Annotated in this window: 49 protein-coding genes, 1 pseudogene and 2 riboswitches (1 of these 52 only partly in view); of the genes and pseudogenes, 11 read left to right on the top strand and 39 right to left on the bottom strand. The window is 71.5% G+C overall.

Going from position 1 to position 56,412, the window contains the following annotated elements; genetic code table 11:
- The 5 genes from ilvC to AQJ64_RS27785 form a co-directional block, all read right to left on the bottom strand.
- Positions 1 to 432, bottom strand: the 5' end (the start) of a protein-coding gene (gene ilvC / locus AQJ64_RS27805) for a ketol-acid reductoisomerase (protein WP_055635624.1). 567 nt of this gene lie to the left of the window's left edge; 432 of the gene's 999 nt are visible here — the first part of the coding sequence; it begins with the start codon at positions 430 to 432; its stop codon lies off the left edge, out of view.
- A gap of 118 nt (positions 433 to 550) precedes the next feature.
- Positions 551 to 1,075 carry an acetolactate synthase small subunit gene (gene ilvN / locus AQJ64_RS27800; RefSeq protein ID WP_055635625.1) on the bottom strand — a complete coding sequence of 175 codons (525 nt, stop codon included), beginning with the start codon at positions 1,073 to 1,075 and terminating at the stop codon, positions 551 to 553.
- A gap of 32 nt (positions 1,076 to 1,107) precedes the next feature.
- Entirely contained in the window at positions 1,108 to 2,952 is a 1,845-nt protein-coding gene (locus AQJ64_RS27795; protein WP_206189767.1) for an acetolactate synthase large subunit, read from the bottom strand.
- A gap of 232 nt (positions 2,953 to 3,184) precedes the next feature.
- Positions 3,185 to 6,226, bottom strand: a complete 3,042-nt coding sequence (locus AQJ64_RS27790; RefSeq protein ID WP_059203123.1) for a putative bifunctional diguanylate cyclase/phosphodiesterase — start codon at positions 6,224 to 6,226, stop codon at positions 3,185 to 3,187.
- 368 nt (positions 6,227 to 6,594) lie between these two features.
- The gene (locus AQJ64_RS27785) at positions 6,595 to 7,569 is read right to left on the bottom strand and encodes a 2-hydroxyacid dehydrogenase (RefSeq protein WP_059203090.1); all 975 of its coding nucleotides are present in this window, start codon (positions 7,567 to 7,569) and stop codon (positions 6,595 to 6,597) included.
- Between the two features lie 75 nt (positions 7,570 to 7,644).
- Here AQJ64_RS27785 and AQJ64_RS27780 point away from each other — a divergent pair, with 75 nt between their 5' ends.
- Both AQJ64_RS27780 and AQJ64_RS27775 read left to right on the top strand, forming a co-directional pair.
- Positions 7,645 to 8,643: an aldo/keto reductase gene (locus AQJ64_RS27780; RefSeq protein WP_055635257.1), complete on the top strand. Its 999-nt coding sequence runs from the start codon at positions 7,645 to 7,647 to the stop codon at positions 8,641 to 8,643.
- A gap of 125 nt (positions 8,644 to 8,768) precedes the next feature.
- The gene (locus AQJ64_RS27775) at positions 8,769 to 9,929 is read left to right on the top strand and encodes a PQQ-dependent sugar dehydrogenase (protein ID WP_240512704.1); all 1,161 of its coding nucleotides are present in this window, start codon (positions 8,769 to 8,771) and stop codon (positions 9,927 to 9,929) included.
- 39 nt (positions 9,930 to 9,968) lie between these two features.
- Here the strand turns inward: AQJ64_RS27775 and AQJ64_RS27770 are convergent, their stop codons facing one another.
- The 16 genes and pseudogenes from AQJ64_RS27770 to AQJ64_RS27700 all read right to left on the bottom strand — a co-directional run bounded on the left by AQJ64_RS27770 (position 9,969) and on the right by AQJ64_RS27700 (position 28,868).
- Positions 9,969 to 12,956, bottom strand: coding sequence for a helix-turn-helix transcriptional regulator (locus tag AQJ64_RS27770; protein WP_055635256.1), 2,988 nt, complete (start codon positions 12,954 to 12,956; stop codon positions 9,969 to 9,971).
- 236 nt (positions 12,957 to 13,192) lie between these two features.
- Positions 13,193 to 13,417, bottom strand: a complete 225-nt coding sequence (locus AQJ64_RS27765) for a hypothetical protein (protein ID WP_055635255.1) — start codon at positions 13,415 to 13,417, stop codon at positions 13,193 to 13,195.
- 199 nt (positions 13,418 to 13,616) lie between these two features.
- Positions 13,617 to 14,198 (bottom strand): hypothetical protein, encoded by a 582-nt coding sequence (locus AQJ64_RS27760; RefSeq protein WP_055635152.1) that lies wholly within the window; start codon positions 14,196 to 14,198, stop codon positions 13,617 to 13,619.
- A 36-nt stretch (positions 14,199 to 14,234) separates the two neighbouring features.
- Complete coding sequence (locus AQJ64_RS27755; RefSeq protein WP_055635151.1) at positions 14,235 to 14,810, bottom strand: GNAT family N-acetyltransferase; 576 nt, start codon at positions 14,808 to 14,810, stop codon at positions 14,235 to 14,237.
- Positions 14,788 to 17,016 carry an MMPL family transporter gene (locus AQJ64_RS27750; protein WP_055635150.1) on the bottom strand — a complete coding sequence of 743 codons (2,229 nt, stop codon included), beginning with the start codon at positions 17,014 to 17,016 and terminating at the stop codon, positions 14,788 to 14,790. Before AQJ64_RS27750 ends, AQJ64_RS27755 begins: the two co-directional genes overlap by 23 nt.
- Positions 17,017 to 17,192: 176 nt before the next feature.
- Positions 17,193 to 17,660, bottom strand: coding sequence for a hypothetical protein (locus AQJ64_RS27745; RefSeq protein ID WP_055635149.1), 468 nt, complete (start codon positions 17,658 to 17,660; stop codon positions 17,193 to 17,195).
- Positions 17,661 to 17,746: 86 nt separating this feature from the next.
- The gene (gene gatB / locus AQJ64_RS27740) at positions 17,747 to 19,261 is read right to left on the bottom strand and encodes an Asp-tRNA(Asn)/Glu-tRNA(Gln) amidotransferase subunit GatB (RefSeq protein WP_055635148.1); all 1,515 of its coding nucleotides are present in this window, start codon (positions 19,259 to 19,261) and stop codon (positions 17,747 to 17,749) included.
- 15 nt (positions 19,262 to 19,276) lie between these two features.
- Positions 19,277 to 19,516 carry a hypothetical protein gene (locus tag AQJ64_RS27735; protein ID WP_055635147.1) on the bottom strand — a complete coding sequence of 80 codons (240 nt, stop codon included), beginning with the start codon at positions 19,514 to 19,516 and terminating at the stop codon, positions 19,277 to 19,279.
- Positions 19,513 to 21,015, bottom strand: coding sequence for an Asp-tRNA(Asn)/Glu-tRNA(Gln) amidotransferase subunit GatA (gene gatA / locus AQJ64_RS27730; protein ID WP_055635146.1), 1,503 nt, complete (start codon positions 21,013 to 21,015; stop codon positions 19,513 to 19,515). The genes AQJ64_RS27735 and gatA overlap by 4 nt, the downstream gene beginning before the upstream one ends.
- A gap of 5 nt (positions 21,016 to 21,020) precedes the next feature.
- Positions 21,021 to 21,317: an Asp-tRNA(Asn)/Glu-tRNA(Gln) amidotransferase subunit GatC gene (gatC, locus tag AQJ64_RS27725; RefSeq protein ID WP_018531282.1), complete on the bottom strand. Its 297-nt coding sequence runs from the start codon at positions 21,315 to 21,317 to the stop codon at positions 21,021 to 21,023.
- Between the two features lie 81 nt (positions 21,318 to 21,398).
- Positions 21,399 to 21,663 (bottom strand): annotated as a pseudogene (locus AQJ64_RS51145) (cupin domain-containing protein); the annotation flags it as partial.
- Between the two features lie 8 nt (positions 21,664 to 21,671).
- Positions 21,672 to 24,101 (bottom strand): putative bifunctional diguanylate cyclase/phosphodiesterase, encoded by a 2,430-nt coding sequence (locus AQJ64_RS27720; protein ID WP_059203089.1) that lies wholly within the window; start codon positions 24,099 to 24,101, stop codon positions 21,672 to 21,674.
- A gap of 270 nt (positions 24,102 to 24,371) precedes the next feature.
- Positions 24,372 to 26,576, bottom strand: coding sequence for an NAD-dependent DNA ligase LigA (gene ligA / locus AQJ64_RS27715; RefSeq protein ID WP_055636689.1), 2,205 nt, complete (start codon positions 26,574 to 26,576; stop codon positions 24,372 to 24,374).
- Positions 26,577 to 26,591: 15 nt separating this feature from the next.
- Positions 26,592 to 27,593 carry a methionine synthase gene (locus tag AQJ64_RS27710; RefSeq protein ID WP_055636688.1) on the bottom strand — a complete coding sequence of 334 codons (1,002 nt, stop codon included), beginning with the start codon at positions 27,591 to 27,593 and terminating at the stop codon, positions 26,592 to 26,594.
- Positions 27,594 to 27,612: 19 nt separating this feature from the next.
- The gene (locus AQJ64_RS27705) at positions 27,613 to 28,311 is read right to left on the bottom strand and encodes an SDR family oxidoreductase (RefSeq protein WP_079061985.1); all 699 of its coding nucleotides are present in this window, start codon (positions 28,309 to 28,311) and stop codon (positions 27,613 to 27,615) included.
- Positions 28,312 to 28,328: 17 nt separating this feature from the next.
- A complete protein-coding gene (locus AQJ64_RS27700) occupies positions 28,329 to 28,868 on the bottom strand; it encodes an LOG family protein (protein WP_055636686.1) in 540 nt (179 codons plus the stop codon).
- A 50-nt stretch (positions 28,869 to 28,918) separates the two neighbouring features.
- Here AQJ64_RS27700 and AQJ64_RS27695 point away from each other — a divergent pair, with 50 nt between their 5' ends.
- Both AQJ64_RS27695 and AQJ64_RS27690 read left to right on the top strand, forming a co-directional pair.
- Positions 28,919 to 29,242, top strand: a complete 324-nt coding sequence (locus AQJ64_RS27695) for a DUF427 domain-containing protein (RefSeq protein WP_055636685.1) — start codon at positions 28,919 to 28,921, stop codon at positions 29,240 to 29,242.
- A gap of 38 nt (positions 29,243 to 29,280) precedes the next feature.
- The gene (locus AQJ64_RS27690) at positions 29,281 to 30,060 is read left to right on the top strand and encodes an alpha/beta fold hydrolase (protein WP_055636684.1); all 780 of its coding nucleotides are present in this window, start codon (positions 29,281 to 29,283) and stop codon (positions 30,058 to 30,060) included.
- A gap of 16 nt (positions 30,061 to 30,076) precedes the next feature.
- On the opposite strand, the gene mnmA is transcribed toward AQJ64_RS27690, so the two are convergent.
- On the bottom strand, positions 30,077 to 31,207 hold the full coding sequence (mnmA, locus tag AQJ64_RS27685) for a tRNA 2-thiouridine(34) synthase MnmA (protein ID WP_055636683.1): 1,131 nt from the start codon (positions 31,205 to 31,207) through the stop codon (positions 30,077 to 30,079).
- Between the two features lie 82 nt (positions 31,208 to 31,289).
- On the opposite strand from mnmA, the gene AQJ64_RS27680 reads away from it, so the two are divergent.
- Both AQJ64_RS27680 and AQJ64_RS27675 read left to right on the top strand, forming a co-directional pair.
- Positions 31,290 to 31,949 (top strand): N-acetylmuramoyl-L-alanine amidase, encoded by a 660-nt coding sequence (locus tag AQJ64_RS27680; RefSeq protein WP_055636682.1) that lies wholly within the window; start codon positions 31,290 to 31,292, stop codon positions 31,947 to 31,949.
- Positions 31,950 to 32,175: 226 nt separating this feature from the next.
- Positions 32,176 to 33,756, top strand: a complete 1,581-nt coding sequence (locus AQJ64_RS27675) for a multicopper oxidase family protein (RefSeq protein ID WP_055636681.1) — start codon at positions 32,176 to 32,178, stop codon at positions 33,754 to 33,756.
- Positions 33,757 to 33,844: 88 nt separating this feature from the next.
- On the opposite strand, the gene AQJ64_RS27670 is transcribed toward AQJ64_RS27675, so the two are convergent.
- The 4 genes from AQJ64_RS27670 to AQJ64_RS49785 form a co-directional block, all read right to left on the bottom strand.
- Entirely contained in the window at positions 33,845 to 34,789 is a 945-nt protein-coding gene (locus AQJ64_RS27670; protein ID WP_079061984.1) for an FG-GAP repeat domain-containing protein, read from the bottom strand.
- Between the two features lie 149 nt (positions 34,790 to 34,938).
- The gene (locus AQJ64_RS27665; protein ID WP_055636690.1) at positions 34,939 to 36,108 is read right to left on the bottom strand and encodes a cysteine desulfurase family protein; all 1,170 of its coding nucleotides are present in this window, start codon (positions 36,106 to 36,108) and stop codon (positions 34,939 to 34,941) included.
- Between the two features lie 69 nt (positions 36,109 to 36,177).
- A complete protein-coding gene (locus AQJ64_RS27660) occupies positions 36,178 to 36,465 on the bottom strand; it encodes a hypothetical protein (RefSeq protein ID WP_055636679.1) in 288 nt (95 codons plus the stop codon).
- Positions 36,466 to 36,495: 30 nt separating this feature from the next.
- Positions 36,496 to 36,663: a hypothetical protein gene (locus tag AQJ64_RS49785; protein ID WP_099054059.1), complete on the bottom strand. Its 168-nt coding sequence runs from the start codon at positions 36,661 to 36,663 to the stop codon at positions 36,496 to 36,498.
- 147 nt (positions 36,664 to 36,810) lie between these two features.
- Here AQJ64_RS49785 and AQJ64_RS27655 point away from each other — a divergent pair, with 147 nt between their 5' ends.
- Positions 36,811 to 37,437 carry a TetR family transcriptional regulator gene (locus tag AQJ64_RS27655; RefSeq protein ID WP_055636678.1) on the top strand — a complete coding sequence of 209 codons (627 nt, stop codon included), beginning with the start codon at positions 36,811 to 36,813 and terminating at the stop codon, positions 37,435 to 37,437.
- 95 nt (positions 37,438 to 37,532) lie between these two features.
- Here AQJ64_RS27655 and AQJ64_RS46485 read toward each other — a convergent pair whose 3' ends face one another.
- Positions 37,533 to 37,916 carry a hypothetical protein gene (locus tag AQJ64_RS46485; RefSeq protein WP_079061983.1) on the bottom strand — a complete coding sequence of 128 codons (384 nt, stop codon included), beginning with the start codon at positions 37,914 to 37,916 and terminating at the stop codon, positions 37,533 to 37,535.
- 116 nt (positions 37,917 to 38,032) lie between these two features.
- Entirely contained in the window at positions 38,033 to 39,079 is a 1,047-nt protein-coding gene (locus tag AQJ64_RS27640; protein WP_059203086.1) for a helix-turn-helix transcriptional regulator, read from the bottom strand.
- A gap of 141 nt (positions 39,080 to 39,220) precedes the next feature.
- Here AQJ64_RS27640 and AQJ64_RS27635 point away from each other — a divergent pair, with 141 nt between their 5' ends.
- The gene (locus AQJ64_RS27635) at positions 39,221 to 39,802 is read left to right on the top strand and encodes a TIGR03086 family metal-binding protein (protein ID WP_055633587.1); all 582 of its coding nucleotides are present in this window, start codon (positions 39,221 to 39,223) and stop codon (positions 39,800 to 39,802) included.
- A 578-nt stretch (positions 39,803 to 40,380) separates the two neighbouring features.
- Here AQJ64_RS27635 and AQJ64_RS27630 read toward each other — a convergent pair.
- The gene (locus tag AQJ64_RS27630; protein ID WP_055633586.1) at positions 40,381 to 41,241 is read right to left on the bottom strand and encodes a thioesterase family protein; all 861 of its coding nucleotides are present in this window, start codon (positions 41,239 to 41,241) and stop codon (positions 40,381 to 40,383) included.
- A 126-nt stretch (positions 41,242 to 41,367) separates the two neighbouring features.
- On the opposite strand from AQJ64_RS27630, the gene AQJ64_RS27625 reads away from it, so the two are divergent.
- Complete coding sequence (locus tag AQJ64_RS27625; protein WP_055633585.1) at positions 41,368 to 42,636, top strand: alpha/beta hydrolase; 1,269 nt, start codon at positions 41,368 to 41,370, stop codon at positions 42,634 to 42,636.
- Here the strand turns inward: AQJ64_RS27625 and AQJ64_RS27620 are convergent.
- From AQJ64_RS27620 to AQJ64_RS27575, 10 genes are all read right to left on the bottom strand, one after another.
- Positions 42,545 to 43,201: a trimeric intracellular cation channel family protein gene (locus AQJ64_RS27620; RefSeq protein ID WP_055633584.1), complete on the bottom strand. Its 657-nt coding sequence runs from the start codon at positions 43,199 to 43,201 to the stop codon at positions 42,545 to 42,547. The genes AQJ64_RS27625 and AQJ64_RS27620 overlap by 92 nt on opposite strands.
- Before the next feature lie 56 nt (positions 43,202 to 43,257).
- Complete coding sequence (locus AQJ64_RS27615; protein ID WP_055633583.1) at positions 43,258 to 44,649, bottom strand: M1 family metallopeptidase; 1,392 nt, start codon at positions 44,647 to 44,649, stop codon at positions 43,258 to 43,260.
- Positions 44,650 to 44,744: 95 nt separating this feature from the next.
- Complete coding sequence (locus tag AQJ64_RS27610) at positions 44,745 to 46,307, bottom strand: ABC transporter ATP-binding protein (protein ID WP_420876527.1); 1,563 nt, start codon at positions 46,305 to 46,307, stop codon at positions 44,745 to 44,747.
- A gap of 14 nt (positions 46,308 to 46,321) precedes the next feature.
- Positions 46,322 to 47,419: an ABC transporter ATP-binding protein gene (locus AQJ64_RS27605; protein WP_055633582.1), complete on the bottom strand. Its 1,098-nt coding sequence runs from the start codon at positions 47,417 to 47,419 to the stop codon at positions 46,322 to 46,324.
- Positions 47,416 to 48,414, bottom strand: a complete 999-nt coding sequence (locus AQJ64_RS27600; protein WP_055633581.1) for an ABC transporter permease — start codon at positions 48,412 to 48,414, stop codon at positions 47,416 to 47,418. The genes AQJ64_RS27605 and AQJ64_RS27600 overlap by 4 nt, the downstream gene beginning before the upstream one ends.
- A gap of 109 nt (positions 48,415 to 48,523) precedes the next feature.
- Entirely contained in the window at positions 48,524 to 50,326 is a 1,803-nt protein-coding gene (locus AQJ64_RS27595) for an ABC transporter substrate-binding protein (RefSeq protein WP_055633580.1), read from the bottom strand.
- Positions 50,327 to 50,435: 109 nt separating this feature from the next.
- Entirely contained in the window at positions 50,436 to 51,443 is a 1,008-nt protein-coding gene (locus AQJ64_RS27590) for an ABC transporter permease (RefSeq protein WP_055633579.1), read from the bottom strand.
- Positions 51,444 to 51,773: 330 nt separating this feature from the next.
- Entirely contained in the window at positions 51,774 to 52,571 is a 798-nt protein-coding gene (locus tag AQJ64_RS27585) for an enhanced serine sensitivity protein SseB C-terminal domain-containing protein (protein WP_055633578.1), read from the bottom strand.
- A gap of 179 nt (positions 52,572 to 52,750) precedes the next feature.
- Entirely contained in the window at positions 52,751 to 53,551 is an 801-nt protein-coding gene (locus AQJ64_RS27580; RefSeq protein WP_055633577.1) for an enhanced serine sensitivity protein SseB, read from the bottom strand.
- Positions 53,552 to 53,641: 90 nt separating this feature from the next.
- On the bottom strand, positions 53,642 to 54,376 hold the full coding sequence (locus tag AQJ64_RS27575; RefSeq protein WP_079061981.1) for an AAA family ATPase: 735 nt from the start codon (positions 54,374 to 54,376) through the stop codon (positions 53,642 to 53,644).
- Between the two features lie 135 nt (positions 54,377 to 54,511).
- Positions 54,512 to 54,612: riboswitch (glycine riboswitch) on the top strand.
- Positions 54,613 to 54,723, top strand: a riboswitch (glycine riboswitch).
- 48 nt (positions 54,724 to 54,771) lie between these two features.
- On the opposite strand from AQJ64_RS27575, the gene gcvT reads away from it, so the two are divergent.
- Together gcvT and gcvH are read left to right on the top strand one after the other, a co-directional pair.
- Positions 54,772 to 55,890 carry a glycine cleavage system aminomethyltransferase GcvT gene (gene gcvT, locus AQJ64_RS27570; protein ID WP_055633575.1) on the top strand — a complete coding sequence of 373 codons (1,119 nt, stop codon included), beginning with the start codon at positions 54,772 to 54,774 and terminating at the stop codon, positions 55,888 to 55,890.
- Between the two features lie 108 nt (positions 55,891 to 55,998).
- The gene (gene gcvH / locus AQJ64_RS27565) at positions 55,999 to 56,376 is read left to right on the top strand and encodes a glycine cleavage system protein GcvH (RefSeq protein WP_055633574.1); all 378 of its coding nucleotides are present in this window, start codon (positions 55,999 to 56,001) and stop codon (positions 56,374 to 56,376) included.
- The last annotated feature ends 36 nt before the right edge of the window (positions 56,377 to 56,412 follow it).

The following is a 56,412-nucleotide window of genomic DNA, read 5'->3' as shown; positions in this document are numbered from 1 at the left end:
GCCCTCCTCGTACTGGCGGCGGACCAGGTGGCCCGGGCCCTTCGGGGCGACCAGGGCGACGTCGACGCCGGCCGGGGCCTTGATGAAGCCGAAGCGGACGTTGAAGCCGTGCGCGAAGAACAGCGCGTCGCCGTCGTTCAGGTTCGGGGCGATGGACTCCTCGTAGACCTGGGCCTGGATCGGGTCCGGGATGAGGATCATGATGACGTCGGCCTCGGCGGCGGCCTCGGCGGGGGTCACCACGCGCAGGCCCTGCTCCTCGGCCTTGGCCTTGGACTTGGAGCCCTCGTGCAGACCGACGCGGACGTCGACACCCGAGTCACGGAGCGACAGCGCGTGGGCGTGGCCCTGGCTGCCGTACCCGATGACCGCGACCTTGCGGCCCTGGATGATGGACAGGTCGGCGTCGGCGTCGTAGAACAGCTCGGCCACTTTGGGTTCTCTCCTTGAGTGCAGGTGTTGCGTCCCACCGTATGACGGCGGGCGGAAGGGAAGTCTCGGGGTCTCGGTATACGGGCGGCCGGGGTCACCCGACCGCCCGGTTCCAGCCTTACGCGGATCGGTCCAGAGCGCGCAGCGAGCGGTCCGTGATCGAACGGGCCCCGCGGCCGATCGCGATCGTGCCGGACTGGACCAGTTCCTTGATGCCGTACGGCTCCAGCATCTTGAGCATGGCGGACAGCTTGTCGCTGCTGCCGGTGGCCTCGATGGTCACGGCCTCCGGGGAGACGTCCACGGTCTTGGCGCGGAACAGCTGGACGATCTCGACGATCTGGGAGCGCGTCTCGTTGTCGGCGCGCACCTTCACCAGAACGAGTTCGCGGTGGACGGCCTGGGCCGGCTCCAGCTCGACGATCTTCAGCACCTCGACGAGCTTGTTGAGCTGCTTGGTGACCTGTTCCAGCGGCAGGGCCTCGACGCTCACCACGATGGTGATGCGGGAGATGTCGGCGTGCTCGGTGACACCGACGGCGAGCGAGTCGATGTTGAAACCTCGGCGGGAGAACAGGGCGGCGATCCGGGCCAGGATGCCCGGCTTGTTCTCCACCAGGACGGAGAGCGTGTGCTTGGACATGTTCGTTGCGTCTCTCTCTGCGTCTTCGCGTCTCAGTCGTCTTCGTTGTCGCCGAAGTCGGGGCGGACGTCCCGGGCGGCCATGATCTCGTCGTTGGAGGTGCCGGCGGCGACCATCGGCCAGACCATCGCGTCCTCGTGGACGATGAAGTCGATGACGACCGGGCGGTCGTTGACGGAGTTCGCCTCCTCGATGACCTTGTCGAGGTCGTCCGGCGACTCGCAGCGGATCGCGTGGCAGCCCATGGCCTCCGACAGCTTCACGAAGTCGGGGACCCGGGTGCCGCGGGCGTCCGGGTTGACGTCGTTCGGCCCGGAGTGCAGCACGGTGTTGGAGTACCGCTGGTTGTAGAACAGGGTCTGCCACTGGCGGACCATCCCGAGGGCGCCGTTGTTGATGATGGCGACCTTGATCGGGATGTTGTTCAGGGCGCAGGTGGTGAGTTCCTGGTTGGTCATCTGGAAGCAGCCGTCGCCGTCGATCGCCCAGACGGTCTTCGCCGGTGCTCCGGCCTTGGCGCCCATCGCGGCCGGGACCGCGTAGCCCATGGTGCCCGCGCCGCCGGAGTTCAGCCAGGTGGCGGGCTTGTCGTACTGGATGAAGTGGGCGGCCCACATCTGGTGCTGGCCGACGCCCGCCGCGAAGATCGTGCCCTCGGGGGCGAGCCGGCCGATGCGCTCGATGACCTGCTGCGGGGAGAGCGAGCCGTCGGCGGGCTGGTCGTAGCCGAGCGGGTAGGTCTCGCGCCAGCGGCTGAGGTCCTTCCACCAGGCGGTGTAGTCGCCCTGCTGTCCCTCGCTGTGCTCCTTCTGCACGGCCTGGACCAGATCGGCGATGACCTCGCGGGCGTCACCCACGATCGGCACGTCGGCGGCGCGGTTCTTGCCGATCTCGGCCGGGTCGATGTCCGCGTGGACGATCTTGGCGTACGGCGCGAAGCTGTCGAGCTTGCCGGTGACGCGGTCGTCGAAGCGGGCGCCGAGGGCGACGATCAGGTCGGCCTTCTGCAGACCGGTGACCGCGGCGACGGAGCCGTGCATCCCGGGCATGCCCAGGTGCTGCGGGTGGCTGTCGGGGAACGCGCCCAGCGCCATCAGCGTGGTGGTGACGGGCGCGCCGGTCAGCTCGGCGAGGACCTTCAGCTCGGCGGTGGCGCCGGCCTTGAGGACGCCGCCGCCGACGTAGAGGATCGGCCGCTTGGCGGCGGTGATCAGCTTGGCGGCCTCACGGATCTGCTTGGCGTGCGGCTTGGTCACCGGGCGGTAGCCGGGCAGGTCCATGGTGGGCGGCCAGGAGAAGGTGGTCTTCGCCTGGAGGGCGTCCTTGGCGATGTCGACCAGGACGGGCCCGGGGCGGCCGGTGGAGGCGATGTGGAAGGCCTGCGCGATCACCCGCGGGATGTCCTCGGCCTTGGTGACCAGGAAGTTGTGCTTGGTGATCGGCATGGTGATGCCGACGATGTCCGCCTCCTGGAAGGCGTCCGTGCCGATCGCCTTCGACGCGACCTGCCCGGTGATCGCCACGAGCGGCACCGAGTCCATGTGCGCGTCGGCGATCGGGGTGACCAGGTTGGTCGCGCCGGGGCCGGAGGTGGCCATGCAGACACCGACCTTGCCGGTGGCCTGCGCGTAGCCGGTGGCCGCGTGGCCGGCGCCCTGCTCGTGGCGGACCAGGACGTGGCGGACCCGGGTGGAGTCCATCATCGGGTCGTAGGCGGGAAGGATCGCACCACCGGGAATGCCGAATACCGTCTCGGCGCCGACCTCCTCGAGGGAGCGGATGAGGGACTGCGCGCCCGTGACGTGCTCAACGGCGGCGGAGTGTCCTCCGGATCGGGGCCGGGGCTGCGGATGAGCCCCGGGGGCCTGCTCGGTCATCGGCATTCTCTTCTCGATGCTGAGGGTTTTACTGCGGGTTCTACGGGTTCACTGCGGGTTTTGTGCAACAAAAAACCCCTCGTGCCGTAAGGCAAGCGAGGGGAGCGCGCCGGGTGTGGGTCGCTGGGAGTCCGGGTTTTCCCGGGCGTCACCAGCTTCAGCCGACGCGCTTTCCAAGTACGAGAATTCGGGTGCGCATGGCATTGACCCTCCCCCTGGCGCGCACCGACTGTCAAGTGGGTGGGACAGGAGTCTCAGTATGTGAGCGCAGGCCACTTCCGCTCCCCAGGACGGCGGTTACCCCACTGGTGTACACCCCAGGGGCGCCGCCCGCGAACGCGGGTTCCACCGGACCGTGCGGCACCGAGTAGCGGCCGGTGGCGAGGGCCCGGCGCAGCCGGTACTCGTCGAGCGCCGCGGAGAACGCCATGCCCTGGCCATGGGTGCAGCCCATCGCGCGCAGGGCCACGACCTGCTCGGGCAGGTCCACACCGTCGGCCACGGACTGGAGCCCGAGGTCGCAGGCGAGCCGCAGCAGCCCGCTGGTGATCTTGTGCAGCCGCGCGGACTCGACGACCCCCTCGACCAGTGAGCGGTCGAGCCTGAGCACGTCGACGGGGAGCCGGCGCAGCGCGGTGAGAGCGCCGTAGCCGCCGCCGAAGCCGTCGAGGGCGATCCGGACGCCGAGGCGGCGCAGCGCGCCCAGACGGCGCTCCAGTTCGTCCAGGGGCACCTTGGGGTCCAGGTCCGCCAGTTCGATCACCAGCGATCCGGAGGGCAGTCCGTGCCGGGTGAGCAGGGCCTCCACGGAGCCCAGCGGCATCGACCGGTCCAGCAGCCGGCGGGCGCTCATGCGGACCGCCACCGGGACGGTGAGTCCGCTCGCGGTCCGGTCGGCGGCCTGTTCGACGGCCTCCTCCAGGATCCAGCGGCCCAGTTCGGCGGTCCGGTCGCTGTCCTCGGCGACCCGCAGGAACTCGGCGGGGGTGAACAGCACCCCTTGGGAGGAGCGCCAGCGGGCCTGTGCGGCGACCGACGAGATCCGGCCGTCGTCCAGCCGGACCACGGGCTGGTGCAGCAGGGCGAACTCGCCGTCGTGCAGTGCGGCCCGCAGCCGCGTGGCGAGTTCCGCCTTGCGTACGACGTCCTGCTGCATCTGCGGCTTGTACAGCTCGACCCGGCCCTTGCCGCCCGCCTTGGCGCGGTACATGGCGAGGTCGGCGTTGCGCAGGATCTCGCCGGCGCCGAGGCCCGGTTCGGCGAAGGCGACCCCGATGGAGGCGGCGACCCTGACGTCGTTGCCATCGATCAGATAGGGCTGCGAGAGGGTGATCCTGAGGCGGTCGGCGAGCTCCAGGATGTGCCGCTCCCGTGCGGCCCGGTCGCGGGTGGTGTCGCCGACGATCAGCGCGGCGAACTCGTCGCCGCCCAGCCGGGACGCGGTGTCGCCCTTGCGGACGGCGTCCTGGAGCCGGCGGGCGGCCTGGACGAGGAGCGCGTCCCCGGCCTGGTGCCCGATGGTGTCGTTGACCGCCTTGAAGCCGTCGAGGTCGATGAAGAGGACGGCGGTGTTGCGCAGGGCGGTGCCGCGGTCGGAGCTGCGGCGGCCGGACAGGGCCTGCTGGACGCGCCGGGTGAACAGGGCGCGGTTGGGCAGGTCGGTGAGCGGGTCGTGCTCGGCGTTGTGCTGGAGCTGGGCCTGGAGGCGCACCCGTTCGGTGACGTCCCGGCTGTTGAAGATCAGGCCGCCGTGGTGGCGGTTGACCGTGGACTCGACGTTGAGCCAGCCTCCCCCGTCGCCGGAGCGGAAGCGGCACTCGATGCGGGTGGTGGGTTCGTCCTGGGGGCTGGCGGCGAGGAAGCGGCGCACCTCGTGCACCACGCAGCCCAGGTCCTCGGGGTGGATGAGGTCGGCCAGCTCGGTGCCCACCAGGGCTTCGGCGGGCCGTCCGTAGACCCCGGCGGCGGCCGGGGAGACGTACCGCAGGATGCCGCTGGGGGCGGCGATCATGATGACGTCGCTGGAGCCCTGCACCAGGGAGCGGAAGTGGTTCTCCTTCTGCGCCAGTTCCTGGGTGAGGGTGATGTTGTCCAGCAGCATGATCCCCTGGCGCACCACGAGGGCGAGCACGACCGCGCCGCCGGTCAGCAGCACCACGCGGTCGACGCTGCGGCCGTTGAGGACGTTGTAGAGGATCCCCAGGGTGCAGACGGCGGCGGCGAGGTACGGGGTGAGGGCGGCGAGGGAGCCGGTGATGGGCCGGGTGGCCGGGTACCGGCCGTGGTCACCGCCCTGCGGGGGTGCCTGCGGCGGTGTCTGGGCGGAGGGGTGGGGGGCCGCGTGCGGGTGGCCGCCGGGGCGGTGTCCCGGTACGTGCTCGTGGACCACGCGTGTGTGTCCCTCGTCGGCGGCGCCCTGCTGCCGGGAGGCGGCCCAGGGGGCGTACGCCAGGAGCAGGGAGCCCGCGAACCAGCCCGCGTCGAGGAGCTGGCCCGAGTGGTAGTCGTTGTGCATGAGCGGCGAGGTGAACAGGGCGTCGCACATCACGGTCAGCGCGAGCGCGCCGACGGCCGTGTTGACCGCCGTGCGGTTCACGTAGGCCCTTCTGAAGTGCAGGACCAGCACCATGCTCACCAGGGCGATGTCGAGCAGCGGGTAGGCCAGCGACAGCGCCGCGTGCGCCACGCTCGGCCCGTCGAACTTCGCGGCCTGGGCGAGGGCGAGGCTCCAGGAGAGCGTGAGCAGCGAGCCGGCGATCAGCCAGGCGTCCAGCACCAGGCAGACCCAGCCGGCCTTGGTGACGGGCCGGGCGGCCAGCACCAGCAGCCCCACGATCGCGGGGGGCGCGAAGCACAGGAAGAACAGGTCGGCGTAGCTGGGGCTGGGCACGGGACGCCCGAGGACGACCTCGTACCACCCCCAGACGAGATTGCCGAGGGCGGCCATGGCCGAGGAGAGGGCGAAGAGCAGCCAGGCGGGTCGAAAGCGGACGCGGCGGGTGCGCGCGTAGAGGAAGCAGGAGACGGCGGCGGTGCCCGCCGCGGCGGTCAGTCCGAAGTCGCCCATGATCAGGGCGAGTTCGTCGGAGCCCCAGCCGAGCGCGGAACCGACGGCGTATCCCGCGCAGACGAGGGCCAGCACCAGTTGGTGGACCAGGTTCGGGCCGGCGCCGAAGGACGGGCGGCCGGTCGGCGGCGTCTTCGCCGGGGACCGGTCGCGCGGTGCCGGGTCGACTCCGTCGAGGAGGGTCGTGGAGGTCGTCGGGGTACTCACCGGATCCCCCACGTCCGCGGCGCCGGGTCCCTCGGGTCCCGGTGCGCCTGCTTCCTGCGGCCGCCGTGCCGGTGGTGGTGATGGCCGGGGTGGGTGTCGTGACCGCGCCTGCTCGCGGCCGTGCGCCAGGGCCGCCGCCGGCGGCTCCGCCGCGTCGGATCGTTCGTCCATAGGCCGTGCATCGCCCGTCGCCCCCCTCACAAGTCTGAAATGTCCGTCCCAGGCGCCGAAAGGTCGCGGCGCAGCCCCTGTCGGGACGATACACCAGTCTCGTCACTCAGGGACATAGGTTCTCTACGCTCCGTGACGATCATCGGCATATGCGTACGGACCGCGCCCGGGGGACTGCGGAGGGTGCCGGAACCGGACTACACGGCTGCCGCACCCGTCGTCAGGATCACGTGGCGCAAAGGCTGCTGGTTCACGAACCGTCCCAACTGGTCCACCAGCAGCCGCTTGGCACGGGGCAGGAAGGCGGAGGTGGGACCGCCGACGTGGGGGCTGATCAGCACACCGGGCGCGCGCCACAACGGGTGGGCGGGGGGCAGGGGTTCGGGGTCGGTGACGTCCAGGGCGGCGGTGAGGCGGCCGGTCTCCAGTTCGGCGAGCAGCGCCTTGGTGTCGACGACCGGGCCACGGGCGACGTTGACCAGCAGCGCGCCGTCCTTCATGCGGGCCAGGAACTCGGTGTCGACCAGGCCGCGGGTGGTCTCGGTGAGCGGGGTGGAGAGGATGACCACGTCCGCGTCGGGCAGGAGGGCGGGCAGTTCGGTGAAGGGGTGCACAAGACCGCGCGCCGTCGTGCGCTGGGAGCGCGCGACGCGCGCCACCCGCGCCACCTCGAACGGAACAAGCCGGTCCTCGATGGCGGCGCCGATGGCCCCGTACCCGACGACCAGCACGTTCTTGTCGGCGAGCGCCGGATGGAAGCCGCCCTCCCAGTGTCCCCGCTCCTGGGCCCGCACGAACTGCGGGACGCCCCGCAGCGCGGCGAGCGTCAGCGTGAGCGCCAGCTCGGCGGTGCTCGCCTCGTGCACCCCGCGCGCGTTGCAGAGCCGTACACCGGACGGCAGGTCCGCCAGCCGTGCGGTGATGTCGTCCACCCCTGCGGTGAGCGTCTGCACGACCCGCACCCGCCGCATCTCGGCCAGCGGTGCCACCCGCACCCGCTGCGCCTTCATGTACGGCACGACGTACACCACGCAGTCGGCGGGGTCGCCGGGATACGGCTGATCGCCGTCCGCTCCCCCGTCCCAGAAGAGGTAGTCGAACCCTTCCGGGAGACCGTCGATCTCCTCCGGGGGGATGGGCAGCCATACGTCACGGGGTGTGTCGATGCTCATGCCAGGAGGCTAATTCAGGTACGCGCGTGTGCAGAGGTTAGGTTGGGGGGTCGTAAGAGGGAGGGTCGCGGGCAGGTGGAGCGCAGGACGATCGGTGTGGGGGCGCTCTCGGTGGGGGCCGTCGGACTCGGGTGCATGCCGATGAGCTGGGGTTACAGCGGGTCCCGGCGGCGGGGCGAGGAGTCGGTGAGGGCGGTGCACCGGGCACTGGACCTGGGCTCGACGCTGCTGGACACGGCCGACATGTACGGCCCGTTCACCAACGAGCTGCTGCTGGGGCGGGTGTTGAAGGAGCGGCGCGGGGACGCGTTCGTGTCGACGAAGGTCGGTCTGCTCGTGGGCGAGCAGCACATCGTGGCCAACGGCCGCCCCGCGTACGTGAGACGGGCCTGCGACGCGTCGCTGCGGCGGTTGCAGACGGAGGTCATCGACCTGTACCAGCTGCACCGCGCCGACCCCGAGGTCCCGGTCGAGGAGACCTGGGGTGCGATGGCGGAGCTCGTCCAGGCGGGCAAGGTGCGGGCGTTGGGGCTGTGCGCGGTGGGCGCGCGGGGCGGCCGGCGCTCCGGCGGGCGGCTGCACGACGCGACGATCGGGCAGTTGCGGCGGTTGCAGCAGGTGTTCCCGGTGAGCGCGGTGGAGGCCGAGCTGTCGGTCTGGTCGCCGGAGGCCCTGGACGCGCTGCTGCCGTGGTGCGCGGAGCGCGGGGTGGGCTTTCTGGCGGCGATGCCTCTGGGGAATGGTTTCCTCACCGGCACCCTGACCCCGGGCGAGGGCTTCGAACCGGACGACATGCGGGCCCGGCACCCCCGTTTCACCGCCGAGATGATGGCCGCGAACCAGTCCGTGGTCGCCGGTCTGCGCCGGGTGGCCGCGCGGCACGGGGAGGCGGTGACGGCGGCGCAGGTGGCGCTGGCGTGGGTGCTGGCGCAGGGGCGGCACGTGGTGCCGGTGCCGGGGGCCAAGCAGGAGCGGTGGGTGGCGGAGAACGCCGGTGCGGCCGGACTGCGGCTGACGCCCCGGGACCTGGCCGAGGTGGCGGAGCTGCCCGCCGCCCAGGGATCGTGGGAGTGAGCTCCGCGCGGTTTCCGGTGCCGCTTTCGGGTGGGACCGGCGGGGATCGGGAACCTGCGGGGCGGGTTCCGCGTAGGGACAGGTGGAAGCTGCCGCGGGACCGCCGTGTCGAAGGGAGCGGGATCGTGCGACGTGGAGTGGTGACGGCCGGGCTGGCCGCGGGTGCGCTGCTGTTGACGGCCGGCTGCTCCTCGGGCGACGGAGGGTCGTCCGGGGCCGGCCCGAGCGCGTCCGCGAGCCGTACGGCGGTCCAGGGCTCGTCCTCCCCGAGCGCCGAGGAGACCCCGCCCGCGAAGGGCACGGTCGAGGTGGTGCGCACGGTCGCCGAGGGCCTGAACTCGCCGTGGGGCCTGGCCCCGCTCCCCGAGGGCGGACTCCTGGTCGCCTCGCGCGACGAGGGCACGATCACCCACGTGGACGAGTCGACCGGCAGGAAGACCGAGGTCGGCGAGGTCCCGGGGGTCTCCGCGGCCGGCGAGGGCGGACTGCTCGGCCTCGCCCTCTCCCCCGACTACGCCTCGGACCACATGGTCTACGCGTACCTCACCTCCGTCTCGGACAACCGGATCGTCCGGATGATCTACGACCCGAAGCGGCCCGCCGGTGACCGGCTCGGCGCGCCGGACACGGTCTTCAAGGGCATCCCCAAGGGCATGATCCACAACGGCGGCCGGATCGCCTTCGGCCCCGACGGGATGCTGTACGTCGGCACGGGCGAGAGCGGCGACCGGGGGCTGGCCCAGGACAAGGAGTCCCTGGGCGGCAAGATCCTGCGGCTGACCCCCGAGGGCGAACCGGCTCCCGGCAACCCCTTCCCCGACTCCGCGGTGTACTCGTACGGCCACCGGAACGTGCAGGGGCTGGCCTGGGACTCCGAACAGCGGCTGTTCGCCTCGGAGTTCGGCCAGAACACCTGGGACGAGCTGAACGCGATCAAGCCGGGCGGCAACTACGGCTGGCCGGCGGCCGAGGGCGAGTCGGACGACAGCGCGTACGTGAACCCGATAGCCGAGTGGCACACCGACGACGCCTCCCCCAGCGGCATCGCCTACGCCGAGGGCTCGATCTGGATGGCCGGTCTGAAGGGACAGCGTCTGTGGCGCATCCCCCTCAAGGGCACCGAGGCCTCGGCCGACCCCCAGTCCTTCCTCCAGGGCGACCACGGCCGTCTGCGCACGGTGGTCGCGGCGGGCGGCGACAGACTCTGGGTCACCACCAGCAACACGGACGGCCGCGGCGACCCGGAGAAGGGTGACGACCGGATCCTGGAGCTGAAGGTGAGCTGACGGGAGCCGGGCGGGGCCCGCCGGGCCTGGTCCTCGGCCTCAGGCGAGCGCGCGCTCTCCCGGCTCCGGTGGGAACACCCCCAGCCGGTGGGCCAGGGCGGCCGCCTCTCCCCGGCCCGAGACGCCCAGCTTGGCGAGGATGTTGGAGACGTGCACGCTGGCCGTCTTCGGGGAGATGAAGAGTGCGGCGGCGATCTGGCGGTTGGTGCGGCCGGCGCAGACCAGGCGCAGGACGTCGCGTTCCCGGCTGGTGAGGCCGAGGGTGTCGGCGGGGTCCGTGGAGGTGTCCGGGGTGAGGGGGATGCGGGCCCGCTGGGCCAGGGAGGCCACGGTGTCGGTCAGGGGGCGGGCGCCGAGGTGGGTGGCGACGGCGTGGGCGAGGCGCAGCAGTTCGGTCGCCCGCTCGCGGTCCTCGTCGCCCGCCGCGAGCAGGGCCTCGGCGAGGCGGTGCCGGGTGCGGGCGAGGTCGTAGGGGCGTTCCAGCCGCTCGAAGGCGGTGACCACCTCGGACCAGTCGTCGGGGTCGGTGCGGCCCTCGGCGCGCAGCAGTTCGGCGCGGAGCCAGTCCGCGTGCGCCTGCCAGACCGGGGCGGGGGTCGCGACCGACCTGGCGGCCTTGCGGAGCGCGTCCAGGAGGTCGGGGCCGGCCTCGGCGGCGGTGATCAGCAGGGGCCAGGCGTAGCGCTGGGCGCCGGGCGGGAAGCCGGGTTCCAGGGCGCGTTCGAGGTGGGCGCGGGCCTCGGCGGGGCGGCCCTCGGCGACGGCCAGGGCGACCGCGATCCGGGTGAGCGGCAGGTGGTGCTGGGCGGCACGTTCATGGGCGCCGAAGAATCCCTGAGCGGCGGTGAGTTGACGTTGGGCTTCCGCGAAGTCGCCTCGGGCCAGGGCGAGTTCCGCGCGGCGGGTGGCGTGGATGCCCTGTGCGGCCACACCCTGCCCGACCCGGTCGGCGACCGCTGCGGAGGCGGCCGCCGACTCGTCCCAACGGCCCAGGGAGAACAGGGACTCGGCGAGGTTTCCGCACACCCAGGCCTTGGTGTCGTTGAGCCCGTGCCGTCCGGCGAAGGCGACGCCCTCCTCGAGGAGGGTCACGGCGTCCCGGGAGCGGCCGACCGCCTCCAGTTCGGAGGGGAGGTTGATGTAGACGCTGAGCGCGACGGACGTGATGTCCTCGGCCAGGGCCCGCTCCTTCACCTCGTACATCTCGGCCAGCCCGGTCTCGATGTCGCCGGAGCCGACCATGAGGGTGCCGAGGACCTGGCGGGCGTCGAGCTCGGTCTCGCGGGCGCCGACCATCCTGGCGTACTCCACCGCGCGCTCGGCGTCGCCGTACGCCTCGGGCCCGGGCGAGTGGATCATGGACCAGTTGGCGGCGCGGGTGAGCACCTGGGCGTGCACCTCGCTGGGCGGCAGGCCGCGGACCAGGTCCTGGGCCCGGGCCAGTTCCTCGCGGCCGCTGCCCCGGCCCAGGGAGCGCACCAGCCGGGAGCGCTGGACCCAGAACCAGGCGGCGCGCTGGGGGTCGTTCTCGTCGGCGAGGAGCCGCAGCGCCCGCTTGGTGATCTTGAAGGCGCGTTCGCGTTCCCCGCAGAAGCGGCCGGCGACGGCGGCCTCGGCCATGAGGTCGAGGTAGCGGAGCGGGGTGGTGGCGGGGTCGCAGCCGCACGGAGGGTAGGCCTCGGTGTAGTCCACGGGGCGCAGCCGGGACCGTACCTCCTCGGGAGCCGTGTCCCACAGCTCCATCGCCCTTTCCAGGAGCCGCAGTTGCTCGCTGTAGGCGCTCCGGGAGCGGGCCGCGACGGAGGCGTCCAGGACGGCGGGCAGGGCCTTGGCCGGCTCATGGGCGTGGTACCAGTAGCTGGCCAGCCGCATCACTCGCTCCTCGGCGGGGACGAGGGTCGGGCGGGCTTCGAGGGCCTCGGCGTAGCGGCGGTTGAGGCGGGAGCGTTCACCGGGGAGCAGATCGTCGCCGACGGCCTCGCGGACGAGGGAGTGACGGAAGCGGTAGCCGTCGCCGTCGGGGGTGGCGAGCAGGAGGTTGGCGTCCACCGCGGCCCGCAGCGCCGTGATCAGCTCGTCCTCGGAGAGCCGGGCGACGGCCTCCAGCAGCCGGTACTCGACGGTGGAGCCGCCCTCGGCGACGATCCGGGTGACGAGCTGGGCGGTCTCGGGCAGCGCCTCGACTCGGACCAGGAGCAGATCACGCAGGGAGTCGGTGAGGCCGGTGCAGCAGCCCTCGTGGGCGGCGACGGCGAGTTCCTCGACGAAGAAGGCGTTGCCGTCGGAGCGTTCGAAGATGTCGTCGACCTGGGCCGGGTCGGGCTCCTGGGCGAGGATGCCGGCGATCTGACGACCCGTCTCCTCACGTGTGAGACGGCCGAGTTCGAGGCGCCGGAGGGTGCGCAGCCGGTCGAGTTCGGCGAGCAGGGGCCGCAGCGGGTGGCGGCGGTGGATGTCGTCGGCGCGGTAGGTGGCGAGGACGACGAGGCGGCCGGTGCGCAGGGTGCGCAGCAGGTAGGAGAGCAGGTGGCGGGTGGAGGCGTCGGCCCAGTGCAGGTCCTCCAGGGCGAGGACGACCGTGCGGTCGGCGGTGACGCGCTCCAGGAGACGGGCGGTGAGCTCGAACAGGCGGGCCATGCCCTCCTCGTCGTGCCGCCCCGGCCGGGTCTCCCCCATCTCGGGCAGCAGCCGGGCGAGTTCCGTCTCCTGCCCGGCCGCGGCGGCGGCCAGTTCGTCCGGCAGGGCGCGGCGCAGCGCGCGCAGGGCGGTGGAGAAGGGGGCGAAGGGCAGCCCGTCGGCGCCGATCTCCACACAGCCGCCGAGCGCGACGACGGCACCCCGGCGGGCGGCGTCGGCCGTGTACTCCTCGACGAGGCGGGTCTTGCCGACCCCGGCCTCGCCGCCGATCAGGAACGCCTGCGGCTCTCCGGCGGCGGCGCGGGTGAGCGCGTCGTTCAGGAGGTCGAGCTCGTCGCGGCGGCCGACGAAGACGGGACTGACGGACCTGGTCTCCACGGGGGCGAGCATCGCACGCGGGTGCGACACCGGCCCACTTGATATCGGTCCGGGCCCACTTGTTAGCGGTACGGGCCCGCTCGTTGTCGGCACGGGCCCGCTCGTTGTCGGCACGGGCCCGCTCGTTGTCGGCACGGGCCCGCTCGTTGTCGGCACGGGCCCGCTCGTTGTCGGCACGGGCCTTGTGCCCGTCGGTGCCGGAGGGCGGCCGACCCCTGTGCGGCCGCCCTCCGGCCCGGTCCCGGCGGTCATGCCGGACGGGCGGACCGGGGGGTGCGGGGCCGGGCGCCGGGGGATGCGCCGTCGCCGTCGGCCTCGGTCTCCCGAGCGGCACGGGCGGCCCGCTCGGTGCGCCGGGCGGCCTCGCGGCGGGCGGCGCGGCGGCCGCGGACGGCCTCGCGGGCCAGCCGCTCGTGCGCGGCCCGGCGCAGCAGCTCGGCGGCACGGGCCTGCTGGATCTCGTACTCGTACATGGCGGTTCCCCCTCGGGACGGCGGCCGGCGTGGCGCCTGCCGCGTTGCCCCAAGCCTCGTTTCCGAGGGGGGTCCGCCGCATCGGGAGAGTGCCGCATCTTCGGCCGTGGGCGGGGGCCTTAGACACGCGTGAGGGGTCTCAGGGCCGCCGTAAGGTGCTTACGGCGGCCCTGAGACCCCTCGGTGAGGTGCGCGGGACTCAGCTCGCGGACGGCAGGCCGAGCAGGGCGTCGGTGTACTTGAGGACGGCCAGCAGCAGGCCGACCACCCCGAGCACCACGCCGGCCCAGGAGACCGACTTGATCCAGGGGGCCTGCGGACCGGCGTTGCCGAACGCGGGACGCGCCAGCACGACGACACCGACGACCAGGGCGGTCAGCGCGAACAGGCCGGCCCACAGGGCGGTGGCCTGCCAGGCGTCGCCGTAGACGGCCTGGATCTGGTGGGCGACGCTCGCGCTGGACGAGGTCTGGAGCTGGCCGACCAGGGTCTGGCGGGCTCCCGCGATCGTGCCGATCCAGCTGCCGCTGAGCGACACGAAGCCGAGCACGGCGGCGACGACGGCGCCCGCGCCCTGGCCGACGCCGGTGGCGCCCTCCTTGGCGACGGCGTCGTCCGGGCCGGCGTCCGGGCCGGCGTCGAGGCCGTCCTCGAGGATCGCGTCGTCGTCCGTGTCGGTCTCGGTCTCGGTCTCGGTCTCGGTCACGTCGTCGGACGCGTCGGTCTTGGTGAGGTCCGCCGCCTGCTCGTCGGCGGCCTCGTCAACAGTCTTGGTTCCCATAGCCTCGCACCGTACGGACGCTCTCTGAGAGGTCCCTTAATGATCGTTGTGAGCGGCACGCGCGTGTGCGGCACGCCACTCCCGGGCCAGCACGGACCACACTTCGAGGTCGTGCCGCACCCCACGATAGGGGTAGGCCTCACGGCGGACGCCGTCGCGGGTGAACCCGAGCCGCCGGGCCACGTTCAGGCTGTTGGCGTTGCCCGCCGAGGCGACCCACTCGACGCGCTCGATCCCGCGCCGCTCGACGGCGAAGTCGATCAGTATCCGCATGGCCCGGGTGACCAGGCCGCGCCCGGTGGCGGCGGGCTCCAGCCAGCAGCCGACCTCGCAGTTCCCGCTCTCCGCGTCGAAGTTCAGGAACAGCACCCCGCCGACGAGCTTCCCCTCCAGCCAGAGTCCGTGCAGGGAGCCGGTGTCGGCGGCACGCAGGTCGGCGTACCGCTGGAGCACCTCGCGCGCGCCGGCGGTGTCGGTGGCCTGGGAGCCGAAGGGGATGTACTCGTTGATGAACTCGCGGCCGCGCTCCAGGTGCGCCAGGAACTCCTCGGCGTGCCAGGGGTCCAGCGGACGCAGTTCGGCTCCGTCGTCACCCAGCGATATCGCGTACATCCGGTTCCCGCTCCTTCTCCAGCGCCTCGACCACCTCGGTGAGCCTCTCATGGGCGGCGCGGCACTCGGGCGGTTCGATGCTGATCCGGGGCAGGCGGCGGTCGAGCCAGCGCGGCAGCCACCAGTTGGCGCCGCCGAGCAGATGCATCAGCGCGGGCACCAGCAGGGTGCGCAGGACGAAGGCGTCGAGGGCGACGGCGGCGGCGAGCGCGATGCCGAACATGGCGATCACCCGGTCGCCGCTGAGGACGAACGCGAGGAACACCGAGATCATGATGACCGCCGCCGAGTTGATCACGCGGCTGGTCTCGGCGAGGCCGACGCGTACGGCCCGCCGGTTGTCGCCGGTCTCCAGCCACTCCTCGTACATCCGGCTGACCAGGAACACCTGGTAGTCCATGGAGAGGCCGAAGAGGACGGACACCATGATGACCGGGAGGAAGGGCTCGATCGGCCCGGCCCGGCCGAGGCCGAGCAGCTCGCTCCCCCAGCCCCACTGGAAGACCGCGACGACGACCCCGAAGGCGGCGGCGACGGCGGCCACATTCATCACGGCGGCCTTGAGCGGGATGCCGACGGACCGGAAGGCGAGCAGGAGCAGCAGACAGCCGAGGCCGATGACGACACCGACGAAGAGCGGCAGTTTGCCGACGATGACGGCGGCGAAGTCGTCGTAGCCCGCCGTGACGCCGCCCACCTGGACGTCGAGGGAGGTTCCGGCCTCGGCCCGGGGCAGCACCTCCTCGCGCAGCCGGTCGACGAGCTCACTGGTGTTCCTCGACTGCGGGGCGGACTCCGGTACGACGGTGAGGTGGGCGAGGTGTCCGCCGGAGTCGAAGGTGACCGGGGTCACCGAGGCCACGCCCTCGGTGGCGCGCAGGGTGGTGTCGAGGTTGTCGAGGGCGAGCCGGTCCTCGGCGCCGTCGACGCGGGTCACCAGGGTCAGCGGGCCGTTCACTCCGGCGCCGAAGCCGTCGGCGAGGAGGTCGTAGGCCTGGCGGGTGGTGGTGGTCCTGGGGTCGTTGCCCTGGTCGGAGGTGCCCAGGCGCAGGGAGAACGTCGGCAGGGCGAGGACGGCGATGACGACGACGGCGAGCGAGCCGAGGAGCTTGGGGTGGCGCTCGACGAACGCCGACCAGCGGGCGGCGAACCCGGTGGGCAGCTCCGGCTCGGGTCCGTGCTCGGCGAGCCGGCGGCGTTCGCGGCGGCTGAGGGCGCGCGGGCCGATCCACGCCAGCAGGGCGGGCAGCAGGGTCACCGAGGCGGCGACCGTGAGGACGACGGTCAGGGAGGCCGCTATCGCGACGCCGTTGAGGAAGTTCAGGCGCAGGATCAGCATCCCCAGCAGGGCTATGCAGACCGTGGCGCCCGCGAAGACGACCGCGCGTCCGGTCGTGGCCACGGCGTTGGTGGCGGCCTCGACGGGCGTGAGGCCCCGTTTCAGGCCGCGCCGGTGGCGGGTCACGATGAACAGCGCGTAGTCGATGCCGACGCCGAGCCCGACCAGCATGCCGAGCATCGGCGCGAAGTCGGCGACGGTCATGGCGTGCCCGAGGAGCTGGATTCCGGCGTAGGCGGTGCCGACGCCGACCAGGGCGGTGGCGATGGGCAGCAGCGAGGCGGCGAGCGAGCCGAAGGCGAGGAACAGCACGACGGCGGCCACGGCCACGCCGACGATCTCGGCGAGATGTCCGCCGGAGGACTCGGTGAGGGCGATCGCGCCGCCGCCCAGCTCGACCTGGAGTCCGTCGCTCCCGGCGGCCTTCGCGGCCTTGACGACGGCCTGCGCCTCGGACGTGTCGATGTCCTCGGCGCGGTCGGCGAAGGTGACGGTGGCGTACGCCGTGTGTCCGTCCTTGCTGATCTGCGCGGCGCCCTGCTCGCCGTAGGGTCCGGCCACGGAGGCGACCCCGGGCAGGTCGGCGATCCTGTCCAGCGCGCGGGTCATGGTCTGTTCGACGTCGGCGGCGCGGACGGTGCCGGAGGCGGTGTGCCAGACGACGGTGTCGCTGTCCCCGCCCAGGGTGGGGAACCCCTCGGCGAGCAGCCGGGTGGCGCGGCCGGACTCGGTGCCGGGGACCTCGTAGTCGTTGGAGTAGGCGGAGCCGGTGGCGACGGCGGCGGTGGCCGTGCCGACGAGAGCGAGAAGCCAGAGCACCACCGCGACGAGGCGGTTGCGTACACACCAACGTGCGAGGGCTGCCACTGACGTGCTCCCGGGGTGAATTGTGGATCTTTGACCGGGAAACAGCCCGCAAAGAACGCATGAGCAATGCGAGGCCACTCTTGCAGGCGGTGAAGATCCTTTGATGCGTTCGTGTGTCTTTTCACAAGAGTGGGAGGCAGATCACAGGACAATAACGACGGTGGTGTCAGTGCACCTCAGTCGGCCTGGTCGCCGAACGCCATCACCATCACTCCGGCGATCAGCAGCCACAGAGCGCGCCGGGTACGGCCCCGGGCGCCCAGCAGGGCCGCCACGGCGCAGACGACCGCGCCGAGGGCGTAGGCGGCCGGGACGAAGGCCGGGGCGGCGCCGCCGAGGCGCATGAGGGACGCGGCGAGGCCGGCGAGGGTGAGCAGGGCGCCGGTCGCGGTCGCCGTCCAGCGGGCCCGTCGGGCGTCCTCGTAGTCGTACTCCTGGTCGCACTCCTCGTCGGCGTCGTCGGCGGCAGCGGCGTCGAAGTCGGCGTCGGCGAAGTCGGCGTCGGCCGCCTGACCGGAATCGTCGGAGCCGTCGGAGCCGTCGGAGTCGTCGGAGCCGGTTGCCTCGTCCGCGTCGCCCGTGGCATCCGCGGCGTCCGCGGCGTCCGTGTCGCCCTGTGGCTCTGAGTCGGTTCGTGCACTCATGGCGCGCGAGCGTAGCGCTTCAGGCTGAGAGCGCGAGAGGGGGTGCGCCCTGAGCGGACGCACCCCCTCCCCGGGGTTACCCGAGGTCAGCCCTCGCTGACCCCCAGCTTCTCCAGGATCAGCTCCTTGACGCGGGCCGCGTCGGCCTGCCCGCGCGTGGCCTTCATCACGGCGCCGACCAGGGCACCGGCCGCGGCCACCTTGCCGCCGCGGATCTTGTCGGCGACGCCCGGGTTGCCGGCGATGGCCTCCTCGACGGCGGCGGTCAGCGCGCCCTCGTCGGAGACGACCTTCAGCCCGCGCTTGTCGACGACCTCGTCCGGGGTGCCCTCGCCCGCGAGGACGCCCTCGATGACCTGACGGGCCAGCTTGTCGTTCAGGTCACCCTTGGAGACCAGCTCGGTGACCCGGGCGACCTGCTCCGGCGTGATGGCCAGCTCGTCCAGGGACGTGCCCGACTCATTGGCGCTGCGCGCCAGTTCGCCCATCCACCACTTGCGGGCGGAGGCCGCGTCGGCACCGGCGTCGATCGTGGCGACGATCGGGTCGAGGGCGCCGGCGTTGAGGATCGCCTGCATGTCGGTGGCGGAGATGCCCCACTCGGCGAGCAGCCGGGTACGGCGGACCAGCGGCAGCTCGGGGAGCCCCGCCCGGATCTCCTCGACCCACTCACGGGAGGGGGCCACCGGCACCAGGTCCGGCTCGGGGAAGTACCGGTAGTCCTCGGCCTCCTCCTTCACGCGGCCCGAGGTCGTCGACCCGGTGTCCTCGTGGAAGTGGCGGGTCTCCTGGATGATCGTCCCGCCGCCGCCGAGGACGGCCGCGTGCCGCTGGATCTCGAAGCGGGCCGCGCGCTCCACGGACCGCAGCGAGTTCACGTTCTTCGTCTCGGAGCGCGTGCCGAACTTCTCGCTGCCCTTGGGCATGAGCGAGAGGTTCACGTCGCAGCGCATCTGCCCCATCTCCATGCGGGCTTCCGACACGCCGAGCGCCTTGATGACCTCGCGCAGCTCACGGACGTAGGCCCGGGCGACCTCGGGGGCGCGCTCGCCGGCGCCGACGATCGGCTTGGTGACGATCTCGATCAGCGGGATGCCGGCGCGGTTGTAGTCGAGCAGCGAGTGCGAGGCGCCGTGGATCCGGCCGGTCGCGCCGCCCACGTGGGTCGACTTGCCGGTGTCCTCCTCCATGTGGGCGCGCTCGATCTCCACGCGGAAGACCTCCCCGTCCTCCAGCTGGACGTCGAGGTAGCCGTTGAAGGCGATCGGCTCGTCGTACTGGGAGGTCTGGAAGTTCTTCGGCATGTCCGGATAGAAGTAGTTCTTCCGGGCGAAACGGCACCACTCGGCGATCTCGCAGTTCAGCGCGAGACCGATCCTGATCGCGGACTCGACGCCGGTCGCGTTGACGACCGGGAGCGAGCCGGGCAGGCCGAGGCAGGTGGGGCAGGTCTGCGTGTTGGCGTCCCTACCGAGCTCGGTCGAGCAGCCGCAGAACATCTTGGTCTTGGTGCCGAGTTCGACATGGACCTCGAGGCCCATGACGGGGTCGTACGACGCCAGCGCGTCCTCGTACGACACCAGGTCGGTCGTGGTGGTCACGGTGAAACTTCCCTCTCAGCCCAGCAGGACGTCGTCGTCGCCCAGCCGCTTCAGTTCGCGGTACAGGATGGCGAGGCCGGTGACGATCGCCAGGCCGGTGACGGTGGCGTCGATCAGCCGCAGCGTGTCGTGCTCGGCGCGGGCCTTCTTGATCTGCTTGGCCACGCCGATCGCGCCGAAGGCCGTGCCGGCCATCGACAGGTACGTACCGGACTTGGACTTCTTGAAGCCCTTGGCCTTGTTCAGTGCACTCACAGCGACGGAGCCTCCTCGAGGAGCGGGTGACCCCACCTTTCCACGAAGGCGGCCTCGACGGCGGCGCCGACCTTGTAGAGCCGGTCGTCCTTCAGCGCCGGGGCGATGATCTGGAGACCGACCGGGAGGTTGTCCTCCGGGGCGAGACCGCACGGCAGCGACATGGCCGCGTTGCCCGCCAGGTTGGTCGGGATGGTGCACAGGTCGGCCAGGTACATCGCCATCGGGTCGTCGGCGCGCTCGCCGATCGGGAAGGCGGTGGTCGGCGTGGTCGGCGAGACGATCACGTCGACCTGCTCGAAGGCCTTCTCGAAGTCGCGCGTGATGAGCGTGCGGACCTTCTGGGCGGAGCCGTAGTACGCGTCGTAGTAGCCGGAGCTGAGCGCGTACGTGCCGAGCATGATCCGGCGCTTGACCTCGGGACCGAAGCCCTCCGCCCGGGTGAGGGAGGTGACCTCCTCGGCCGAATGGGTGCCGTCGTCGCCCGTACGGAGCCCGTAGCGCAGCCCGTCGAAGCGGGCGAGGTTGCTGGAGCACTCGGACGGCGCGATGAGGTAGTACGCCGACAGGGCGAGGTCGAAGGACGGGCAGTCCAGCTCGACGATCTCGGCGCCCAGGTCCTTCAGCAGCGCGACGGACTCGTCGAACCGCTGGATGACACCGGCCTGGTAGCCCTCGCCGCGGAACTGCTTGACGACGCCGACGCGCATGCCCTCGACGCTGCCGTTGCGGGCGGCCTCGACGACCGGCGGGACCGGGGTGTCGATCGAGGTGGAGTCGAGCGGGTCGTGCCCGGCGATCACCTCGTGCAGCAGCGCCGCGTCCAGGACCGTACGGGCACAGGGCCCGCCCTGGTCGAGGGAGGACGAGAAGGCCACCATGCCGTAGCGCGAGACGGCCCCGTACGTCGGCTTCACGCCGACCGTGCCGGTGACGGCGGCGGGCTGGCGGATGGAGCCGCCGGTGTCGGTGCCGATGGCGAGGGGCGCCTGGAAGGAGGCGAGCGCGGCGGAGGAACCGCCGCCGGACCCGCCGGGGATCCTGGTGAGGTCCCAGGGGTTGCCGGTCGGCCCGTAGGCGCTGTTCTCGGTGGAGGACCCCATGGCGAACTCGTCCATGTTGGTCTTGCCGAGGATCACGACGTCGGCGGCCTTCAGCTTCTTGGTGAGGGTCGCGTCGTACGGCGGGATCCACCCCTCGAGGATCTTCGAACCCACGGTCGTGGGGACGCCCTCGGTGGTGAAGATGTCCTTGAGCGCGAGCGGGACGCCGGCCAGCGGACCGAGCTTCTCCCCCCGCTCCCGCTTCTCGTCCACGGCACGGGCCTGGGCGAGGGCACCCTCGCGGTCGACGTACAGGAAGGCGTGGACCTTCTCGTCGACGGCCTCGATCCGGGCCAGGTGGGCCTCGGCGACCTGGACGGCCGTGAGCTCGCCGGAGGCGATCTTCGCGGCCGTCTCGGCGGCGGTGAGCTTGATGATGGCGACGTTGTCCGTCATGGCGATTAGTCCTCCCCCAGGATCTGCGGCACCTTGAAACGCTGCTGCTCCTGGGCCGGGGCGCCGGAGAGCGCCTGCTCGGGGGTGAGCGACGGACGGACCTCGTCCGCCCGCATGACGTTGGTCAGCGGGAGCGGGTGCGAGGTCGGCGGTACGTCTTGGTCGGCGACCTCGCTGACGCGGGCGACCGCGCCGATGATGTCGTCCAGCTGTCCCGCGAAGTGGTCGAGCTCTTCGGGCTTCAGCTCCAGACGCGCCAGCCGGGCGAGGTGGGCGACCTCCTCGCGCGTGATGCCAGGCATGCAGCGTTCCTCTGGGGTGAGTGAAATGTGATGTGGGGCCAATCCTAGGGGGCGGCGGCCCGTGGCCGTGAAACGGTTTGCCTACGCCTGGTGTCGGCGGTCCCAGGTCGCACTGCGCAGGAAGTGGTTGTCGTACAGCTCCCGCACGTCCAGAAGGCTCTCCGGGCCCGCCTCGCCGACCGCGATGCGCCGTAGGTGACGCGCCGGGTGCGATCACGACGAGGAGGTCGGCGGTGCTCCCGGGGGCGGCGGCGAAGGCAGGCGGGCGGCCCGGCGGGACGATGACGACGTCGTCGCCGGAGAGGACCTCCGCCTCGCCGTCGAGCAGGGGGAACATGTCGGCGGACTACTCGTCTAGTCCTCGGTGGCGGCAGCCGGGAGGGCCGCCGCCGGTCGCTGCCACCCCCGCGACCCCCGCGCCCGCAGCCACGCCGTCGTCTCCTCGGGAGGCATCGCCGCCGCCACCAGCCACCCCTGCACCGCGTCGCAGCCCAGGTCCCGCAGCCGTTCCCAGGTCTCGTCGTCCTCGACGCCCTCGGCGACCACCAGCAGCCCCAGGGAGTGCGCGAGATCCACCGTGCAGCGCACGATCTCCGCGTCCTCGGTGTCCACCGCCAGCCGCGCCACGAAGGAACGGTCGATCTTCAGCTCGCTGACCGGCAGCCGCCGTAGATGCACCAGCGAGGAGTACCCCGTCCCGAAGTCGTCCAGGGACATCTTCACGCCGTGCCCGGTCAGCCCGTTCAGCGTGTCCGCCGCCCGCTGCGGATCCTCCAGCAGGACATGCTCCGTTATCTCCAGTTGGAGCGCTCCCGCGGGCACTCCGTGCCGGGCGAGACGCGCCGCGACGGACCCGGCGAACCCGGGCGTGTGGACGTCGCGCGGCGAGACGTTCACCGCGACCGGCACGAACAGCCCCTGCGCCCGCCACCGGGCGACCTGTCCGAGCGCCGTCTCCAGCACGTACTCCGTGAGGTGCGGCATCAGCCCGGACGACTCGGCGATCGCTATGAACTCGTCCGGCGGCACCTTCCCCCGCTCCGGATGCACCCACCGCACCAGCGCCTCCAGCCCCGCCACCTGCCCGTCGAAGCGGACCTTCGGCTGGTAGTGCAGCTGCACCTCGTGCGCGTCCAGCGCCCGCCGCAGATCGCCCAGCAGCCCGAGCCGGTCGGGGGTGTTGGAGTCCCGCTTGGACTCGTACACCTCGACCCCCGTACGGTCCCGCTTGGCCTGGTACATCGCCACGTCGGCGCGGCGCAGCATGCCCTCCGCGTCGAGGGCGTGGTCGGGGAAGACGGCGACGCCCGCGCTGGCCTCCAGGACGAGGGTGAGCCCGTCGAGGTCGAGCGGCGAGCTGAGGGCGGCGACCAGGGAGCGGGCGACCCGGGTCGCGGAGGTCGTGGAGTCGGCGACGGGGAGCAGGACGGCGAACTCGTCTCCGCCGAGCCGTGCCACCTCCGCCCCGCGCGGAAGGGCCACCCGGAGCCGTTCGGCTATCTGGAGGAGGAGCCGGTCACCGGCGAGATGCCCGAGGGTGTCGTTGACCGAACGGAAGCGGTCGAGGTCGATCAGCATCAGGGCGGACCGGGCGCCGATGCGCTCGGCGTCGTCCAGGGCGGTCCAGATGCGTTCCAGCAGCCACTGCCGGTTGGGCAGTCCGGTCAGCGGGTCGCGCAACTGCTCCTCGGCGCGGGCCCGGGCCATCCAGAGCGTGGAGTCGAGGGCGACGAGCGGGATCGCGAACAGGGGCAGCAGGATCGGTTTGGCAATGGCGACCACGCAGACCAGCGGCGCGATGCCGAGCAGCGCCACCGCGACCAGGCCCTGTCGGACGAGGGCGGTGCGGGCGACCGTGGGCAGTCCGCCGGAGCGGGGGGCGTGCAGGTACCAGAGCAGGACGCGGGTGACGGAGAGATAGGCGACGGCCACCAGGACCACCTGGGGGCCGGTGTAGACCGTCCAGCCGTCCGGGTACCAGGGGTGTTCGACGGACGGCACCCGTCCGCACGCGGCCAGCAGCAGGGCGCCCGCGCCGATGCCGAGGATGTCCACCGCACCGTGCAGGACGCCCTGCCGCCAGCGGTGGCGCCTGGCTATGCCGACCAGGACGACGACGGTGAGGCTGACCAGGCCGGCCGGTACCCAGCCGTACAGCAGCAGGACGGCGAGGGTGAGGGCGGCGCCGGAGCCGGTGCCGCCCCACCAGCGGGCGCGGCCGAGCATGACCAGGTGGCCGACGATGACACCGGTCAGCAGGGCCAGCGACCAGCCGGCCGTACCGGACGGGAAGAGGGCGTGACTGCCGGTGAAGGCGCGGTAGAAGCCGGCGCCGAGGGCGAAGGCGGCCGCGCCGACGACCGCGGCGGGCAGCGCGGGCCAGGACAGCTGCCGGTCGGGTTCGGCACCGGGCAGTCCCGAGCCCGCGGACAGCGCCGAGGTGCCGGGCAGGGCGGACGTCGCGGAGAAGACGGAGGCCCCGGGAAGGGCGGAGGCCCCGGACAGACCCGAGGCCCCGATGCGGCCGGACGAACCGGGCGGTGCCGGGGACCGGGTCGGGGCGGCGGGTCTGGGCGGCCCGGCCTGCGGCGTCGACGGCGGCCCGGAGGCGGTCCCGGCGGGAGGTCCCGTGGGGGCGCGAGGGTCGGGGGTGGTGCGCGGAGGGTGCGCCTCCGCGCCCGGATGTCGCCAGGACCGCCCCGCCCAGCGGCTCCCCCACCTGACGCCGACGCCCCGGAGCCGGCGCAGCCGGGAGTCCGGGGCGGCGCTCTCGGTCGGTTCCATTCCCGTCCCTCTCACAACCGGCGGTGCCCACGCCACGCGGCCCGCTGCCCGACAACCCATGGGCGGCGCCGCGTCGGAAAACCCTTCCCCACGCCCTTCAGGAGCGAGGAGATGCCCCGACCGCAACTGGGCACGGCAGGCGCACACCTCAACAGTAGGCCGCAGAAGGCTTCCACGGGCAGCGGTCGTCGACGGTTGCCCGAATGCGCCCCGGCCACCCGTATGCATCTGGTATGCGCCGATCGGGTGGCCTTCAACCGCCGGTTCGGGCTACTCCTCGGTCGACTCCTCCGCCGGAAGGGCGACTTCGGCGGCCGCGTCCGGGCCCTGTTCGAGCAGGACGCTGAAGCCGTCCTCGTCCAGCACGGGCACCTTCAGTTGCATCGCCTTGTCGTACTTGGACCCGGGGCTGTCGCCCACGACGACGAACGAGGTCTTCTTGGAGACCGAACCGGTGACCTTCGCGCCCCGGCTCTGGAGCGCGACCTTGGCGCCGTCGCGGGTGAAGTGTTCGAGGGTGCCGGTGACGACGACCGTGAGGCCTTCGAGGGGGCGGGGGCCCTCGTCCTCGCCGGAGCCCTCCTCCTCCATGCGGACACCGGCGGCCTTCCACTTGCGGATGATCTCCTGGTGCCAGTCCTCGGCGAACCACTCCTTGAGCGAGGCCGCGATGATCGAGCCCACGCCGTCGGTGGCCGCCAGCTCCGCCTCGCTCGCCTGCTCGATGCGGTCGATGGAGCGGAACTCGCGCGCGAGCGCCTCGGCCGCGACCGGGCCCACATGACGGATCGACAGCCCGGTGAGGACACGGGCGAGCGGGCGGTCCTTGGCGGCGGCGATGTTCTCCAGCATCGCCAGCGCGTTCTTCTTTGCCTCGCCCTGCTGGTTGGCGAAGACGGTGGCGATCTTCTCCTCGCCGGTCTTCGGGTCGCGCTTGGGCAGCCCGCTGTCCTGGTCGAGGACGTACGCCTTGATGGGCAGCAGCTGTTCGATGGTGAGGTCGAAGAGGTCGCCCTCGTCGGCCAGCGGCGGGTCGGCGGGCTCCAGCGGCTTGGTGAGGGCGGCCGCCGCCACGTACCCGAACTGCTCGATGTCGAGCGCCTTGCGGCCCGCGAGGTAGAACAGCCGCTCGCGCAACTGGGCCGGGCAGGTGCGGGCGTTGGGGCAGCGCAGGTCGATGTCGCCCTCCTTCATCGGCCTGAGCGGCGTACCGCACTCGGGGCACTCGGCCGGCATCACGAACTCCCGCTCGGTGCCGTCCCGCAGGTCGGTGACGGGGCCGAGGATCTCGGGGATGACGTCACCGGCCTTGCGCAGTACCACCATGTCCCCGATGAGGACGCCCTTGGCCTTGACGACCTCCTGGTTGTGCAGGGTCGCGAACTCGACCTCGGAGCCCGCCACCGTCACCGGCTCGACCTGCGCGTACGGCGTCACCCGGCCCGTACGGCCCACGCCCACGCGGATGTTGACGAGCTTGGTGTTGACCTCCTCCGGCGCGTACTTGTACGCGATGGCCCAGCGCGGGGCGCGGGCCGTGGAACCGAGCCGGCCCTGGAGCCGGATCTCGTCGAGCTTGACGACGACCCCGTCGATCTCGTGCTCCACGGAGTGGCGGTTCTCGCCGTAGTACGCGATGAACTGCCGTACGCCGTCCAGGTCGCCGACGACCCGGTTGTGGGGGGAGGTGGGCAGGCCCCAGCCCTTGAGGAGGTCGTAGGCCTCGGAGAGGCGGCCCATGCCCTCGTAGCCCTCCAGGGCGCCGATGCCGTGGACCACCATGTGCAGCGGGCGGGTGGCGGTGACGCGCGGGTCCTTCTGGCGCAGTGAACCGGCCGCCGCGTTGCGCGGGTTGGCGAAGGGCTTGTCGCCGGCCGCGACCAGCCGGGCGTTGAGCTCCTCGAAGCCCTCCATCGGGAAGTAGACCTCGCCGCGGATCTCCACGAGCGTGGGCACCCCGTCGCCCGCCAGCCGGTCCGGGATCTCGGCGATGGTGCGTACGTTGGGCGTGATGTCCTCGCCGGTGCGGCCGTCGCCGCGGGTCGCCGCGCGCGTGAGGCGGCCGTTCTCATACGTGAGGTTGACGGCGAGGCCGTCGACCTTGAGCTCGCACAGGAAGTGGTACGCGGAGGCGCCGACGTCCTTGTGGACGCGCTCGGCCCAGGCGGCCAGCTCCAGGTCGTCGAAGGCGTTGTCCAGGGAGAGCATGCGCTCCCGGTGCTGGACGGCGGTGAAGTCCGTCTCGTAAGCCCCCGCGACCTTCTGGGTCGGCGAGTCGGGCGTGCGCAGTTCGGGGTACTCCTGCTCCAGCGCCTCCAGGGCGCGCAGCAGGCGGTCGAACTCCGCGTCGCTGATGACGGGAGCGTCCTTCACGTAGTACCGGAAGCGGTGCTCCTCGATCTGCTCAGCGAGCTGCGCGTGCTGCTCCCGTGCCTCGGTGGGCACCGTCGTCTCCGCTTGCCTGTCGCCGGCCACCGTGTGGTCCTCCCGTTACTCTGGGTTGTCCGCGAGGGATCTCGCCGCCCGGACGCAGTGGGCGAGGGCCCGGCGGGCGTACGCGGGAGAGGCCCCCGCGAGTCCGCAGGCCGGTGTGATCGTGACCGCCTCCGCGAGAAGCCCCGGTTGCAGCCCCAGCCTGCGCCACAGCGTCCGTACACCCATGACGCTACTAGCCGGGTCCGACAATGCCGCGTCCGTGCCCGGGACGACACCGGCGAACAGCCGGGTACCGCCCTCCACCGCTTCCCCGATCGCCTCCTCGTCACGCTCGGTGAGCAGCGAGAAGTCGAAGGAGATCCCGGCGACCCCGGCCCGGCGCAACAGGGCGAAGGGCACGTCCGGGGCGCAGGAGTGGACCACGACCGGGCCGTCCCCGTGCACCCCGGCCACGTCCCGGAGGGTGGCCTCCACGAGCTGGCGGTCGACGGCGCGGTGGGTGCGGTAGCCGCTGGCGGAGCGCACCCGGCCGGTCAGGACGGAGGTGAGGGACGGTTCGTCGAGCTGGAGGACCGGGCGGGCGCCGGGGATGCGCCGCCGTACCTCGGCGAGGTGCAGCCGCAGGCCCTCCGCCAGGGAGGCGGCCAGGTCGCGGCAGGCGCCGGGGTCGGAGAGGGCGGCCTCGCCGTTCCTGAGTTCCAGCGCGGAGGCGAGCGTCCAGGGGCCGACGGCCTGCACCTTCAGCGGGCCGTCGTAGTCCTGGGTGAACTCCTCGAGGGCGTCGAGGTCCTCGCCGAGCCAGGAGCGGGCCCGCTTGGTGTCCCGGCCCGGGTGGTCGCCGAGCCGCCAGCCGCTGGGTTCCACGCGCGCGTACAGCTCGACGAGCATCCCCGCCGTCCGGCCGATCATGTCGGCGCCGGGGCCGCGGGCCGGGAGTTCGGGCAGGAAGGGGAAGTCCTCGAAGGAGCCGGTGGCGGTTCTGACCGCCTCCCGGGCGTCGCCGCCGGGGAGCGAGCCGACGCCGGTGGCGGGGCCGTAGGGCGAAGTTGCGTTCACGGGGGAAGCCTACGGAAGGTCAGCGGCCCGGCCGTACCGTCAGGTCGTTGACCTCCGCGTCCCTCGGCAGGTCGAGTGCCATCAGGATCGTCGTCGCCACCGACTCGGGGTCGATCCACTCGGCGGGGTCGTACTCCTTGCCCTCCTGCTGGTGCACCTTGGCCTGCATGGGGCTGGCGGTGCGCCCGGGGTAGACGGAGGTGACGCGGACGCCGTTGCCGTGCTCCTCGCCCCGGAGCGAGTCGGCGAGGGCCTTGAGGCCGTGCTTGGAGGCGGCGTACGCGGACCAGTCGGCGCTCGCCCTGAGGCCGGCGCCGGAGTTCACGAACAGCACGTGCCCGCGTGCGGCCCGCAGTGGGGGCAGGAAGTGGCGGGTCAGCTCGGCGGGGGCGATCAGGTTGACGTCGAGCTGGTGGCGCCAGGCCTTGGGGGTCAGCTCGCCGACCGGGCCCAGGTCGACCACGCCGGCGATGTGCAGCAGCGAGTCGACCCGGTCCGGGAGCGTCTGGTGGGAGAAGGCCCAGCTCAGCCTGTCGGGGTCGGCGAGATCGCCGACGAGGGTCCGGGCGCCGGGGAACCGTGCGGCGAGTTCCCTCGCGCGGCCCGCGTCGCGCGCGTGGAGCACGAGGTCGTCCCCGCGCGCGTGCAGCCGGCGGGCGACGGCCGCGCCGATGCCGGAGCCCGCTCCGGTGATCACATGAGTAGCCATGCCCGCCATGCTCGCATCACGCGCCGTCAGGAGATGCCCTGGCTCTCCTCCAGGTAGGCGAGCGCCCCGACGGGCTCCTCCGCGAAGAACACCAGGTCGGTCAGGGGGCGCGGCAGGAATCCCTCGTCGTCCATGCGCCGGAACTGGGTCTTGAGGCCGTCGTAGAAGCCCGCGGTGTTCAGCAGCACGACCGGCTTGTCGGTGTGGCCGTGCTTCTTCAGCTCAAGGATCTCGGTGGCCTCGTCGAGCGTGCCCGTGCCGCCGACCATCACCACCACCGCGTCGGCCTTCTCCAGCAGCAGCCTCTTGCGCTCGGCCAGGTCCTTCGCGATCACCATCTCGTCGGCGCCGGGCCGGGCCTTGGCGGCGAGGAAGGTCACCGACACCCCGCACAGCCGTCCGCCGCTCTCCTGCACCCCGTCGGCGACGACCTTCATCAGGCCCGAGTCGGACCCGCCCCACACGAGGGTGTGCCCGCCCTTGCCCAGCAGTTCCGCGAACTCGCGCGCGGGTCGCGTGTAGCGGTCGTCGAGATCGGCGGCGGAGAGGAAGACACAGATACGCATGCGGTCACCGTACGCGGGAAGAACCGGGGGCCCGCGCGTGCTTTTCCGACATGACCGATGGACACATCATCACGATCGAGCAGGGCACCGAGCACATCAGGGTGGTCCACGGACCCCAGGTGCTGGCCGAGACCGACCGGGCCCTCGTGCTGCGGGAGACCGGCTGTCCGGTGCGGTACTACATCCCTGCGGCGGACGTACGGCTGGATCTGCTGACGCCCTCCGCCACGCACACCCATTGTCCCTTCAAGGGAGAGGCGTCCTACTGGTCGCTGCCGGACGCGCCGGACCTCGTGTGGTCCTATCCCGACCCCAAGCCCGATGTCGCCGCGATCAGGAACCACCTCTGCTTCTACGAAGTGCAAGTGTCGTAGGCCGATGACCGCCGTGCCGTGCGGCAGTCTGCTCTGACATGGACAAGAAGACCATTTCGCGCGACGGCACCGAACTCGCGTACGCCCGGGCCGGACAGGGTCCCGCGGTCATCCTGGTGAGCGGGGCGATGTCCACGGGCGGCACCGTGGCGCCCCTGGGCGGGCTGCTGGCGCGCCGTTGCACGGTGCTCCGGTACGACCGCCGGGGCCGTGGCGAGAGCGGTGACACGCCGCCGTACGCGGTGGAACGCGAGGTCGAGGACCTGGCGGCCCTCATCGACGCGGCGGGCGGCGAGGCCTGCCTGTACGGCATCTCGTCGGGCGGCGCGCTGGTGCTGGAGGCGGCGGCCAGTGGACTGCCCGTGCGGCGGGTGGCCGTGTACGAGACGCCGTTCGCCCTGGACGAGGAGGGCGCGCAGGAACGCGCCGCGTACACGGCGAACCTCACCGAGGCGCTGGCGCAGGGGCGGCGCGGGGACGCCGTGGAGCTGTTCCTGCGGCTGACGGGGCTGGCCGAGGAGATGATCCAGCGGGCCCGCCAGTCGCCCATGTGGGCCGGCATGGAGGCGCTCGCGCCGACCCTGGCCTACGACGACGCGGTCATGGCCGGCGGCCGGGTCCCCCGGGAACGGCTGGCCGCCCTCGGGGTGCCGGTGCTGGCGGTGGCGGGCGGCGACAGCCCGCCCTGGATGCGTGAGGCCACGCGCGCGGTGGCTCAGGCGGCGCCGCAGGGGACGTACCGCCTGCTGGAGGGCGAGACCCACATGGTGGATCCGAACGTGCTGGCGCCGGTGCTGGCGGAGTTCTTCGGCGCGTAGCGGGGGCGTGTGCCGGTCAGGCCACCCCGGCCGTCGCCCGGACCGTCGAGGCGATCGTCGCCGAGCCCACCACGCGCGTGCCGTCGTACAGGACGATCGCCTGGCCGGGGGCCACCCCGCGGACCGGCTCGGCGAACGTCACGCGCAGTTCGCCGTCCACGGTCTCCGCCGTCACCTCGGTCTCGCCGCCGTGGGCGCGCAGCTGGGCGGTGTAGGTGCCGGGGCCGGTGGGGGCCGCTCCGCACCAGCGCGGCCTGATCGCCGTCAGGCCGCTCACGTCGAGGGCGGCGGCCGGGCCGACCGTCACCGTGTTGTTCACCGGGGAGATGTCGAGGACGTAGCGGGGCTTGCCGTCGGGGGCCGGGGTGCCGATGCGCAGTCCCTTGCGCTGGCCGATGGTGAAGCCGTACGCGCCCTCATGGGTGCCGATCTTCGCGCCCGACTCGTCGACGATGTCGCCCTCGGCCCGGCCGAGGCGGTTCGCGAGGAAGCCCTGGGTGTCGCCGTCGGCGATGAAGCAGATGTCGTGGGAGTCGGGCTTCTTGGCGACCGCGAGGCCCCTGCGCTCGGCCTCCGCGCGGATCTCGTCCTTGGTGGTGAGGGTGTCGCCGAGCGGGAACAGCGCGTGGGCGAGCTGCTTCTCGTCCAGAACGCCGAGGACGTACGACTGGTCCTTCGCCATGTCGGAGGCGCGGTGCAGTTCGCGGGTGCCGTCGGGCCGCGTGACGATCTGCGCGTAGTGGCCGGTGCAGACCGCGTCGAAGCCGAGTGCGAGCGCCTTGTCGAGCAGGGCCGCGAACTTGATCTTCTCGTTGCAGCGCAGACAGGGGTTGGGGGTGCGGCCGGCCTCGTACTCGGCGACAAAGTCCTCGACGACGTCCTCGCGGAAGCGGTCGGCGAGGTCCCAGACGTAGAACGGGATGCCGATGACGTCGGCGGCCCGGCGGGCGTCGCGGGAGTCCTCGATGGTGCAGCAGCCGCGCGCGCCCGTGCGGAACGACTGCGGGTTCGCCGAGAGCGCGAGGTGGACGCCGGTGACGTCGTGGCCGGCTTCCGCGGCGCGGGCGGCGGCGACGGCGGAGTCGACCCCGCCGGACATGGCGGCGAGTACGCGGAGGGGGCGGGGGCGCTGCGAGATCTCAGTCATAACCCTTCCAGGGTACGGGGCGCCGGGAACCGGAGCCCGCGAGTATCCGTTGACGATCACGAAGGGCGAGAAAGGGCGGGCGATGGGGGCGAGAGGGAGCGACACCGACCGGCGGATCGGGCGACGGGCGCTGCTGATCGGCGGTGCGGTGGCCGCCGTGGGGTCGGCGGTGCTGGCGCGTGCGGAGCTGGCGCACCTGTACTGGCGGCTGCCGGGGGTGCGCAGGGCGCGGGTGGAGGGCGCGGTGGACTTCGGGGGCGCGCGCTGGGTGGCGGCCTCGGAGGCGAACTTCCGCTGGGCGGACCGGCCGGACGACTACGGGGTCGACATGGTCGTCATTCATGTCACGCAGGGTGATCTGGCCAGCGCGGTGCAGGCGTTCGAGGACCCGGGTCACCGGGCGGCGGCGCACTACATCGTCGGCCAGGACGGCAGCGTCACGCAGATGATCCGCGAGCTGGACGTGGCGTACCACGCGGGCAACCGCGCGTACAACGAGCGCAGTGTCGGCATCGAGCACGAGGGGTTCGTGGACCGGCCGGAGGACTTCACCGACGCGATGTACGAGGCGTCGGCGCGGCTGGCCGCCCGGATCTGCGGGCGGTACGGCATCCCCGTCGACCGGGAGCACATCATCGGGCATGTGGAGGTGCCGGGGACGGACCACACCGACCCCGGTGAGCACTGGGACTGGGACCGGTACCTGAAGCTCGTCAAATCGGCGCGAACCGCTTCCACCTGATCCCCGACGTGACGCAGCTCACATGTTTCCAGAATCGTGAACGATTCGTGAGTGCCGCCCGCCCGATGTGTCCCGCACCTCGATCCTGACCTGCGGCACGCCAACCTGGCTTTTTTTCAGATGAGTTGAAGATCCAATTGCATGTGTTAAGACCGCACAGGGATCAGAGCCGACTCCTAACTTGGGCTCAGTCTTCACATAGCCCTTAGCCCAAAGCTCCACGGCCATGACCCACACCACAGACCCCGCTTCCGGAGCGGGCGAGCAGAGCACGGGTGCCCACGCGAGGAGCGGCCGGGCCGCCAAGGGCGAGCACACGAAGGAGACGAGGGGCCGGGGCGGCAAGGGCCTGCACCGGCGGAAGTTCCTCAGCGGGATGGCGGGCGTCGGCTTCGGCGCGGTCGGCGCGGCGGGCATCGGCTTCTCGCTGCTGACCGGCGGCAACAGCAACAAGGCCTCCGCGGCCACGGAAGCCACCGGCACCCTGAACATCCCGGACCTGCTGGAGGCCACCACCTCCGACGGCACCACCACCTACACCCTGACCGCGAAGACCGGCACCAGCGAGGTGCTCAGCGGCGTCACCAGCACCACGGCCGGCTACAACGGCTCGTACCTCGGCCCCACCATGAAGTGGACCAAGGGCGACACGGTCCTGATGAACATCACCAACAGCCTGGGCGACGACACCACGGTCCACTTCCACGGCGCCCACATCCCGCCCAAGATGGACGGCGGCCCGCAGAACGCCTTCGCCGACGGCGAGACCTGGTCGCCCACCTTCGAGGTCCTCGACGAGGCCAAGACCCTCTGGTACCACCCGCACGCCCTGGGCACCACGGCCGAGCAGGTCGTCCACGGCCTGGCCGGCATGATCATCGTGGAGGACGACTCGGACGTCTCGGCCGCGCTGCCGAGCGAGTACGGCGTCGACGACATCCCGATCATCCTCCAGTGTCTGGCCGTCGACAGCAGCGGCGACATCAAGTACGAGGCCACCGGCTACCGCAGCTCCACCGTCAGCTTCCCGGTGCTGGTCAACGGCACCAACGTCGACTCGACCACCCTCGGCTTCACCGCCACCAAGACGCGCACCCGCTTCCGCGTCCTGAACGCCTCCCCCGCCGACATCATGACCGTCCAGCGCAGCGACGGCGGGACGCTCACCCAGATCGCCACCGACCAGGGCTACCTCACCGAGGCCGCCGAGGTGACCACGATCCGCCTGGTGGCCGGCGCCCGCGCCGAGTTCGTGCTCGACCTGGAGGACGCCGTCACGCTCCAGGCCGTGGTCACGACCGGCTGGATCCGCGGCGGAAGCGGCACGTACGACTTCCTCACCGTGACCCCGGAGGCCTCGGACACCCCCGACGACCTGCCGAGCGCGCTCAACACCATCACCCGGTACGACACGAGCGACTTCACCGCGCGGACGATCACCCTCGGCCAGAGCGGGGCCACGATGCTGATCAACGGCTCCGCGGGCACCAGCATGTCCTCGATGGCGATGATCAGCACCACGCTGGACGCCGAGGAGATCTGGACGATCAAGAACAGCACGCAGCTGGAGCACTCCTTCCATCTGCACGACGTGCCGTTCCAGCTGATCGAGATCAACGGCGAGGAGCCCACCGGGGTCGACCTCGGCTGGTTCGACACCTTCGAGGTGGTCGGCGGCGGCTCCATCAAGATCGCGATGAAGTTCACCGACTTCACCGACGACACGTACATGTACATGCTCCATTGCCATCTGCTCCAGCACGAGGACGAGGGCATGATGGCGGCCCTCATGGTCACGGAGAGCTAGGCCCTTCGGTCCGGCCCCCATCAAGCAGGCTGCCGCCGGCAGTGGAAGTGCCGGCGGCAGCCCCTGACCCAGCGCACCCGGGCCAGGTTCATGGTGGTGGCGGTGGCTGGCAGGCCCCCTTGTACCCATCCACCTGTCCGGCGGTGCTGTTCGCGACCACGAGGTCGCGGACGCCGTCGCCGTCCAGGTCGGCGGCGCCCACGGCGACCGGCAGGCCGGAGGTCGCGTACGCGGTGGCGGCCGCGAACGTCCCGTCGCCGTTGCCGGGCAGCACGTCCAGCGCGGTGGACCCGTTGCTCACCGCGGCCAGGTCGAGGGTGCCGTTCCCGTCGAAGTCGCCCTCGGCGAGGGAGCAGAGGCGGGAGGTGGCGGCGTACGAGGTCGCGGCGCCGAGCGCTCCCGCGCCGTCGCCGGGCAGCACGCTCACCCCGGCGCTCCCCGCGCTCGCGCTGGCCACGTCCGCCGCGCCGTCGCCGTCGAAGTCGCCGACGACCACCCCGTGCGGCCGGCTGCCCGTGGCGGTCTGCCCCAGGTCCAGGAACGTGCCGTCGCCCCGGCCGAGCAGCACGCGCACCGTGCTCGGCCCCTGCTCGGCGACCACGAGACCGGACCGGCCGTCGCCGTCGAGGTCCCCGGTGGCGAGGGCCCGCGGCAAGGTGCCGACGTCGATCGCCGAGGCGGGGCCGAAGGTTCCGTCGCCGGTGTTCGGCAGCACACTCACCTGGGCGCCACCGAAGTCGGTGGTCGCGAGGTCGGGGTGGCCGTCACCGTCGAAGTCGGCGACCACGGTCTGGTAGGGGCGGGTGCCGACCGGGTAGGCGGCGCCCTCGGCGAGGCTCCCGTCACCGGCGCCGAGCAGCACCGTCACCGAGTCGGCGTCGAGGTTGGTGCCGACCACGTCCTGTGTGCCGTCGCCGTCCAGGTCCGCGGTGACGACATGCCGGGTCTGCGCGGCGGCCGTGCCGGGGGTGCCGAGCGGGACGTACGACGGCACACAGACGGAAGCAGAGCTTTGCGATGACTCGACCGACATGGGGCGCCTTCTGTCGACAGCAGCGAGGGGAACCTGTAGCGGAAGGTAGCCGGACAGGCGCTCACTGTCGACACCTGACGGTGATATTGACAGCTGACCGCTAGCTTTCGCCCAGCCCCCCGCCAAGTGTCGACACTCGGCGCGGGGTCTCAGGTCAGGCCCGCCGCCCGCGCCCGTTCCACCACCGGTCCGATGACCTTGGCGAGCGCCTCCACGTCGGCCTCGGTGCTGGTGTGCCCGAGGGAGAACCGCAGGGTGCCGCGGGCCAGGTCGGGATCGGTGCCGGTGGCGAGCAGGACATGGCTGGGCTGGGCGACGCCGGCCGTGCAGGCGGAGCCGGTGGAGCACTCGATGCCCTGGGCGTCGAGCAGCAGGAGCAGGGAGTCGCCCTCGCAGCCCGGGAAGGTGAAGTGAGCGTTGGCCGGAAGCCGGCCGCCCGGCGCCGGGTCGCCGCCGAGGATCGCCTCCGGGACGGCCGTACGGACCGCGGCGACCAGGGAGTCGCGCAGGGCGCCGATCTCGCGGGCGAACCACTCGCGCTGTTCGGCGGCGAGGCGGCCGGCGACGGCGAAGGAGGCGACGGCGGGGACGTCCAGGGTGCCGGAGCGCACATGCCGCTCCTGGCCGCCGCCGTGCAGGACGGGAACGGGGGTGTACTCACGGCCGAGGAGCAGGGCGCCGATCCCGTACGGGCCGCCGATCTTGTGGCCGGAGACGGTCATCGCGGCGAGCCCCGAGGCGGCGAAGTCGACCGGGACCTGGCCGAAGGCCTGGACCGCGTCGGCGTGCAGCGGGACGCCGAACTCCGCGGCCACGTCGGCGAGTTCACGGACCGGCATGACCGTGCCGATCTCGTTGTTCGCCCACATGACGGTGGCGAGGGCGACGTCGTCGGGGTCGCGGGCGATGGCCTCGCGCAGGGTGTCGGGGTGGACCCGGCCGTACGGGTCGACGGGGAGGTACTCGATCCGGGCGCCCTCGTGCTCGCCGAGCCAGTGCACGGCGTCGAGGACCGCGTGGTGCTCGACGGGGCTGGCCAGCACCCGGGTGCGGGCCGGGTCGGCGTCGCGGCGGGACCAGTACAGGCCCTTGACGGCGAGGTTGTCGGCCTCGGTGCCGCCGGAGGTGAACACGACCTCACTGGGGCGGGCGCCGAGCGCCTCCGCGAGGGTCTCGCGGGCCTCCTCGACCGTCCGTCTCGCACGACGGCCGGATGCGTGGAGGGAGGAGGCATTGCCGGTGATGCTCAGGTGCGCGCCGAGTGCCTCGACCGCCTCCGGGAGCATCGGGGTGGTCGCGGCGTGGTCGAGGTATGCCATGGTGGGCACGATTCTACGGGGCGCCGCGGACGGACCTCGTGTCCAGGTCGGCCTAGGGTGCGGCCGGCGCTAGAAACTCCAGGACACCGTCGCGTCCGCCTGCATGAACACCACCAGGAGCAGCAGGTCGGCGACGCCGAGCCCGAGGCCCAGCCAGGCCCGGCCGGGGCGGGCGGTGCCGCGGATCAGGGCCACCGAGGCGAGGACGATGGCGATGGGGCCGAGGAAGAGGTTCAGGACCAGCAGGCCCAGCAGACCGAGGACGAAGGACGCGACGGCCATGCCGTCGGTGTCGCGGACGCCGGTGCCGCGGGTGGCACGGGCGGCGCGGTCGGTGGCCGGTGCGGTGAGGTGCATGTCGGTTCAGCTCCTGTCGGACGGTGCCGGTCAGTGGGTCGAGGCGCGGCCGCTGCGGGCGTGACGCTCGCGCAGCGCGAAGACGCCGAGCCAGACGGCGATCACGGCGGCGATGGCGAGCGAGAGGCCGAGCGGCGCGTGGGCCACGGTGCCCATGACGACACCGAGCAGCAGCAGGGCGGCCACGAGGAACAGCATGGGATCGGATCCCCCTCCGTGAGGACTGGGCGGAACAACTCGGTGAGACAACTGGGTGAACAGTTGTGGTTACAGTTGTTCACTGACTTTGAGTCTAGCGCGCCCCGCGGCTTTCCAATTCCGGAGAACAGTTGTTAACTGGATGACATGAGTCACACCCTCGGCATCCGGCAGGCCCAGAAGCAGAAGACCCGGCAGGCGCTCCTGGACGCCGCGCTCGCCCTGTTGGAGGAGCAGAGCCTGAGCAGCCTGGGCCTGCGCGAGGTCACCCGTGCCGTCGGGGTCGCCCCGACCGCGTTCTACCGGCACTTCCGCTCCACCGCGGATCTCGGCGTCGCCCTGGTCGAGGAGGCGCTGGGCAGCCTGCACCCGATGATCCGGACCACGGTGACCACCGCCGAGTCGAGCGACGAGCGCATCACCCGCGCCGTGGAGCTGATAGAGGGGTATGTGACCGCGCACTCCGCGCATGTCCGTTTCATCGCCCGGGAGCGGCACGGCGGAGTCCAGCCGGTGCGCGAGGCGATCCGGGAGCAACTGGGCCGGTTCGCCGAGGAGGTGCGGGACGAACTGGCCAAGGACCCCGAGGCGGAGGGCTGGAACGACGACGACCTGCTGATGCTGTCGCACCTGTACGTCGACCAGATGCTCATCACGGCCTCGCTGTTCCTGGAGGCGCTGGAGGCGGCACCCGAGGAACGGGAGCGCGTCGCGGCGCGGGCGACCCGTCAGATGCGGCTCATCAGCATCGGCCGCCATCACTGGCACGACTGAGCCCCGCGCATACGGCAGGGCGGCACACCCGTGCCCGGATGCGCCGCCCTGCCGTGCCTGTGCCTGTGCCTGTGCCGTACGGAACCGACGGGCCGTCAGCCCTGCTGCTGGGCCTGCTGGCCCTGGCCGCCCTGCTGACCGCCGCCGGGGCCGCCGCAGCCGCCGCCCTGACCGCCGCCCTGACCGCCGCCGGGGCCGCCCTGACCGCCACCGGGCGCGCCGCTCGGCATGCCGGAGGGAACACCGGTGGGCGTGCCGGTCGGGGTGCCCGTCGGCTGCCCTGAGGCGGCGCCGGAGGGGGCGCCCGAGGGGGCGCCGCTCGGAGCGGCCCCGGTCGGCATGCCGGACGGGGCCTGGCAGTTCTGGCTCTGGCCGGAGCTGCCGCTGGAGGACGAGGAGTCGCCGGAACCGCAGGCGACCAGGGCGAGGGGCGAGAGCGCCAACAGGGCCACCGCCGGGACGAGACGCACACGCTTCATGAGAGACAGCTCCAAGCACGATGAGGGAGTCCTGAGATGCGGGCACTCAACCAACGGCGGCTGAGGCTTCCTTGGGCCCGCTCTGTCCGCTGCCTGTCAATGAGGTAAAGCGCGCCTCAAGAAACCGAGCTGACCTGCGAGTTCGCCTTTGGCGACCCATCAGTACGCTGGTACAGCTCCGTGACAGAAGCCGCCGCCGCACGCAGTTCCCCGCGCACTTCCGGCGGGGCGAGGACCTCCACCCGGTCGGAGAACGCGAGGAGTTGGCGGGCCGCGGGAACGGACGGGTACGACAGCCGGGCGGTCACCCAGTCGCCCGCACCGCCCTCTCCCTTCTCCCCCTTCTCCCCCTTCTCCCCCTCCTCCCCCTCCTCCGGGAGTTCGACGAGCGCGGGGGCGTTCATGCGCAGGAACATGTCGAGCCGGTCGCGCCGGACCCGGACGGTGACGTCGACTCCGGCGGGGCGCTCCTCGACGCGGCGGCGCAGCACCTCCCAGGCGTCGGCGAGTTCGACGCCCGGCCGCCGTCGTACGGGGTCGTCCAGCACCTTCGCCGAGCGCACCCGGTCGGCACGGAACAGCCGGGGCTTTCCGCGCCGGTCGGCGACGAGGTACCAGACGCCCGCCTTGGCGACGAGCCCGTAGGGGTCGACGGTGTGGGTGGTGGGCGCGGAGTCGCCGCTGTGGCGGTAGCGCAGACGCAGCCGCCGGTCGGCGAACACGGCGTCCTGGAGGGTGTCGAGGTCGACGGCCGGCTGGGGGCCGCCCTTCCAGCGGGTGGCGTCGACCAGGATCCGGCGGCTGGTCACCTCGGCGGCGGGGCGGTGCGGGGCGGGCAGCGCGGCCATGACCTTGCGCAGCGCGGAGCCGAGGGCCGCGTCCAGGCCGAGGGCGGCGTGCGCGCCCTGGGCGGCCAGGATGAACAGGGCACGGGACTCGTCGGCGGTCAGGCCGGTGACGTCCGTACGGAACCCGGGGAGCAGTTCGATGCCGCCGTGCCGTCCGCGTTCGGCGTAGACGGGGACGCCGGAGGCGGACAGGGCCTCGATGTCCCGGTAGATCGTGCGCACGGACACTTCGAGGCGTTCGGCGAGTTCGGGGGCGGGGACCCGGCCGCGGGTCTGCAGGAGCAGCAGGATCGACAGGAGACGGTCGGACTTCACGGCCCCAGGTTCCCCCGTCCGGGTCTGCCGGACAAATCCTGACGGCGGATGTCATGTTATGGGTCCAGCATCCAGGCCATGTCCACCGTGTCCATCGTGACCACCATGACCACCGTGACCACCGAGGAAAGGCCCGTGACCATGAACCCGACCGACCCCCGCCCCGTCTACACCCGCGCGACCGAGCAGGCCGCCGCGCTCATCCGGACGGTGCGGCCCGAGCAGCTCGACGGTCCGACCCCGTGCGCCGAGTTCGACGTACGGACGCTGGTGAGCCACATCGTCGGCGGCACCCGGCGGATCGCGATCGTCGGCGAGGGCGGCGACGGGCTCGCCGAACCGGCGTTCACCGAGGGCGTCCCGGACGACGGCTGCGCGGAGGCCTACGACGAGGTCAGGACCCGGGCGATCAAGGCCTGGGAGAGCGAGGACCGGATGGCGGCGCCGGTCCGGGTGCCGTGGGGCGAGGTCCCCGGCCACGCGGCGCTCTCCGGATACGTGATGGAGATCGTGACCCACACCTGGGACCTCGGCGAGTCCCTCGGGCACCCCGTCGCCCTCGACCCGGACCTCGCCGAGTTCGCCCTCGCGGCCGGTCACCTCAACCTGCCCGACCCCGAGCGCGACAGCCGCACCCCCTTCGACTCGGCCCACCCGGCGCCCGAGGGAGCGGACGCCTACACCCGCCTGGCGGCCTGGCTGGGCCGCAGGCCGCTCGCCTAGGCCTTCGGCGCCGCGCCCCCGGAACCGCATGAATGTCGCGCACGCGAGGTCCACGGCCGACCGGGAGCCCGGCCCCGCCGCCGTCCCGGCGTGCGACGACACCGGGGGCCGCGAAAGGCACCCAGCCGACGGCGGAGACGACGGCGCGGGAAGGCACCCAGCCGACGGCGGAGACGACGGCGCGGGAAGGCACCCAGCCGACGGCGGAGACGACGGCGCGGGAAGGCACCCAGCCGACGGCGGAGACGACGGCGCGGGAAGGCACCCAGCCGACGGCGGAGACGACGGCGCGGGAAGGCACCCAGCCGACGGCGGAGACGACGGCGCGGGAAGGCACCCAGCCGACGGCGGAGACGACGGGGTACGAGGTGGCCGGAGTCGCCCCCGAGCCGGCCGTCGCGGTCGGTGACACACCCGAGGAGGCACGGCTCGTCGCCGTCCGCCCGGCCGGCGAGCCGCCCAGGTGCGCGAGCTGGTCCCCGGCGGCTGAATCCGGCCCACGCGGAGACCGGGCCTCGCCCCGGCCGGCAGGCGGGACCGGCCGTCGAGCGAGTCGCTCCCTCGGGCGAGTCCGGGCGTCAGGTCAGTCTGGCGCGGGCCAGTTGGCGGGACTGGGCCACCAGGCGGTCGGTGCTGTCCCAGACCTCCGCGTCCTCCTCCAGGAAGCCGCCCGCGAGGTTGCGGGTGGTGATGGAGACGCGCAGGGGGCCGGGGGCGGGGCGGCTGCGGACGTGGACGGTGAGTTCGACCGTGGGGACCCAGCCGCGCAGGCCGATCTCGAAGGCGGTCGGCGGGAGGGCGTCGACGGCGAGGAGGAGGGAGAGCGGGTCCGGGTCGCGGCCGTCCTTGAGGCCGAACCAGGCCCGCATCTCACCCTTGCCGGAGGGCGCGCCGAGGGCCCACCCCAGGGTGGAGGGGTCGAGCTTGAGCATCAGACGCTCGGTGATCGCGGAGCTGCCGTCCACGGGGGCCGGTCCGTCCTCGGGGCCGAAGCACTGGTCGAGCGGCGGGAACACGGGGGGCTTCGCCGTCGTACGGACGTCGTCCGGGAGGGAGTCGAGGTCGCCGTAGGAGGCGAGGACGCGGATCCGCTCGATCTCGTCGCCGTTCTCGTCGTACTGCAGGAGCGAGGCCTGGCCGGTCGACAGGGTGCGGCCGGTGCGGACCACGTCCGTGCGGACGACCGCCGGGCCCGGCTGGGAGGCGGTGAGATAGTGGGCCGAGATGGTGAACGGGTCGCGGTGCGGCAGGGCGTCCGCGAGGGCGCGGCCGAGGACGGCGAGCAGATAGCCGCCGTTGACGGCGTTGATGATCGTCCAGCCGGCGGAGAGGTCGATGTCGTAGACGCCCGGGGCGCGCCGGGTGAGCGCGGTGTCGCGGTCGAACTCGCTGTCGCCGAGGGTGGCCCGCCCGGCCGCCGCGGTAGCTGCTTCTGGCATGAGTGAACCGTACAACAGGTAATTACTAAGCAGTAGCTTTTTGGAAAGGTGAGGCCCGGGCAATTTCTCGGTAAGTGTCCGTACTCCTCCGTAAACCCGGCACCGCGGCTTCTCCTCTATGGGGACATGAGCCTCACCGGGACTGCGTTCCTCTACACCCTGATCGTGCTGGCCGTCGTCGCCGTCGCGCTCCCCCTCGTCCTGTGGTCGCGGATCGGGGGGCCGAGATTCCTCCGGGGCGCGGCCCGGGTGCTGATGCTGGTGTTCGCCCAGGGGACGGCCGTGGCACTGGTCTTCGTCCTGGTCAACAACGCCAACAACCTCTACGACAACTGGTCCGACCTGCTCGGCACGAGCAACCATGTGCAGCAGGCCGCCGACCTCGGCGCCGACGGCACGGGCGGGATCTCGCTGAAGCATCTGCCGAGGGTCAGACAGAGGTTCACCCAGGCCCAGGGACCCGGTATGCACCAGGCCGGCGGGGTCCGGGTCACCCAGCTCCAGGGCCGGGTCTCCGGGGTCAACGCCGAGGTCTACGTCTGGCTGCCCCCGCAGTACCACGAGGCCGCCTACGCCCACCGCCGGTTCCCCGTGGTCGAGCTGCTGCCGGGCTATCCCGGCTCGCCGAAGTCCTGGTTCGGCTCGCTGCGTGCCACCGCCCAGCTGGCGCCGCTGATGCGCCAGGGCAAGGTCGCGCCGTTCATCCTGGTCGCGCCGCGCACCACCCTGCTGCCCGGCGTGGACACCGGCTGCGCCAACGTGCCCGGCACGGTGAACGCCGACACCTGGCTGAGCATCGACGTGCCCCGGATGGTCATGGACAACTTCCGGGCCCAGCCCGCGCCCAAGGGCTGGGCGGTCGCCGGGTACTCGGCCGGGGCGCACTGCGCGATCAAACTGGCCGTCGCCCACCCCGACCGCTACCGGGCGGCGGTGAGCCTGTCCGGCTACAACGACCCGATCGGCGAGCGGGACTCCCTGGCCGCCCAGGACCCGGCCCTGCGCCGGGCCACCAACCCGTATCTGATGCTCGCCCGGGCCGCCGCCCCGCCCGCGGTGGCGCTCTACCTCTCCGGCCAGCCGGGCGACGGCTACGAGGCCGCGCTCGCGCTCCAGAAGGAGGCGAAGGCCCCGACGGCCGTGCACGTGGTGTACATCCCGAAGAGCGCGGGCGGGCACACCATGGCCCTGTGGCGGCCGCAGATGGTGCCGTCGTTCCGCTGGCTGAGCATGCAGCTCGACCAGCGCCGGATCACCGCCCGGGAGGCCGCAGGGGCCGCGGGGGCCGCGAAGGCCACGGGGGCTACTCCTCCCGGACCGTCGACCGCCGGTTCCACGCGCGAGGCGCTCGCCAGTGGAACCGCATCGCGAGCAGCCTCAGGACGAAAGCGGTAGCGGCCGCGAAACCGCTGGCCAGCGGGGTGAGAGCGTCGTAGCGGATGCAGATCACCACCAGGGTGGCGCCGACGATCGCCGGGACCGCGTACAGGTCGCGGTCCCAGCGCAGCAGCGACGGCACCTCGTTGGCCAGCACGTCCCGCAGCACACCGCCGCCGACGGCCGTGGTGAGGCCGAGGGCGGCGGACGCCGTCAGGCCGAGGCCGTAGTCGTACGCCGTCGTCGTGCCGGTGACGCAGAACAGGCCGAGGCCCGCCGCGTCGAAGACGTTCACCGCCGACTGGATCCGCTCCACCTGCGGGTGGAGGAAGATCACCAGCAGGGCGGCGACCAGCGGGGTGAGGAAGTACCCCAGGTCGGTGAAGGCGGCCGGGGGCAACGCGCCGATGATCACGTCCCGGATCAGCCCTCCGCCCAGCGCGGTGGCCTCGGCGAGCACGGCGATGCCGAACACGTCGAAGTTCTTGCGCACGGCCAGCAGCGCACCTGAGATGGCGAACACGAAGATGCCGACCAGATCGAGCGTGTGCTGGACGGAGGGACTGAAGATTTGCTGGAACACCCTTACATTGTCACCCGTAAGTCGGGGTGGACCTTACAAAGCCAGGCGATACGGCGTTACAGAGACGGTTTCCCTGTGGTGAACAGCCAGGTCTGGAAGAGGTCGTCCAACTGCTGCCCGGAGATCCGCTCGGCGAGGCGGACGAAGTCGCCGGTGTCCGCGTTGCCGTAGCGGTGCAGTTTCGTCCAGGCCGGGAGCAGCTTGAAGAACGCGGTGTCGCCGATCCGCTCGCGCAGGAGCTGGAGGGTCATCGCGCCGCGCTGGTAGACGGCGGAGGCGAACATCGTGTCGCGCTGCGGGTCGCCGACGGTGACCTGCCAGAAGGCGGAGTCGGCGGGGCGGGCGTTGTAGCCGGCCAGGAAGGAGTCGTGCGCCGGGCGGGTGCCCTGGTGCTCGGCCCACAGCCACTGGGCGTAGGTGGCGAAGCCCTCGTTCAGCCAGATGTCCTTCCAGTGCGCCACCGACACCGAGTCGCCGAACCACTGGTGGGCCAGCTCGTGCACGATCGTCGACTCGCTGCGCACCGCCGAGTACACCGGCTTGGACTGCACCTCCAGCGAGAAGCCGGCCTGCGGCATGTCGTCCACGATCGCGCCGGTCTCCTCGAACGGGTACGGCCCGAAGACCTGCGACCAGTAGTCGGTGGCGGCGGCCGTCACGGCGTACACGTCGACGTTGTTGCTGTTCGCCAGCACCGGGTCGATGGCGACGTAGATCGGGGTGCCGCCGGGGGTCGTCCCGGTCCTCACGTCGAACTTCCCGATCGTGGCGGTCGCGAGGTAGGTCGCCATCGGCTTCTTCTCGCGCCAGTGGGTGTACGTCGAGGCGCCCTTGTCGTACGTCGAGACCAGCCGGCCGTTGGAGACGGCGGTCAGGCCCTTGGGAGCCTTGATCCGGATGTCGTAGGTGGCCTTGTCGGAGGGGTGGTCGCTGGACGGGAACCAGGTGGAGGCGGCGTTGGGCTCGCAGGCGACGAACACGCCGTCGTCGGTCTTCATCCAGCCGTAGTCCGAGCCGAACACGATGGGGCCGCCGAGGGGTTCGGGGACGCCGCCGTAGGTGACCGTGACCTCGAAGGTGCCGCCCTTGCGGAGCGTGCCGCGCGGGGTGACGCGGATCTCGTCGCCGTCGCGGGTGAACTGGGCCCGTCTGCCGTTCACCTCGACCCGGGTGACCTCCAGTTTCTGGAGGTCCAGGTCGAAGGACGAGAGGTTCTGCGTGGCGCGGGCGGTGATCGTCGTACGGCCGTCGAGGCGGTCGGTGTCGGGATCGTAGGCGAGGGAGAGGTCGTAGTGGCGGGCGTCGAAGCCGCCGTTGCCGAGCTGCGGGAAGTAGCTGTCGCCGATGCCGTCGGCGCCCGGGGTGGGGGCGGCGGAGGCGGCGATGACGAGAAAAGAGGCCGCCGCGGTCGCGAGGGCCCCTAAACGTGCCGAACGGGAGAGTGCCATGGTCGTCCCTTCGAGCCTGTGCCGATAAGTCGGACGCGGACGACTCTGACCTCTCCCGTTCGGGCATGTGCATGACTTTGCCAACTCGTCATGCGCTACTTGTCGGTTGACTCCTGGCTCTCGACCTTGGAGACCTGAGCGGTCCCGGGGGCTGCGGGGGCGTCGGTGGCCTCGGTGGCCTCGGTGGCCTCGGTGGCCTCGCTGGTCTCGGCGGTCTCGATGCCCTCAGGAATCTGAGGGATCTCGGGAGCCTCCGTACCCTCAGCAACCTCGGGAGCCTCAGCAACCTCGGAGGCCTCGGCAGCCTCGCTGGCCTCAGCAACCTCGGCAGCCTCGCTGGTCTCGCCAGTCTCGGCGGTCTCGCCGCTCTCGATGCCCTCAGGAATCTGAGGGATCTCGGGAGCCCCGGTAGCCTCAGCGACCTCGCTGGCCTCAGCAACCGCGGGAGTCCCGGGGGCTTCAGCAACCTCGGGAGTCCCGGCAGCCTCGGTGGCCTCGGAAGTGGTCGTCTCCGTGGCCACCACTGCCGCCACCGCCGCCGATGTCTCCGCCGACTCGGCGAGTACCTCGTCGGCCACCAGCTCCGCCGCCTCCTTCGCGACCGTCAGCAGGACGGTGTCCTGCGGCGCCTGGTCCGCGAAGTTCTCCGGGTGGTGGCAGGCGACCTGCTGACCGGGACGCAGCTCCAGCAGCGGCGGCTCGGTGGTCTTGCAGATCTGCGTCGCCTTCCAGCACCGGGTGTGGAAGCGGCAGCCGCTCGGCGGCGAGATCGGCGAGGGCACATCGCCCTTGAGCAGGATCCGCTCGCTCTTGGCGTTCTTGCGCCGGGGGTCCGGGATCGGCACCGCCGACATCAGCGCCTTGGTGTACGGGTGCATCGGCGACTTGTAGAGCAGGTCGCGGTCGGCCAGCTCCACGATCTTGCCGAGGTACATCACCGCGATCCGGTCCGAGACGTGGCGGACGACCGAGAGGTCGTGCGCGATGATCACGTACGTCAGGCCCAGCTCCTGCTGGAGGTCGTCCAGCAGGTTCACCACCTGCGCCTGGATCGAGACGTCCAGCGCGGACACCGGCTCGTCGGCGACGACCAGCTTCGGGTTGAGCGCGAGCGCGCGGGCGATGCCGATGCGCTGACGCTGACCGCCGGAGAACTCGTGCGGATAGCGGTTGTAGTGCTCGGGGTTGAGCCCCACGACCGACAGCAGCCGCTGCACTTCCTTCTTGATGCCGCCCTCGGGCGTCACACCCTGGAGCTTGAAGGGAGCGCCGATGATCGTGCCGATGGTGTGGCGCGGGTTCAGCGAGGAGTACGGGTCCTGGAAGATCATCTGAACGTCGCGGCGCAGCGGACGCATCCCGCCCACGCCGAGGTGCGTGATGTCCTTGCCCTCGAACTCGACCTTGCCGCCGGTCGGTTCGAGGAGCCGGGTGATCAGCCGGCCCATCGTCGACTTGCCGCAGCCGGACTCGCCGACCACGCCGAGGGTTTCGCCGGAGCGGACCTCGAAGTCCAGGCCGTCGACCGCGTGCACCGCCCCGACCTGCCGCTGGAGCAGGCCCTTCTTGATCGGGAAGTGCTTCTGCAGCCCGGTGACCTTCAGCAGCACCTCGCCGTCGGTACGACGGCTCTCGCCGGCCTGTGCGGGAATCTTCACCGCTTTCTCGTCACTCACAGCTTCGGCGCAATCTCTTCGGTCCAGATCCGCTCCCGCTGCTCCTTGCCCAGATGGCAGGCCGCCCAGTGCCGGCTGCCGACCTCGGCGAGCTCGGGCCGGACGGTGCGGGTGACGTTGTCCTTCGGGAGGTCCGCGTACGGGCAGCGCGGGTTGAAGGCGCAGCCGGACGGGACGTTGATCAGGGAGGGCGGGGAGCCCTTGACCGGGATCAGGCGCTCCTGCTGGTCGCGGTCCAGCCGCGGCATCGAGCCCAGCAGACCCCAGGTGTAGGGGTGGCGGGGCTCGTAGAACACCTTCTCGGCCGGTCCGCGCTCGACACAGCGGCCGCCGTACATCACCAGCAGGTCGTCGGCGAGTTCGGCGACGACGCCCAGGTCGTGGGTGATGACGATGACCGCGGAGCCGAACTCCTTCTGGAGGTCCCGGATGAGGTCCAGGATCTGCGCCTGGACGGTCACGTCCAGGGCGGTCGTCGGCTCGTCCGCGATGAGCAGTTCGGGGTTGTTGACCAGCGACATCGCGATCATCGCGCGCTGGCGCATACCGCCGGAGAACTCGTGCGGGTAGTTGTCGACGCGCTTGTCGGGCTGCGGGATGCCGACCCGGTCGAGCATCTCGATCGCGCGTCGGCGCGCGGTCTTCTTGTCGACGTCGTGGTGGATCCGGTACGCCTCCACGATCTGCTGACCGATCGTGTAGTACGGGTGGAGCGCCGACAGCGGATCCTGGAAGATCATCGCCATCTCGCGGCCACGCAGCTTGCGGACGTAGTCCGGGTCGGCGCCGAGCAGTTCGGTGCCGTTCAGCCAGATCTCGCCGGAGATCTGCGCCTTGCGCTTGCCGTACTGGCCGGCGGTGTGCAAGCCCATGATGCCGAGCGAGGTCACCGACTTGCCGGAACCGGACTCGCCGACGATCCCGAGTGTCTTGCCCTTCTCCAGCTGGAAGCTGAGCCCGTCGACGGACTTGACCAGGCCGTCGTCGGTGGGGAAGTGCACCTTCAGGTCGCGTACTTCGAGGAAGGCGGAGGGGGCCGACGAGGTCGAGGTGGGCTCGTTCACGGCCGTTCCGCTCTTGCTGAGTTCGGTCACGTGAGCCTCACTCGGGGGTCGATCACGGCGTACAGGATGTCCACCACGAGGTTGGCGAAGAGGACCGCCAGCGAGGTGATCAGGGTGACGCCCACGATGATGGGCAGGTCCTGGTTGCGGATGGCATCGAGCACGGCCCGGCCGAGACCGGGCAGGTTGAACGTGGACTCGGTGAGGATCGCGCCGCCGATGAGGGCGCCGAGGTCCATGCCGAGCATGGTGAGGATCGGGGTCATCGTCGAGCGCATGGCGTGCTTGCCGATGACGGTCTGCTCCTTGAGGCCCTTCGCGCGGGCCGTGCGGATGTAGTCCTCACCGAGGATCTCCAGCATGGTGGCGCGGGTGATCCGGGCGTACATCGCCGCGTAGAGGAACGCGAGGGTGATCCAGGGCAGGATCATGGCGCCGAGCCAGCCCGAGAAGCTGTCCTCCAGCGGCACGTACTGGGCGTCGATCCAGTGCAGCCCGAACGCGAAGATCGCGAGGCTGAGCATGCCGGTGAAGTAGATGGGCAGGGAGACGCCCGCGAGGGCGACCACCATCGCACCGCGGTCCCACAGGGTGCCCCGCTTGAGGGCGGAGAGCACACCCGCGGCGACACCGAAGACCAGCCAGAGTACGGCGGCACCGAGCGCGAGACCCAGGGTCACCGGGAAGCGGTCGGTGAGCACCGGCCAGACGGCCTGCTCGCTGCGGAAGGAGTAGCCGAAGCACGGGGCGGCGCAGTGAATGGTGTCCCCGCCGCCCGAGTAGGTGCGGCCGACGAAGATGCCCTTGAAGAACTCCCAGACCTGGGCGTAGATCGGGGTGTCCAGGCCCAGCTTCTGCCGCACGCCCTCGACGGCGGCCGGGTCGGCCTGCTTGCCCACGAAGCTCGTGGCGATGTCCACGCCCGCCCACTTGGGGACGAGGAAGAAGATGCCGAAGACCACCATGATGATGACCACGAGCATCACTGCGGCGGCGAACAGCCGCCTGATGAGGTAAGCGAGCACAGCTCTCGGCCCGCCGCGGACCGCGGGCCACCGGAGGTCTTCCGGTGGCCCGCGATCACGCCGCGCCGGCCTTCACCTGCCTTTCGTGCCGTTCGGCGGGTGGCCGGGGTTACTTCTTGGGGTTCTTCAGACCGAGGTTCACGAAGTCGTACTGACCGCTGTAGTTGTCGGTCGTGTAGACGTTCGCGAGGTTGTCCGAGCGCCAGTTGATGAACTTCTCGAAGACGAAGGGCAGGTAGTACGCGCCCTCCATCACCTTGTGGTTGATCTCCGAGGAGATCTTCTCCTTGCCCGCGTCGTCCAGCGTGGTGACGTAGGAGTCGAAGAGACCGTCGATCGTCTTGTCCTTGATCAGCGCGTAGTTGGAGTTACCGCTGTCGAGGATGTACTTGCTGTCCCAGAGGGGCAGACCGAAGCCCTGGACGGTGGGGAAGTCCGGGCCCCAGCCCATGATGATGATGCCGTAGCCCTTCTTCTTCACGTTCTCGGGGCTACCGATGATGCCGGTGGTCTGCGAGCCGTCGTACTGGTCGATCTGCGCGTCGATGCCGATCTTCTTCAGCGACGCCTGGAGCGACTGGGCGGTGGCCACCTCGACCGGCTTGTTGTTGCGGACCGCGATGGTGGTCTTGAAGCCGTTCGGCTGACCGCAGGCCTTCAGGGCCGCCTTGGCCAGCTCCGCGTTGCCCGCCTTGTTCTTGCCCGAGATCTCGTACGGGTCGTACTTCTGGCCCTCGGCGCCCGGGACGGACGGCGGGAGCATGTTGGTGCCGATGTCGCCACCGGCCACCGGGCCGCCGCGCGCGGTCTGGAGCGAGACGTGGTCGGCGCCGTAGATGACGGCCTTGCGGCACTCGACGTTGTCGAACGGCTTCACGCTCTGCGGGAAGACCGCGTAACGGATGTAGCCGGAGACCGGGTTGTCCAGGTTGCCCTTGTGCTCCTTCAGGGCGGTGGTGCGGCCCTGCGGCGACATGCCGGTCTGGTTGATGTCCAGGTCGAGGTCACCGTTGAGCAGACGCTGGTCGAGCTGGTTGGCGTCCGAGAAGAACGTGACGGTGATCTTGTCCGGGTAGGCCTTGCGGATCGGGTCCGAGGCCTGGCTCCACTTGTCGTTGCGGACCAGGGTCAGTTCCTTGCCCGGGCTGTACGAGGCGAACTTGTACGGGCCGGACGAGAACGGGTGCAGACCGTACTTGGACTTGGTGTCCTGGTCCTGGCGGACCGGGGAGGCCGAGACGAGGGCCAGCATCTCCTCGAAGTCCGAGTTGGCCTGGGGCAGGTGGAAGACGATGGTCTTGTCGTCCGGCGTGTCGATCGCCTTCAGACCGAGCTTGTCCTTGGAGGTGTCCTTGTAGGGGCCCTTGTACGTGCCCTTGGGGTCGAGGACGTCCTTCAGGTACACGGGACCGCCGGACAGCACGTCCTGCGCCCACACGCGCTCGATGCCGTACTTCACGTCCTTGGACGTGACCGGCTTGCCGTCCTCCCACGTGGCCCCGTCACGCAGGGTGTACGTGTAGGTCTTGCCGTCGTCCGTGACCTTGGCCAGGCCGGTGGCGAGGTCCGGGGTGAGCGTGGCGCCCGCCTTGCCCGGCTCCGTCTTGCCCGTGACCAGCTGGCGGCTGTAGTAGCGCGCGAAGTTCCACATGAAGCCGTAGTAACCGCGCGTGGTGTCCCACGAGTCGGCGTCCTGGGCGCCACCGAACTTCAGCGTGCCGCCCTTCTTGGCCAGGGAGGCCTGGGCGACCTTGTTGTTCGCGGCGTCGAAGCCGGCGGCACCGGTGCTCGAACCCTTGCCGCTGTCGTCGCTTCCGCCACCGCCGCACGCCGCCGTGGTCAGCAGCGCGGCGACCGCGGCGGCAGCGGCAAACGCCTGCTTCCGCCGCCCTGAGGTGCGTTGGGTAGTCACGATCTCGGATCCTCCGGATTGATGAGAGACCCCGTGTCGGTGTCACGGGACGTTTGGGGGTGCGGCAGTCGTGCGGGCTGTACTGCGGCGGTTCGGGGGTACTTGCGGTTCAGCGGGACGCCTTCGGGTCCAGCGCGTCCCGGACGCCGTCGCCGAAGAGGTTGAAGGCCAGCACGGTGATGAAGATCGCCACACCCGGGACCACCATGTACATGGGGTCGGACTCGTAGTAGTCGATCGCGCTCGAGAGCATCTGTCCCCAGGAGGCGGTGGGCGGCTTGACGCCGACGCCCAGGAAGCTCAGGGCCGCCTCGGTGAGGATGTTGGTGGGGATCATCATCGTCGTGTAGACGACGATGGGGGCGACGAGGTTGGGCAGCAGCTCCTTGAACAGGATGTACAGCCGCCCGGCGCCCAGGGACCGGGCCGCCTCGACGTACTCGCGCTCGCGCAGGGAGAGCGTCTGACCGCGGACCACACGTCCGATGTACGGCCAGCCGAAGAATCCGATGACCAGGATCATCACGAACACACGCACGCTGGAACCGGTCAGGCCCAGCAGGTCGTTCGGCATGACGGAGACCAGCGCGATGATGAACAGCAGCTGGGGGAAGGCGAGCAGACCGTCCATGACGCGGCTGATGACGGAGTCGACCCAGCCGCCGAAGAAGCCGGCGAGGATGCCGAGGACGGTGCCGAGGACGACGGCGACGACCGCGGACGCGAAGCCGACCAGGAGCGAGATCCGGGCGCCGTAGAGGATGCGGGCGAAGATGTCACGGCCGTTGACCGGCTCGACGCCCAGCAGGTGCTCGCCGCTGATGCCGCCGAGGGACCCGGTCGGGGTGCCGAACAGCGGGTCGATGAGGTTCTCGTGATACTCGTTCGGGTCCTGGTCCAGCAGGCCCGAGATGACCGGGGCGAGCAGCGAGACCACGACGAGCAGAAGCACCACGACGCCGCCGGTCAGGGCGAGTTTGTCCCGCTTCAGGCGCTCCCAGGCGATCCGGCCCAGGGAACGGCCCTGTACGGCCTTGGCGCCACCGGTGGCGACCGCCGCTTCTTCAGCCGCGCTCGGGGCCGCTTCCGCGGTCGGCTCGTGCAATGGTGCCGTCATCTGGCAGGGACCCCTCTCAACCGGCGGTGACCGGCGCGCACTTGCCGCTTGTAGCGGCACATTCAGTCCGTCGTACACAGGGACGAAGTCCCCTGGACCGGGAGTCTTCAACGCTTTGGCGATCTGTAGCCAGAGTTGGCGACGAAAGGATGCGTAAACGTGATGCGGGTAGAAGGGTTCCGTTATCCGGACGGCGGGTAACGGGGGGCGGACGTCGACGAATAGGGACATACCGGATAAGGTCGTGATCTATCGTCGCCATCTACGCGCGAAGAACTCCGGTCGGAGAACGGGATGATGACTCAGGGTCCGTGAAGCGGCGTCCGGAAATCAGTACCGGCCGGCGGGCGGGTAGCCGTAACCGCCCGCGGGAGCCTGCGCCGGGGCGGCCGGGACATGGGCCTCACGGTCGTAGAACGGGCGCGCACCGGCCCGCATCCACATCACGACCGGGTCGTGCTCGTCGGTCATGGCGACCGTCGACACCGGCAGCCCGTCCGGTACGGCCCCGATCGACTGCTGCATCATCGCCCGTACGGCGTCCACGGCCGGCGGGGAGGTGTCGTACACGTCGAGCCCGATGGCCAGGTAGGGGGCGCCCAGCGCCGGCTGCACCCAGGCGCGGCGCAGCGCGCGGACCGCCGGGGTGCGGTGGGCGTTCTGCGCGAGCAGGGCGTAGAACTGGGGGATCTCGATGCCGGGTTCGGACAGCCGCAGGGGACCGGCGGGCTGACGGTCCAGGCCGGTGGCGATCCGGCGCAGGTCCAGCCAGGGGATGCCGACGCCGCCGCCCGGCGCGTGCGGGTTCAGCCAGAGGCCGTAGTGGTCGGGGTAGAGGGTGCGGGCCACGTCGACCCCGTCGACCACCTCGTAGCCGCGGTTCCAGCCGCTCGCCGAGAGTTCCTGGGCGGAGGTGACACAGGGGGCGTAGCCGTGGCCGTCGACCTCCATGTTCCCGTACTGGGCGTCCGGGGAGCCCGCCCGGCCGTGCCACAGAAGCATCCAGACCTGGCCGGAGGCGGGGGTCGCGAGCGCGCGCAGGAGGGCCTCGTAGGCGTCGTAGCGCCCGGGCGTGACCTGGCGCAGCATGTGCTCGACCTGTCCGGCCGCGATGCCGCTGGCGCTCACCTGAACCGCCCCTTCTTCATGAATTGCCCCACGTCTGTGAACAGCTTAAGCGCCCAGTGGGGCAGAGCCCGTTGCGCGTCGGCGGGTGCGGGTGCGTTGGGGCCTGCCGCGCCCCGCGGCGGAGCCGCATATCGCTACGGCCCCGCGCCCCTTCAGGTCGGCTGCTCGCACCGCGGTTCCTAGGCGAGCCTCGTGTAGAAGGGCCGTATGCGGTCGCGCATCCACTCGGCCACCGGGTCCTGGGCCATGTCCAGGAGGATCAGGTTGACCGGCCAGTTCACCGGGGTCGTGCCCAACGCCCGGCCCAGGGCGTCCAGGGGGAGTTCGCGGACCTCGGGGTCCAGGCGGGAGAGTTCGACGCCCACGAACATGACCGGGTCGGCCGTCTCGACGGCGGCGAGGCAGCGGCGGGCCGTGCGGACCACGCCGGTCGCCTCGAACTCGGCGGAGGCCGCGGCGAGGAACTCCATCGGATCCTCCTGCCAGTCGGGCTCGAAGAGGCGGACGCGGCCGCCGCTCGCGGGTCCGTCCAGCACCGTGCGGCCGGTGCGGCACAGCTCGGCCACGGCCGGCGGGGGCAGCGGGACACCGACCGTGCCGTCCGGGTTGACGAGCAGCCCGACCTGCGGGGGCAGCCCGCGGGCGAACTCGACCGCCGGGGCGATCGTGTACGACATGTGGGAGCCGGCGGCCTGGCGGAACTGCTCCTCGGAGCTGAACACCGGCACATAGACCTGGCCCTCCAGGTCCAGCGTGGGCAGGTCGAGGGGGCCGCTGTGCGGGCCGCCGCCGTTGGGCAGGGGCACCCAGACGAAGCTGCGCCCGAGCACCTCCACGATCCGCGCGCCGGCGCCGGGCATGCCGAGGGAGACGGAGAGCACCTCCTCCAGTTCGTTGCCGGGCCATCCGCTGTGGGGATGGGGGTGTGCCTGCGCCGGGAAGTCCGGGGAGACCGGGAAGTCCGCCGGGGGGAAGTCCATCTGCCTACCGCCTGCTGGGAACCGCTGTGGTGGCTGAAAGGCTAGCGGGTTCGAGGGGGCTTTCCTCAGTCCGCGGAAGGTCCGGGAGGCTCATGCGGTGAACCCGATCCGGTTCAGGGCGTCCGCCGAGTCCCGGTCGAGCAGCACCGCCGAGCCGACCCCGGCGGGCAGCCGGCCCTTCTCCACGGCGCGGACCAGGCGGGCGGCGGCCCTGCGGTGCCGCAGGAACGCGTACCGCGAGACACCGCGGCCGCGCTCGCGCTGGCCCTCGACCGCGGTGTCCGGGGTGACGTCGAGGAGGAGCAGGTGCAGGGTGCCGCCCCGGCGGCGGGCCTCGCGGGCCAGCCAGTCGCGCACCCAGGTCTGCGTACCGCAGTCGTGCACGACGACGCCCTCGCCGCTGCGCAGGGCGCGGCGCAGCGCGGCGAAGTGGGCGAGGCGGACGAGGGGGCGGTAGAGGGCGTAGGGCAGGAGGCGGGGGGTGCGGGCGTCCCAGCGGTCACGGGTGTCCTGGGAGTCGATCGCCGCGCCCTGCACGGCGCGCCGCATCAGCGTGGACTTGCCGCTGCCGGGGAGTCCGGTGACGACGACCAGGTCGCGGGGGCCGAAGAGCAGTCCGTGCGGGCTGTGGCCGTCGCGCTCGCGCAGATCGCGGACGACGGGGACGGTCCGCGGACCGCAGGCCTCCCGGGCCCGGCCCGTGGGCTGTGCGGGCAGTGCGGGCAGCGTGAGCGCCGAGGTGGTCGCGAATGCCGTGGTCCTCGCCGTGGTCCTGTCCACCGTGATCGTCCTCCCCTGGGGTTCGGGTAAGTCCCTCCTCCCCATCGAGCGTAAAGAGAAGGTAATGCGCGATGCCTCGTCATTTCGTGCGCGTACAGACACAAGCCGGTTACAGATGCGGCCTGCCACGATCGGGTGCGGGCGTGCAATGATGTCCGCGCCAACTGCATACCGGCCGTTTGAATCCGCGCGGGAGAGTCCCCAGCAGCAGTTTTCGCCGGGGCGCCGAAGGAGCAAGTCCCTCCCTTGAATCTCTCAGGCCCCGTTACCGCGCGGGCGAGGCACATCTGAAAAGCGGGCCGCCGTCTCCGGCGGTCCCACCCAAGGTGCAAGCCCTGACCATGTCCGTGGTCATGGCGAACCTCTCAGGTTCCGATGACAGATGGGGAGGAACGGGGAGGAACGACCTCGCCCGTCATGCCTTGGGAGACGACCGACCGATGAGCAGTACCGAACTCCGCCTCACCGCGCTCGATGCCCTGCATCGCTCGCTCGGTGCGACGATGACCGACTTCGCCGGCTGGGACATGCCGCTGCGCTACGGCTCCGAGCGTGAAGAACACACCGCCGTGCGGACCCGGGCCGGGCTCTTCGACCTCTCGCACATGGGCGAGATCACCGTCACCGGTCCGCAGGCGGCCGACCTGCTGAACCACGCCCTGGTCGGCGACCTCGCGGCGGTCGGCGTGGGCCGCGCCCGCTACACGATGATCTGCCGGGCCGACGGCGGCATCCTGGACGACCTGATCGTCTACCGGCTCGCGGACGCCGAGTTCATGGTCGTCGCGAACGCCTCCAACGCCGAGGTGGTGCTGGACGCGCTGGTGGAGCGGTCCGCCGGGTTCGACGCCGAGGTGCGCGACGACCGGGACGCGTACGCGCTGATCGCCGTCCAGGGGCCCGAGTCGCCGGGCATCCTGAAGTCGCTCACCGACGCCGACCTCGACGGGCTGAAGTACTACGCGGGACTGCCGGGCACGGTCGCCGGGGTGCCCGCGCTGATCGCGCGTACCGGCTACACCGGCGAGGACGGCTTCGAGCTGTTCGTGAAGCCCGAGCACGCGGTCCGGCTGTGGCAGGCGCTGACCGAGGCGGGCGCGGGCGTCGGGCTGGTCCCCTGCGGTCTGTCCTGCCGGGACACCCTGCGCCTGGAGGCGGGCATGCCGCTGTACGGGCACGAGCTGTCGACGTCGCTGACCCCCTTCGACGCGGGCCTCGGGCGCGTGGTGAAGTTCGAGAAGGAGGGCGACTTCGTGGGCCGCGAGGCCCTGCTGGCGGCCGCCGAGCGCGCCGCCTCGAAGCCGCCGCGGGTCCTGGTCGGCCTGGTCGCCGAGGGCCGGCGGATCCCGCGCGCCGGGTTCCTGGTCGTCTCCGGCGGCGAGGTGATCGGCGAGGTCACCTCCGGCGCCCCCTCCCCCACCCTGGGCAAGCCCATCGCGATGGCCTACGTCGACGCCGCGCACGCCGCGCCGGGCACCGAGGGCGTCGGTGTGGACATCCGGGGCAGCCACGAGCCGTACGAGATCGTGGCCCTGCCGTTCTACAAGCGCCAGAAGTAGAGACTGTCCCCGTCGGGCACGTGACCCTGCGCACATTCGTGCTGCTCACGCGTGCCCTGAGCGGTCCCCCTTCATCAGCACACCCTCGCGTACAGGAGAATTCAGGCCATGAGCAACCCCCAGCAGCTGCGCTACAGCAAGGAGCACGAGTGGCTGTCGGCCGCCGAGGACGGCGTCTCGACGGTGGGCATCACCGAGCACGCGGCCAACGCGCTCGGCGATGTCGTCTTCGTGGAACTCCCGGAGGTCGGCGCCACGGTCACCGCGGGCGAGTCCTGCGGTGAGCTGGAGTCGACCAAGTCGGTCAGCGAGCTGTACTCGCCGGTCGACGGCGAGATCGTCGAGGTCAACCAGGACGTCGTCGACGACCCGTCGCTGGTGAACTCCGCCCCCTTCGAGGGCGGGTGGCTGTTCAAGGTACGCGTCGCGGGTGAGCAGGAGGAGCTGCTGTCCGCCGACGAGTACACCGCCTACACCGCCGGCTGAGGATGACTGTCCAGATGACTGTTCTGAACACCCCCC

Source organism: Streptomyces griseoruber, assembly GCF_001514205.1.
GTDB lineage: Bacteria > Actinomycetota > Actinomycetes > Streptomycetales > Streptomycetaceae > Streptomyces > Streptomyces griseoruber.
Note: the sequence above shows the minus strand (reverse complement) of the source record. Positions and strands in the feature narration are given on the sequence as shown.

What these genes read in the sequence shown, in the direction of transcription:
- AQJ64_RS27635 (WP_055633587.1), top strand. Translation starts at nt 39,221, where the DNA reads ATGAACCCGACCGACCCCCGCCCCGTCTACACCCGCGCGACCGAGCAG.
- AQJ64_RS27695 (WP_055636685.1), top strand. Translation starts at nt 28,919, where the DNA reads ATGACCGATGGACACATCATCACGATCGAGCAGGGCACCGAGCACATC.
- AQJ64_RS27670 (WP_079061984.1), bottom strand. Translation starts at nt 34,789, where the DNA reads ATGTCGGTCGAGTCATCGCAAAGCTCTGCTTCCGTCTGTGTGCCGTCG.
- AQJ64_RS27615 (WP_055633583.1), bottom strand. Translation starts at nt 44,649, where the DNA reads ATGGCACTCTCCCGTTCGGCACGTTTAGGGGCCCTCGCGACCGCGGCG.
- AQJ64_RS27755 (WP_055635151.1), bottom strand. Translation starts at nt 14,810, where the DNA reads ATGTACGCGATATCGCTGGGTGACGACGGAGCCGAACTGCGTCCGCTG.
- AQJ64_RS27720 (WP_059203089.1), bottom strand. Translation starts at nt 24,101, where the DNA reads ATGGAACCGACCGAGAGCGCCGCCCCGGACTCCCGGCTGCGCCGGCTC.
- gcvH (WP_055633574.1), top strand. Translation starts at nt 55,999, where the DNA reads ATGAGCAACCCCCAGCAGCTGCGCTACAGCAAGGAGCACGAGTGGCTG.
- mnmA (WP_055636683.1), bottom strand. Translation starts at nt 31,207, where the DNA reads ATGACTGAGATCTCGCAGCGCCCCCGCCCCCTCCGCGTACTCGCCGCC.
- AQJ64_RS27630 (WP_055633586.1), bottom strand. Translation starts at nt 41,241, where the DNA reads ATGCCAGAAGCAGCTACCGCGGCGGCCGGGCGGGCCACCCTCGGCGAC.
- AQJ64_RS27785 (WP_059203090.1), bottom strand. Translation starts at nt 7,569, where the DNA reads ATGAGCATCGACACACCCCGTGACGTATGGCTGCCCATCCCCCCGGAG.
- AQJ64_RS27675 (WP_055636681.1), top strand. Translation starts at nt 32,176, where the DNA reads ATGACCCACACCACAGACCCCGCTTCCGGAGCGGGCGAGCAGAGCACG.
- AQJ64_RS27745 (WP_055635149.1), bottom strand. Translation starts at nt 17,660, where the DNA reads ATGAGTGCACGAACCGACTCAGAGCCACAGGGCGACACGGACGCCGCG.
- AQJ64_RS27700 (WP_055636686.1), bottom strand. Translation starts at nt 28,868, where the DNA reads ATGCGTATCTGTGTCTTCCTCTCCGCCGCCGATCTCGACGACCGCTAC.
- AQJ64_RS27760 (WP_055635152.1), bottom strand. Translation starts at nt 14,198, where the DNA reads ATGGGAACCAAGACTGTTGACGAGGCCGCCGACGAGCAGGCGGCGGAC.
- AQJ64_RS46485 (WP_079061983.1), bottom strand. Translation starts at nt 37,916, where the DNA reads ATGAAGCGTGTGCGTCTCGTCCCGGCGGTGGCCCTGTTGGCGCTCTCG.
- AQJ64_RS27665 (WP_055636690.1), bottom strand. Translation starts at nt 36,108, where the DNA reads ATGGCATACCTCGACCACGCCGCGACCACCCCGATGCTCCCGGAGGCG.
- AQJ64_RS27705 (WP_079061985.1), bottom strand. Translation starts at nt 28,311, where the DNA reads ATGGCGGGCATGGCTACTCATGTGATCACCGGAGCGGGCTCCGGCATC.
- gatC (WP_018531282.1), bottom strand. Translation starts at nt 21,317, where the DNA reads ATGCCTGGCATCACGCGCGAGGAGGTCGCCCACCTCGCCCGGCTGGCG.
- AQJ64_RS27660 (WP_055636679.1), bottom strand. Translation starts at nt 36,465, where the DNA reads ATGCACCTCACCGCACCGGCCACCGACCGCGCCGCCCGTGCCACCCGC.
- gatA (WP_055635146.1), bottom strand. Translation starts at nt 21,015, where the DNA reads ATGACGGACAACGTCGCCATCATCAAGCTCACCGCCGCCGAGACGGCC.
- AQJ64_RS27575 (WP_079061981.1), bottom strand. Translation starts at nt 54,376, where the DNA reads ATGGGGAGGAGGGACTTACCCGAACCCCAGGGGAGGACGATCACGGTG.
- AQJ64_RS27795 (WP_206189767.1), bottom strand. Translation starts at nt 2,952, where the DNA reads ATGACCGAGCAGGCCCCCGGGGCTCATCCGCAGCCCCGGCCCCGATCC.
- AQJ64_RS27590 (WP_055633579.1), bottom strand. Translation starts at nt 51,443, where the DNA reads ATGACGGCACCATTGCACGAGCCGACCGCGGAAGCGGCCCCGAGCGCG.
- AQJ64_RS27655 (WP_055636678.1), top strand. Translation starts at nt 36,811, where the DNA reads ATGAGTCACACCCTCGGCATCCGGCAGGCCCAGAAGCAGAAGACCCGG.
- AQJ64_RS27765 (WP_055635255.1), bottom strand. Translation starts at nt 13,417, where the DNA reads ATGTACGAGTACGAGATCCAGCAGGCCCGTGCCGCCGAGCTGCTGCGC.
- AQJ64_RS27680 (WP_055636682.1), top strand. Translation starts at nt 31,290, where the DNA reads ATGGGGGCGAGAGGGAGCGACACCGACCGGCGGATCGGGCGACGGGCG.
- AQJ64_RS27770 (WP_055635256.1), bottom strand. Translation starts at nt 12,956, where the DNA reads ATGCTCGCCCCCGTGGAGACCAGGTCCGTCAGTCCCGTCTTCGTCGGC.
- AQJ64_RS27690 (WP_055636684.1), top strand. Translation starts at nt 29,281, where the DNA reads ATGGACAAGAAGACCATTTCGCGCGACGGCACCGAACTCGCGTACGCC.
- AQJ64_RS49785 (WP_099054059.1), bottom strand. Translation starts at nt 36,663, where the DNA reads ATGCTGTTCCTCGTGGCCGCCCTGCTGCTGCTCGGTGTCGTCATGGGC.
- ilvN (WP_055635625.1), bottom strand. Translation starts at nt 1,075, where the DNA reads ATGTCCAAGCACACGCTCTCCGTCCTGGTGGAGAACAAGCCGGGCATC.
- AQJ64_RS27625 (WP_055633585.1), top strand. Translation starts at nt 41,368, where the DNA reads ATGAGCCTCACCGGGACTGCGTTCCTCTACACCCTGATCGTGCTGGCC.
- gcvT (WP_055633575.1), top strand. Translation starts at nt 54,772, where the DNA reads ATGAGCAGTACCGAACTCCGCCTCACCGCGCTCGATGCCCTGCATCGC.
- AQJ64_RS27580 (WP_055633577.1), bottom strand. Translation starts at nt 53,551, where the DNA reads ATGGACTTCCCCCCGGCGGACTTCCCGGTCTCCCCGGACTTCCCGGCG.